52 protein-coding genes, 2 tRNA genes and 1 pseudogene (1 of these 55 cut by a window edge) are annotated in these 56,043 nt (G+C 62.7%); 34 read left to right on the top strand and 21 right to left on the bottom strand.

The window, feature by feature from the left end:
* The first annotated feature begins 79 nt into the window (after window positions 1-79).
* From NDB2M4_RS07755 to NDB2M4_RS07735, 5 genes are all read left to right on the top strand, one after another.
* Window positions 80-1,918, top strand: coding sequence for a DNA polymerase III subunit gamma/tau (locus NDB2M4_RS07755; RefSeq protein WP_072372717.1), 1,839 nt, complete (start codon window positions 80-82; stop codon window positions 1,916-1,918).
* Between the two features lie 24 nt (window positions 1,919-1,942).
* Entirely contained in the window at window positions 1,943-2,263 is a 321-nt protein-coding gene (locus NDB2M4_RS07750; protein ID WP_072372714.1) for a YbaB/EbfC family nucleoid-associated protein, read from the top strand.
* Window positions 2,264-2,275: 12 nt separating this feature from the next.
* On the top strand, window positions 2,276-2,743 hold the full coding sequence (locus NDB2M4_RS07745; RefSeq protein ID WP_072372712.1) for a YbhB/YbcL family Raf kinase inhibitor-like protein: 468 nt from the start codon (window positions 2,276-2,278) through the stop codon (window positions 2,741-2,743).
* A 16-nt stretch (window positions 2,744-2,759) separates the two neighbouring features.
* Entirely contained in the window at window positions 2,760-3,506 is a 747-nt protein-coding gene (locus NDB2M4_RS07740) for a M15 family metallopeptidase (protein ID WP_072372710.1), read from the top strand.
* 63 nt (window positions 3,507-3,569) lie between these two features.
* Window positions 3,570-3,800, top strand: coding sequence for a hypothetical protein (locus tag NDB2M4_RS07735; RefSeq protein ID WP_072372707.1), 231 nt, complete (start codon window positions 3,570-3,572; stop codon window positions 3,798-3,800).
* A 21-nt stretch (window positions 3,801-3,821) separates the two neighbouring features.
* Here NDB2M4_RS07735 and NDB2M4_RS07730 read toward each other — a convergent pair whose 3' ends face one another.
* The 3 genes from NDB2M4_RS07730 to NDB2M4_RS07720 all read right to left on the bottom strand — a co-directional run bounded on the left by NDB2M4_RS07730 (window position 3,822) and on the right by NDB2M4_RS07720 (window position 6,689).
* A complete protein-coding gene (locus NDB2M4_RS07730; RefSeq protein ID WP_072372704.1) occupies window positions 3,822-4,889 on the bottom strand; it encodes a glycosyltransferase family 4 protein in 1,068 nt (355 codons plus the stop codon).
* Window positions 4,889-5,686, bottom strand: a complete 798-nt coding sequence (locus NDB2M4_RS07725; protein ID WP_072372702.1) for a UDP-2,3-diacylglucosamine diphosphatase — start codon at window positions 5,684-5,686, stop codon at window positions 4,889-4,891. The genes NDB2M4_RS07730 and NDB2M4_RS07725 overlap by 1 nt, the downstream gene beginning before the upstream one ends.
* 145 nt (window positions 5,687-5,831) lie before the next feature.
* Window positions 5,832-6,689 (bottom strand): transporter substrate-binding domain-containing protein, encoded by an 858-nt coding sequence (locus NDB2M4_RS07720; RefSeq protein ID WP_244536086.1) that lies wholly within the window; start codon window positions 6,687-6,689, stop codon window positions 5,832-5,834.
* Window positions 6,690-6,859: 170 nt separating this feature from the next.
* Here NDB2M4_RS07720 and NDB2M4_RS07715 point away from each other — a divergent pair, with 170 nt between their 5' ends.
* The 4 genes from NDB2M4_RS07715 to NDB2M4_RS20180 all read left to right on the top strand — a co-directional run bounded on the left by NDB2M4_RS07715 (window position 6,860) and on the right by NDB2M4_RS20180 (window position 8,635).
* Window positions 6,860-7,777: a glycosyltransferase gene (locus NDB2M4_RS07715; protein WP_072372699.1), complete on the top strand. Its 918-nt coding sequence runs from the start codon at window positions 6,860-6,862 to the stop codon at window positions 7,775-7,777.
* 70 nt (window positions 7,778-7,847) lie between these two features.
* Complete coding sequence (locus tag NDB2M4_RS07710) at window positions 7,848-8,156, top strand: hypothetical protein (RefSeq protein ID WP_072372696.1); 309 nt, start codon at window positions 7,848-7,850, stop codon at window positions 8,154-8,156.
* Between the two features lie 79 nt (window positions 8,157-8,235).
* Window positions 8,236-8,311: transfer RNA gene (locus NDB2M4_RS07705), tRNA-Ser, on the top strand.
* Window positions 8,312-8,470: 159 nt separating this feature from the next.
* Window positions 8,471-8,635 carry a hypothetical protein gene (locus tag NDB2M4_RS20180; protein ID WP_171988053.1) on the top strand — a complete coding sequence of 55 codons (165 nt, stop codon included), beginning with the start codon at window positions 8,471-8,473 and terminating at the stop codon, window positions 8,633-8,635.
* An 8-nt stretch (window positions 8,636-8,643) separates the two neighbouring features.
* Here NDB2M4_RS20180 and NDB2M4_RS07700 read toward each other — a convergent pair whose 3' ends face one another.
* Window positions 8,644-9,654, bottom strand: coding sequence for an IS1595 family transposase (locus tag NDB2M4_RS07700; protein WP_072372693.1), 1,011 nt, complete (start codon window positions 9,652-9,654; stop codon window positions 8,644-8,646).
* Window positions 9,655-9,728: 74 nt separating this feature from the next.
* Here NDB2M4_RS07700 and NDB2M4_RS20435 point away from each other — a divergent pair, with 74 nt between their 5' ends.
* Window positions 9,729-9,968 carry a DUF6471 domain-containing protein gene (locus NDB2M4_RS20435; RefSeq protein ID WP_348533036.1) on the top strand — a complete coding sequence of 80 codons (240 nt, stop codon included), beginning with the start codon at window positions 9,729-9,731 and terminating at the stop codon, window positions 9,966-9,968.
* Here the strand turns inward: NDB2M4_RS20435 and NDB2M4_RS07690 are convergent.
* Window positions 9,898-10,599 carry a hypothetical protein gene (locus tag NDB2M4_RS07690; RefSeq protein ID WP_072372688.1) on the bottom strand — a complete coding sequence of 234 codons (702 nt, stop codon included), beginning with the start codon at window positions 10,597-10,599 and terminating at the stop codon, window positions 9,898-9,900. The two genes, NDB2M4_RS20435 and NDB2M4_RS07690, sit on opposite strands and share 71 nt — an antisense overlap.
* A gap of 68 nt (window positions 10,600-10,667) precedes the next feature.
* Here NDB2M4_RS07690 and NDB2M4_RS07685 point away from each other — a divergent pair.
* Window positions 10,668-10,850, top strand: a pseudogene (locus NDB2M4_RS07685) (glycosyl transferase family 2); the annotation flags it as partial.
* 186 nt (window positions 10,851-11,036) lie between these two features.
* Here the strand turns inward: NDB2M4_RS07685 and ligD are convergent.
* Window positions 11,037-12,947, bottom strand: coding sequence for a DNA ligase D (gene ligD / locus NDB2M4_RS07680; RefSeq protein WP_072372682.1), 1,911 nt, complete (start codon window positions 12,945-12,947; stop codon window positions 11,037-11,039).
* 65 nt (window positions 12,948-13,012) lie between these two features.
* Complete coding sequence (locus NDB2M4_RS07675) at window positions 13,013-13,426, bottom strand: response regulator (RefSeq protein ID WP_072372679.1); 414 nt, start codon at window positions 13,424-13,426, stop codon at window positions 13,013-13,015.
* 296 nt (window positions 13,427-13,722) lie between these two features.
* Here NDB2M4_RS07675 and NDB2M4_RS07670 point away from each other — a divergent pair, with 296 nt between their 5' ends.
* Window positions 13,723-17,163 (top strand): polysaccharide deacetylase family protein, encoded by a 3,441-nt coding sequence (locus tag NDB2M4_RS07670; protein ID WP_210186515.1) that lies wholly within the window; start codon window positions 13,723-13,725, stop codon window positions 17,161-17,163.
* Window positions 17,164-17,180: 17 nt separating this feature from the next.
* Here NDB2M4_RS07670 and NDB2M4_RS07665 read toward each other — a convergent pair whose 3' ends face one another.
* Window positions 17,181-18,056: a chitosanase gene (locus tag NDB2M4_RS07665; protein ID WP_083556014.1), complete on the bottom strand. Its 876-nt coding sequence runs from the start codon at window positions 18,054-18,056 to the stop codon at window positions 17,181-17,183.
* A gap of 346 nt (window positions 18,057-18,402) precedes the next feature.
* Between NDB2M4_RS07665 and NDB2M4_RS07660 the strand changes: the two genes are divergently transcribed.
* The 4 genes from NDB2M4_RS07660 to NDB2M4_RS07645 all read left to right on the top strand — a co-directional run bounded on the left by NDB2M4_RS07660 (window position 18,403) and on the right by NDB2M4_RS07645 (window position 21,960).
* Window positions 18,403-19,806, top strand: a complete 1,404-nt coding sequence (locus NDB2M4_RS07660) for a two-component system sensor histidine kinase NtrB (protein WP_072372670.1) — start codon at window positions 18,403-18,405, stop codon at window positions 19,804-19,806.
* Entirely contained in the window at window positions 19,803-20,432 is a 630-nt protein-coding gene (locus tag NDB2M4_RS07655) for a response regulator transcription factor (RefSeq protein ID WP_072372667.1), read from the top strand. The genes NDB2M4_RS07660 and NDB2M4_RS07655 overlap by 4 nt, the downstream gene beginning before the upstream one ends.
* A 127-nt stretch (window positions 20,433-20,559) precedes the next feature.
* A complete protein-coding gene (locus NDB2M4_RS07650; protein WP_072372664.1) occupies window positions 20,560-20,943 on the top strand; it encodes a response regulator transcription factor in 384 nt (127 codons plus the stop codon).
* 63 nt (window positions 20,944-21,006) lie between these two features.
* A complete protein-coding gene (locus NDB2M4_RS07645; protein ID WP_083556012.1) occupies window positions 21,007-21,960 on the top strand; it encodes a LysR substrate-binding domain-containing protein in 954 nt (317 codons plus the stop codon).
* Window positions 21,961-21,983: 23 nt separating this feature from the next.
* On the opposite strand, the gene NDB2M4_RS07640 is transcribed toward NDB2M4_RS07645, so the two are convergent.
* Window positions 21,984-22,973 (bottom strand): hypothetical protein, encoded by a 990-nt coding sequence (locus NDB2M4_RS07640; RefSeq protein ID WP_139247141.1) that lies wholly within the window; start codon window positions 22,971-22,973, stop codon window positions 21,984-21,986.
* A 93-nt stretch (window positions 22,974-23,066) separates the two neighbouring features.
* On the opposite strand from NDB2M4_RS07640, the gene NDB2M4_RS07635 reads away from it, so the two are divergent.
* Window positions 23,067-24,956, top strand: coding sequence for a sulfatase-like hydrolase/transferase (locus tag NDB2M4_RS07635; protein WP_083556009.1), 1,890 nt, complete (start codon window positions 23,067-23,069; stop codon window positions 24,954-24,956).
* A gap of 124 nt (window positions 24,957-25,080) precedes the next feature.
* On the top strand, window positions 25,081-25,767 hold the full coding sequence (locus NDB2M4_RS07630; RefSeq protein ID WP_072372658.1) for a MarC family protein: 687 nt from the start codon (window positions 25,081-25,083) through the stop codon (window positions 25,765-25,767).
* A gap of 19 nt (window positions 25,768-25,786) precedes the next feature.
* Here the strand turns inward: NDB2M4_RS07630 and NDB2M4_RS07625 are convergent.
* Both NDB2M4_RS07625 and mscL read right to left on the bottom strand, forming a co-directional pair.
* Window positions 25,787-25,861, bottom strand: a tRNA-Gly gene (locus NDB2M4_RS07625).
* 116 nt (window positions 25,862-25,977) lie between these two features.
* The gene (gene mscL / locus NDB2M4_RS07620; RefSeq protein WP_139247160.1) at window positions 25,978-26,355 is read right to left on the bottom strand and encodes a large conductance mechanosensitive channel protein MscL; all 378 of its coding nucleotides are present in this window, start codon (window positions 26,353-26,355) and stop codon (window positions 25,978-25,980) included.
* Between the two features lie 203 nt (window positions 26,356-26,558).
* On the opposite strand from mscL, the gene NDB2M4_RS07615 reads away from it, so the two are divergent.
* From NDB2M4_RS07615 to pip, 3 genes are read left to right on the top strand one after another with little or no spacing between them, the layout of a single operon-like run.
* On the top strand, window positions 26,559-26,819 hold the full coding sequence (locus tag NDB2M4_RS07615) for a DUF4212 domain-containing protein (RefSeq protein ID WP_072372652.1): 261 nt from the start codon (window positions 26,559-26,561) through the stop codon (window positions 26,817-26,819).
* Window positions 26,820-26,842: 23 nt separating this feature from the next.
* A complete protein-coding gene (locus tag NDB2M4_RS07610; protein ID WP_072372649.1) occupies window positions 26,843-28,678 on the top strand; it encodes a solute symporter family protein in 1,836 nt (611 codons plus the stop codon).
* A gap of 24 nt (window positions 28,679-28,702) precedes the next feature.
* Entirely contained in the window at window positions 28,703-29,665 is a 963-nt protein-coding gene (gene pip, locus NDB2M4_RS07605; RefSeq protein WP_072372646.1) for a prolyl aminopeptidase, read from the top strand.
* A 132-nt stretch (window positions 29,666-29,797) separates the two neighbouring features.
* Here the strand turns inward: pip and NDB2M4_RS07600 are convergent, their stop codons facing one another.
* A complete protein-coding gene (locus tag NDB2M4_RS07600) occupies window positions 29,798-30,250 on the bottom strand; it encodes a secondary thiamine-phosphate synthase enzyme YjbQ (protein ID WP_072372644.1) in 453 nt (150 codons plus the stop codon).
* Window positions 30,251-30,457: 207 nt separating this feature from the next.
* On the opposite strand from NDB2M4_RS07600, the gene NDB2M4_RS07595 reads away from it, so the two are divergent.
* From NDB2M4_RS07595 to NDB2M4_RS07585, 3 genes are all read left to right on the top strand, one after another.
* Window positions 30,458-33,523 carry a tetratricopeptide repeat protein gene (locus NDB2M4_RS07595; protein ID WP_072372641.1) on the top strand — a complete coding sequence of 1,022 codons (3,066 nt, stop codon included), beginning with the start codon at window positions 30,458-30,460 and terminating at the stop codon, window positions 33,521-33,523.
* 195 nt (window positions 33,524-33,718) lie between these two features.
* The gene (locus NDB2M4_RS07590) at window positions 33,719-34,645 is read left to right on the top strand and encodes a sulfite exporter TauE/SafE family protein (RefSeq protein WP_072372638.1); all 927 of its coding nucleotides are present in this window, start codon (window positions 33,719-33,721) and stop codon (window positions 34,643-34,645) included.
* Entirely contained in the window at window positions 34,645-35,496 is an 852-nt protein-coding gene (locus NDB2M4_RS07585) for a TIGR02186 family protein (RefSeq protein ID WP_244536085.1), read from the top strand. The genes NDB2M4_RS07590 and NDB2M4_RS07585 overlap by 1 nt, the downstream gene beginning before the upstream one ends.
* Before the next feature lie 2 nt (window positions 35,497-35,498).
* On the opposite strand, the gene pdeM is transcribed toward NDB2M4_RS07585, so the two are convergent.
* Complete coding sequence (gene pdeM, locus NDB2M4_RS07580) at window positions 35,499-36,221, bottom strand: ligase-associated DNA damage response endonuclease PdeM (protein ID WP_072372635.1); 723 nt, start codon at window positions 36,219-36,221, stop codon at window positions 35,499-35,501.
* Entirely contained in the window at window positions 36,209-38,713 is a 2,505-nt protein-coding gene (locus tag NDB2M4_RS07575; protein ID WP_072373380.1) for a ligase-associated DNA damage response DEXH box helicase, read from the bottom strand. Before NDB2M4_RS07575 ends, pdeM begins: the two co-directional genes overlap by 13 nt.
* Window positions 38,714-38,919: 206 nt before the next feature.
* Between NDB2M4_RS07575 and NDB2M4_RS07570 the strand changes: the two genes are divergently transcribed.
* Window positions 38,920-39,207, top strand: coding sequence for a DUF6460 domain-containing protein (locus tag NDB2M4_RS07570; RefSeq protein WP_072372632.1), 288 nt, complete (start codon window positions 38,920-38,922; stop codon window positions 39,205-39,207).
* A 6-nt stretch (window positions 39,208-39,213) separates the two neighbouring features.
* On the opposite strand, the gene NDB2M4_RS07565 is transcribed toward NDB2M4_RS07570, so the two are convergent.
* A complete protein-coding gene (locus NDB2M4_RS07565) occupies window positions 39,214-40,302 on the bottom strand; it encodes a quinone-dependent dihydroorotate dehydrogenase (RefSeq protein ID WP_072372630.1) in 1,089 nt (362 codons plus the stop codon).
* Window positions 40,296-40,655: a DUF952 domain-containing protein gene (locus NDB2M4_RS07560; protein WP_072372627.1), complete on the bottom strand. Its 360-nt coding sequence runs from the start codon at window positions 40,653-40,655 to the stop codon at window positions 40,296-40,298. The genes NDB2M4_RS07565 and NDB2M4_RS07560 overlap by 7 nt, the downstream gene beginning before the upstream one ends.
* A 229-nt stretch (window positions 40,656-40,884) precedes the next feature.
* On the opposite strand from NDB2M4_RS07560, the gene NDB2M4_RS07555 reads away from it, so the two are divergent.
* The gene (locus NDB2M4_RS07555) at window positions 40,885-42,639 is read left to right on the top strand and encodes a DUF262 domain-containing protein (RefSeq protein WP_072372624.1); all 1,755 of its coding nucleotides are present in this window, start codon (window positions 40,885-40,887) and stop codon (window positions 42,637-42,639) included.
* A gap of 54 nt (window positions 42,640-42,693) precedes the next feature.
* Here NDB2M4_RS07555 and NDB2M4_RS07550 read toward each other — a convergent pair whose 3' ends face one another.
* Window positions 42,694-44,346: a lysine--tRNA ligase gene (locus NDB2M4_RS07550; RefSeq protein ID WP_072372621.1), complete on the bottom strand. Its 1,653-nt coding sequence runs from the start codon at window positions 44,344-44,346 to the stop codon at window positions 42,694-42,696.
* Between the two features lie 151 nt (window positions 44,347-44,497).
* Here NDB2M4_RS07550 and NDB2M4_RS07545 point away from each other — a divergent pair, with 151 nt between their 5' ends.
* From NDB2M4_RS07545 to NDB2M4_RS07535, 3 genes are all read left to right on the top strand, one after another.
* Entirely contained in the window at window positions 44,498-44,932 is a 435-nt protein-coding gene (locus tag NDB2M4_RS07545; protein WP_171988052.1) for a tellurite resistance TerB family protein, read from the top strand.
* Window positions 44,933-45,286: 354 nt separating this feature from the next.
* On the top strand, window positions 45,287-47,215 hold the full coding sequence (locus NDB2M4_RS07540) for a putative bifunctional diguanylate cyclase/phosphodiesterase (protein WP_171988051.1): 1,929 nt from the start codon (window positions 45,287-45,289) through the stop codon (window positions 47,213-47,215).
* 114 nt (window positions 47,216-47,329) lie between these two features.
* Complete coding sequence (locus NDB2M4_RS07535; protein ID WP_072373371.1) at window positions 47,330-47,881, top strand: SRPBCC family protein; 552 nt, start codon at window positions 47,330-47,332, stop codon at window positions 47,879-47,881.
* Window positions 47,882-47,893: 12 nt separating this feature from the next.
* On the opposite strand, the gene NDB2M4_RS07530 is transcribed toward NDB2M4_RS07535, so the two are convergent.
* Window positions 47,894-48,538, bottom strand: coding sequence for an alpha/beta family hydrolase (locus NDB2M4_RS07530; protein WP_072372618.1), 645 nt, complete (start codon window positions 48,536-48,538; stop codon window positions 47,894-47,896).
* Between the two features lie 121 nt (window positions 48,539-48,659).
* On the opposite strand from NDB2M4_RS07530, the gene mepA reads away from it, so the two are divergent.
* Window positions 48,660-49,730: a penicillin-insensitive murein endopeptidase gene (mepA, locus tag NDB2M4_RS07525; RefSeq protein WP_072372615.1), complete on the top strand. Its 1,071-nt coding sequence runs from the start codon at window positions 48,660-48,662 to the stop codon at window positions 49,728-49,730.
* A gap of 4 nt (window positions 49,731-49,734) precedes the next feature.
* Here mepA and msrA read toward each other — a convergent pair whose 3' ends face one another.
* Window positions 49,735-50,394 carry a peptide-methionine (S)-S-oxide reductase MsrA gene (msrA, locus tag NDB2M4_RS07520; protein ID WP_072372612.1) on the bottom strand — a complete coding sequence of 220 codons (660 nt, stop codon included), beginning with the start codon at window positions 50,392-50,394 and terminating at the stop codon, window positions 49,735-49,737.
* A gap of 150 nt (window positions 50,395-50,544) precedes the next feature.
* Between msrA and NDB2M4_RS07515 the strand changes: the two genes are divergently transcribed.
* Complete coding sequence (locus NDB2M4_RS07515) at window positions 50,545-51,399, top strand: hypothetical protein (RefSeq protein WP_072372609.1); 855 nt, start codon at window positions 50,545-50,547, stop codon at window positions 51,397-51,399.
* Window positions 51,400-51,426: 27 nt separating this feature from the next.
* Here NDB2M4_RS07515 and NDB2M4_RS07510 read toward each other — a convergent pair whose 3' ends face one another.
* Complete coding sequence (locus NDB2M4_RS07510) at window positions 51,427-51,741, bottom strand: hypothetical protein (RefSeq protein WP_072372606.1); 315 nt, start codon at window positions 51,739-51,741, stop codon at window positions 51,427-51,429.
* Window positions 51,742-51,783: 42 nt separating this feature from the next.
* The gene (locus NDB2M4_RS07505) at window positions 51,784-53,679 is read right to left on the bottom strand and encodes a methylmalonyl-CoA mutase family protein (protein ID WP_072372603.1); all 1,896 of its coding nucleotides are present in this window, start codon (window positions 53,677-53,679) and stop codon (window positions 51,784-51,786) included.
* A gap of 262 nt (window positions 53,680-53,941) precedes the next feature.
* On the opposite strand from NDB2M4_RS07505, the gene NDB2M4_RS07500 reads away from it, so the two are divergent.
* From NDB2M4_RS07500 to NDB2M4_RS07490, 3 genes are all read left to right on the top strand, one after another.
* Window positions 53,942-55,384, top strand: a complete 1,443-nt coding sequence (locus NDB2M4_RS07500; RefSeq protein WP_072372600.1) for a helicase HerA-like domain-containing protein — start codon at window positions 53,942-53,944, stop codon at window positions 55,382-55,384.
* A gap of 143 nt (window positions 55,385-55,527) precedes the next feature.
* Window positions 55,528-55,836 (top strand): DUF4236 domain-containing protein, encoded by a 309-nt coding sequence (locus tag NDB2M4_RS07495; RefSeq protein WP_072372597.1) that lies wholly within the window; start codon window positions 55,528-55,530, stop codon window positions 55,834-55,836.
* Window positions 55,837-55,868: 32 nt separating this feature from the next.
* Window positions 55,869-56,043: the 5' portion of a c-type cytochrome gene (locus tag NDB2M4_RS07490; protein WP_348533035.1), read on the top strand. Its footprint extends 203 nt past the window's final position; the window shows 175 of its 378 coding nt (coding positions 1-175); the start codon lies at window positions 55,869-55,871; its stop codon lies beyond the right edge, outside the window.

The raw sequence follows: 56,043 nt of genomic DNA, 5'->3' as shown, positions 1-56,043 counted from the left end.
GCGATGCGGCGCCCTCCGCGGGGGCGCGGCTCGCCGCGGGTCGCCTTGCTCCCTGGCCCTTCGGGCCACAGGTGGAGACATGGCCAAGAAAAACTCCGACAATGTGGAAACGACGGGTGCTGCCGGCGCGGGGGCGGCAAAGCCGTACGTCGTGCTGGCGCGCAAGTATCGGCCGCAGAGCTTCGAGGACCTGATCGGCCAGGAGGCCATGGTCCGGACGCTGCGCAACGCGTTCTCGTCCGGTCGGATCGCGCAGGCCTATATGCTCACCGGCGTGCGCGGCGTGGGCAAGACGACGACGGCGCGAATCGTGGCCAGGGCGCTGAATTACGAGACCGATACGGCCAAGGCGCCGACGTTCGATATGCCTCAGCTCGGCCGGCATTGCGCCGAGATCATGGAGAGCCGGCACCCCGATGTGCTGGAGATGGACGCGGCCTCGAACACGGGCGTCGACAATATCCGCGAGCTGATCGAAAGCGCGCGCTACAAGCCGATCTCGGCGCGCTTCAAGGTGTTCATCATCGACGAAGTCCACATGCTGTCGAAGGGCGCGTTCAACGCGCTGTTGAAGACGCTGGAAGAGCCCCCAGAGCATGTGAAATTCATTTTCGCGACGACGGAAATCCGCAAGGTGCCGGTGACGGTGCTGTCGCGCACGCAGCGCTTCGATCTGCGACGCGTCGACGTGCCTGAGCTGTCGGCGCATTTTGCGCGTATCGTCAGCAAGGAAGGCGCCAAGGCAGAGGACGACGCATTGGCGCTGATCGCGCGCGCGGCGGAAGGGTCGGTGCGCGATGGCCTGTCGCTGCTCGACCAGGCGATCGCCATGGGCGAGGGCGCGGTGCGTGTCGAGACGGTGCGCTCGATGCTCGGTCTCGCGGATCGCGGGCGCATTTTCGATCTGCTGGAGCACGTCTTCCGCGGTGACGTGAAAGCTGCGCTGACCTCGCTCGATGAACTGCATCGCGATGGCGCCGAGCCGGTGCAATTGCTGGGTGACCTCGCCGAGGCCGTGCATGCGGCGACGCGCGTGAAGGCTGTCGGTGCCGACGCTGGCAGCGAGGCGTTGAGTGCGGAGGAGAAGCGCCGCGCATCGACGATTGCCGCGCAGATTTCGGTGCCACTGCTGTCGCGCGCCTGGCAGATGCTGCTGAAGGGCGGCGAGGAGACCGGCAAGGCGGCGAATCCGCGGGCGGCTGCAGAGATGGTGCTGATCCGGCTCGCTTATACGGCCGACCTGCCGGCGCCAGATGAACTCATTCGTATGCTCGGCGGTGAAGGTTCTCTGGCGCGCAGTGGCAAGCCCGCGCCGGCCGAGACGAGCGCCAGCCGTAACGCGCCGCTCAATGCAGCGCCGGAGAGCCAGCCAAGCTCGCAGATGTCGGCGGTGGCGAGCGCGGCGCCGATTCCGTTCGACAGCAACGCCTATTATACAGACGACGACGGGCTCGGTTTCGATGCCGATTACGAGGCATCCCTCGATGATCTGGCGGGCGATGGCACTGGCTCGGCTCTTGCTGATCCGCGCTCATTCGATGACGTGATCGCGATTGCGAGCGAGCGGCGCGACATGATGCTGAAAGTGCATCTGGAGGATCGTGTCAGCCTGGTGAAGTTCGACGCGGCCGCAGGGTCTATCGATATGTTCCTGCTCCCGGGTGCGCCGCCGCACATTGCCAACGAGTTGCGCGAGAAGCTGAACAGATGGACCGGCCGCAAGTGGGTCGTCGTGCTGTCGAAGGCCAAGGGCGAGCGCACGCGCGGAGAAGTGCGGCGCGAGCGCGAGGCGGCGGAGATGGAAGCGTTGAGGTCGCACCCCGCAGTGAAAGCGGTGCTCGATCAATTTCCCGATGCAAAGATCGCGGATATTCGGCCGCTGATCAGCGCGCCGCGCGATGAGACCGGCACGGGCTGAGGCAAGTATTGGAGACATGAGCGCATGAAAGACCTGATGGGCATGATGAAGCAGGTGGGTCAGATGCAGGCCCGCGTGCAACAGATGCAAGAGGAGCTTGCCGCGCTGGAAATCGATGGCCAGTCGGGCGGCGGCCTCGTGAAGGTCACGCTCAGCGGCAAGGGCGATGTGAAGAAGGTGCGGATCGATCCGAGCCTTGCAAAGGCCGACGAGGTGGAGATCTTAGAGGATCTCGTCGTCGCGGCCGCGAGTGATGCCAAGGCTAAGCTCGATGCGACGCTGCAGTCGAAGATGCAGGAGATGGCCGGCGGCCTTCCGCTGCCTCCGGGAATGAAGCTGTTCTAGGGTGCAGCAGCCATGTCGATGAAGATCACATCGTCCGTATTCGAGGATGGCGGAGAAATCCCGGCCAAATACACGTGCCAGGGAGCGGATGTGTCACCGCCGCTGACGTTCGCGGGCGTGCCCGAGGATGCGAAAAGCCTGGTGTTGATCGTCGATGATCCTGATGCGCCCGATCCCAAGGCGCCGAAGATGACGTACGTGCATTGGGTGCTCTACAACCTTCCACCCGACACCAAGGGATTTGCAGAGAGCGTCGCCAAGCTTCCGGAAGGCACGGGCGATGGTCTCAACGACTGGAAGCGGACGGGCTATGGCGGCCCATGTCCGCCGATCGGGCGGCACCGCTATTTCTTCAAGCTCTATGCGCTCGACACAAAGCTCGAGGGGCTTTCGTCGCCAACGAAGCCTGAGGTGCTGGAGGCGATGAAGGGGCACGTGCTGGCCGAGGCGCAGATCATCGGCACGTACCAGAAAACCTGAACAGAAAGCACAGATCATGTGCCGCTTCATTGGCGCCGGCGCGGTGGTGCTTGCCAGCTTGGCGACTGCACACGCCGGTGATCCGCCGCGCGGCTTTGTCGATGCGTCGACCGTCGTTCCCGATCTCGTTGTCGAAATGCGCTATACGACGGCGCAGAATTTCGTTGGCCGGCCAATCCCTGGGTATAAGGCGCCGCGCTGCCTGCTGACACGTCAGGCAGCGAAGGCCTTGCAGTGCGCTGCAGATGACTTGCGTCCGCGCGGCTATGTGCTGAAGGCGTACGACTGCTATCGGCCGCAGCGTGCGGTGAACGCGTTTGTTGCCTGGGGACGCAACCTGCGCGACGAGAAGATGAAGTCTCAGTTCTACCCAGAGGTCGAAAAGCGCAACCTTTTTCGCGACAGCTATATCGCCTCGCGCTCAGGGCACAGCCGTGGCAGCACGATTGATCTCACCATCGTGCCTATCGCGCAGAAAGAGGAAGCGTCTCGTCCCACTCCGTCGGATGTGCGCGCGTGCGATTCAAAGGCCGGCGTGCGCAGCGATGATGGCAGCGCCGACATGGGAACCGGGTTTGATTGTTTCTCGCTTAAGTCCCACACGCTGACGGGGAAGGTCAGTCCGGCGCAGCGGGAGAATAGGCAGCTGCTGCGAAGCGCCATGCGGGGCTGCGGCTTCTACAACAATCCCAGCGAGTGGTGGCATTACACCCTGCGCGGCGAACCCTACCCTGAGCGGTATTTCGACTTCCCCGTGGAGTAGACGGTAACCAGTGCCCATATACCGTGGGACCAGTAAGAACGTGAAAACAGGTGAGGAACGGCAATGGCATTCGATGACGTCAAGGCGGAGCTTGGTATCCTGCTGACGCGTATGCAGAACGAGCCGACGGACAAGCACGAGCTTTATCTTCAGCTCATGGAAAAGCTGAATGAGCTGAAGGCCTTCGGCATGCCTTTGCCGCAGGATCTCGTGGCGATGGAAAAGGCGCTGGAGGCTGAGTTCGCGGCTGACAAGCGCGAAGCCGACGACGAACGCAAGCCGGTTCGCAGCTAGATTGCGCTGCCTGCGGGCGTTTTAGCTCAGCGGGGGACGTGCGGCCTTTGCCAGCGGCAGCTTGCGTCTGACAAGCATGCGCTGGGGGCCGGTAAGGCATGCGCCGGTGATATTGGCCAGGAACAGCCGCGCGGCGTGCTCCCAGCTGTATTCGGCGGCCTTGATGCTAATGACGGAACGATCGAGCGCCAGCGCCTTGAGTGCTGCTTGACGCAGATCGGCCGAGAGCACCCCCGTGACGCCCTCCGTGACGATGTCCTGTGGCCCGCAGACAGGAAGGGCGGCAACGGCGAGCCCTGACGCCATGGCTTCGAGAAGCACCATGCCGAAGGTGTCGGTGCGGCTCGGGAACACGAAGACATCGGCGGAAGCGTAGCACTCGGCAAGGGCCTCGCCCGTCCGCTTGCCGGTGAAAATCACGTCAGGATAGCGCGTGCGCAGTTCTTCCAGCAGCGGGCCTGAGCCGACGACCACTTTGCGGCCGGGCAACTTCAAATCAAGGAAGGCCTCGATGTTCTTTTCGGCGGCGATCCGGCCGACATAAAGGAATACCGGGCCATCGCCGAAGTGGCGGACGGAGCGCGGATGGAACAGTGTTGTGTCGATACCGCGGGTCCAAGGCAGTACGCGCTCGAACCCTTGGCTTTCGAGCTCGCGGCTCAAGGATGGCGTTGCCACCATCAAGCCTGCGCCGGCGTTATGGAATCGGCGCAGTACGCTTGTGGTCCACGCGGTGGGAATGGCGAAGCGCTGGCCGAGATACTCGGGAAAGCGTGTGTGGAAGCTGGTGGTGAAGCGAATGCCGCGCGCAAGGCAGTAGCGGCGTGCCATCCAGCCGATAGGACCCTCGGTAGCGATATGCACTGCGTCGGGCTTCACCGCCTCGAAGCGGCGCGCGACGCGGCTTAGGCCAGGTAGAGCCAGTCTGATTTCAGGATAGGTGGGGCAGGGGAGCGTGCGAAACTCGTGCGGGGCGAGCACGGTCATTTCGACGCCGAGCGCAGCCAATTCTACCGACAGCCGCTCGTAAGTGCGCACTACGCCGTTCACCTGGGGGTGCCAAGCGTCCGACGCGACGAGGATGCGCATCACGCAACCTGCAGCGCTTCGGCCAGCTTTGCGGCCGTCTTCTGCTCGCGCTCTCTGACGACGTCAAGCCAGCGGATCATCTCGAAAGAGCCATCAGCGCGTTCGCCAATTGCCGTGCAGCTTTCGACCCAGTCGCCGCAGTTGAGATAGTGCACGCCTTCCATGTCACGCGAAGCGGCGTGATGGATGTGGCCGCAGATGACACCGTCGACTTCGTGGCGGCGCGCCTCATCCGACAGAGACTTTTCGAACTCACCGATGAAGTTCACGGCGGTCTTGACGCGCAGCTTCAAGTGGGCGGACAGCGACCAGTAGCCGAGGCCGAAGCGGCGGCGAATGAAATTGAGCGGATGGTTCATCCACAATGCCAGTTCGTAGCCGCGGTCGCCGAGGAAGGCGAGCCAGCGGGCGTAGCGTACGACGACGTCGAACTCATCACCGTGAATGACGAGATAGCGCTTGCCGTCGGCAGTCGTGTGAACGGCCTGATGTTCCAGCTCGATGCCACCGAAGTGCTGACCGCAGTAGGGGCGCAGCCCTTCGTCGTGGTTGCCTGGAATGAAGACGATGCGCGTGCCTTTGCGGACCTTGCGCAGCAGCTTCTGCAGGACGTCGTTCTGCGCCTGGGGCCAGATCGCGCCGCGGCGGATGCGCCAGAAGTCGATGATGTCGCCGACGAGGTAGATCGTGTCTGCTTCGGTTTCTCTCAGGAAATCCAGAAGCTGGTCCGCCTGCGACGCCCGGGTTCCAAGATGAACGTCCGAGATGAAAAGCGTGCGGTAGTGTCCCATACCCATCCCTTTGAGCACCAATGGCTCTCAGAATTCGATGGGCTCCAATGACCGGATTCAGGTTGCAGTATTGTGACAGTTTCCGTGCTGACCATAGCGTACTGGTTAACCGGTGTCGCTTGGGCGACTGTGAGCGCGGAAAACTGCCCTATTAATAGACTTTGACCGGGAAATAGCGCTCCACGAGCTCATCGAGGCGACCATTTGCCCTAAGCCGCGCGAGCGCGCCGTTGAGCAGCATCTTGATCTGTGAGTCCGTTTTGGGGACAGCGATTGCGATGCCATCGCCGAAATATTTGGGCTCGAGGTAGGCACCGCCTTTCAATTCGCAACACCGCTTCGATGCGGTTCCGTGCAGCCAGAAGATGAGGCCGATGCCGTCGTCGAAGATGTAGTCGATCTGGCCCTGAATGAGCGCATCGCGGGCAAGGTCCGGACTCTCGTAAGTCTTGATGGCGCTGGAGCGGTAGAAGGTGCGCAGGAATGCCTCGTGCGGCGAATTCTTGGCGACGCCGATGCGCTTGCTTTCCAGCGTCTCGGGGGTGATCTCCGTCTGCTCGCCGCCTTTGCGCGCGGCGAAGCGGCCCGGCGTCTGGAAGTAGCGGTCGGTGAAGTCGACCTCGGCCAGCGCTTGCGGGGTCACGGCATGGGCAGCGATGACGGCGTCGGCTTCGCCGCGGCGAAGCGCCAAAAGAAGCTCGCCCCACGGGCGCACCTTGATATCGCACGCGGTGTTCAACTCGTTGCAGATGGCGCGGGCAAGGTCGACATTGAGACCGACGAGGGTGCCGTCCTCGTCGTAGAAGTTGAAGGGTGGGAAGTCGGCCTCGGTAAGAAAGCGCACGACGACGCGCTTTGAGGGTTCTTCGGCGTCGGCCTGGGCGGCGGTTGGCACGTCCTCGTCGGCTGCTTGCGCGCGTACCATCGTCGGAACGCAGACGAGGACGCTCAGCAGGGTGAAGACGGCGAGCGCCAGCGGGCTGAGGCGGGACGCTGAACTCTGAATCACGAGGCTTAGGAGCCTTGGGCTCGGGATCGCAGGGATGTCAGGGTTCATCTGGTGCATGGAGCTGCCTGGGGGCCGGTCGAATCCGCGAAGCGGGTGAGCGAAACTCGCCACTATGGGCAAAGCCTACACTATGGCAAGATCAACGTCGGCCCACCGGGGGGAGGGCCTGCGTGAAGAGTACATCGGCAGTCAAAGCACGTGCGCAGGCGCGTGCATCGCATGATATCGACGCCGCGCCGGCAGAAGTGAGGCGGCTTACCGTCGACAGGCGGCTGGACGAGGCCGTCGGCGGGCTGCGTGCGCGCAACCCGGAGCTTTCGGCGGCGACGGGTCTATGGCCCTGGCAGCGGCGAGCGCTGATAGGCGGCGCCGCCGTTCTGATCGCAGGACTGGTGCTGGCGCCCGAAACAGCGCTGGTCGTGCTGCTGGCCATCCTTGCCGTGCCCTTCCTGTGCGTGGTGCTGCTGCGGGTAATCGCGCTTTGGCAGCTGCGGGCACCGGCGGCCGGTCGGTCCTCGGTCGTCGGTGGGGCTGGCGATGAGGAGCAGCTCCCGGTCTACAGCGTGCTGGTGCCGCTCTACCGGGAGGCCGCCGTCGTTCCGGGCCTGCTCGCGGCTTTGCGCGCGCTCGACTACCCGAAGGACCGGCTGGACGTGATGCTGATCGTCGAAGCGGTCGATGCGGAGACGATCGCGGCACTGCGCGGGGCAGAGATCGATGCCCACATGCGCATCCTCGAGGTTCCCGATGGGGCGCCGCGCACAAAGCCGCGGGCGATCCAGTATGCGTTGCAAATCACGCGCGGCGATTATGTCGTCGTCTATGATGCGGAGGACGAGCCTGAGCCCGATCAGTTGCGACGCGCTTTGACAGCATTGCGCGCGGGCGGTGACAGCATCGGTTGCCTGCAGGCGCAGCTCAACATCTACAACTCGGATGCGAGCTGGTTCACGCGCGGTATTGTGGAGCAAACGCCACAAGAAGTGAATCCCCCTGCACCCAACATTACGGGGCATGACAGAGAGATCACGAGGCGACCGCTACGCCATATCAGCGCTCAAGAACAAGCGAGCCACGCTTGCTGCTGAGATCGTCCAGCTAGAGCAACAGATCAGATCGAGGAAGCACGGCCTAGAGCATGTTGATGCGTGCCTACGGTTGCTAGACCCGTCGATTTCCGTCGATGACATTCCCAACAAACGACTGCCCAAGCACGTCAACATTTTCCGGCAAGGCGAGCTATCCCGCCTGGTTGTGGGTGTGCTGCGTGAGGCAGACGGCAGGCCGCTTTCCACCTTGGAAATCGTCGCGGCAATCATGGAAAAGGAAGGCATCGGCAGTGATGCGAAGGTCGCCATCCGAGCACGGGTGCGGAGCAATCTTGCGTACCTGGAGCGTTCCGGAAAGGTCGCTAAGGTCGGTAATCGGCTGACAGCGCAATGGCATTTGCCGCTCGATGCGGACTGATAGTGGCTGCGCGGTTACAGACGCAAGACAGCGAATCGCGGCGTAAAGACAGTTGGCCCGCTCGTGAGGCGGGCCAACTGCGGACGTAGCTCAATGGACAGAGCGTCCGGCTGCTAACTGGAAGGTTGCGGGTCCGAGTCCCGCCGTCCGCACCACTATAAGCCCTAGCCTCCTGGCTGGGGCTTTTTTCTTGCGCCGACGTTCTGCCGATTCTCCTGTCCGGATAAGGCCGGATAAAAGTTTTCGACTCCGAATCGTGCAGCGCAATGGTTACAGACTAGATTCTGATCAGAATCTAGTGAGATTCTCTCCGAATGGCAACAAAGGACATGGCGCCCGTGCGATTGCCGCCGGACGCTGTTGCGCTAATGGATGAATTGATCGGCGGTCTCTATGGCACGAGCCGTGGGGAGGTTGCGCGCACTCTCATTCTAGATGAACTGAAGCGGTTGTTCGCCGACCGGATCACCAAGAAGTAGCCGCACACTCAATCCTTGTGCCGCTGCCAGTAACCAGTGAAATCCACGCTACCGCGCTTGGCGAGCGCATTCTTGGCAACGCGACTTACCTGCTCGCCGTTGTCCGTGCGGCGGTTGTCCTCACGCCATGCGGCCTCTTGCGCATAGCGCAGCAGGTAGGCGCCGCTGATGTGATGATGGTGGCCAGCCTCGCCACGACGCAGGCGCGAGAAGTAGCTTTCCGCCTGATTGGTGCAGGCGCCGTCGAGGCTATATGCCTCTTCGTGATTGATGCGCTTCACTTCAAAGCGTGCGTGCAAATCGTTCCAGCTTGAAGCCTCGTCGGCGTGCAGCGTCGTGCCCTTGACGACGCGCGACTTGATCCACGAGACGGCTTGGCTTTCCGACTGGAACACGCCCGGGAGCGTCTCGCCGCCGCGCTCGCGGATGACGACGACAACCTTGCGCTTGCCACTCATGTTCTTGCGCAAGCGACGATCAACGCGCTCCTCGCGCAGGTTCGAAGGCTTCACGTAGCCGCCGAAGTATGCGCCATCGACTTCAGCCTCGGGGCGATCGTCACCGATGACGCGGCCCTTCATGTCCTCAGCCATCGACTCGCGCAGCTTGTGAGCGAGCACAAAGCTGGTCTTGTAGGAGACGCCCAAGTCGCGGCTCATGGCGAGCATGCTCTTGCCCTTCACCTCGTTGCAGAAGATGGCGATGGCCGCGAGGTAGCCGCGCAGGGGCAGCTTGTGCGAGGCGAACAGCGTCCCCGACGTAATCGAGAAGTCTTTCTTGCACTCGCGGCAACGGAAGCGCGGCGCCTTGCCGGGACGGCGGCAATCGTAGGCGTCCAGCGAACCGCAGTGCGGGCACACCGGGGCGCCGTCCGTGTCAGGCCAGCGGACCTTGCGGAACAACGTCTCCACCTCGGCGTCAGGCATGCGGAACACCTTCCCGAGACTCAGGGTCTTGGCTTGGCGGGAGAGGAGGAAGTGTTGGGCCACGATCATCACCATATTCGATGTAAAGTACATCAGATATGATGATGTAATACCCCGTTGTCAATGATAAAAACATCAGATATGATGACATTTATCGCTAGATACCGGTGGGGTGGCCAGTGCGAGACGACGAATGGGCCGAAAAGGCCAAGAACCTGCTCAAAGCGGAGTTGAAGCGGCGGAACATCGGCTATCGGGAGCTGGCCGAGAAGCTGACGGCGATGGGAACGCCAGAGACAGACCGTAACATCGCCAATAAGATCAGCCGCGGCGGGTTTACCGCGGGGTTTTTCCTTCAGGCGCTTGAGGCTGCAGGTTGTCGATCTCTGGCACTCCGGTCGGACTAGTGAAGACAGCGCCCATATCGGCAAATGTCTTCACGGCCTGCGGCGGAATTAGAAGCGTACAATTCCATAAGGACCCACCGATCATCTTTACGCGCCTCAAGGCAATGGCGTTGTTTATCGGCATGTTTGCCCGAACCACCACTGTATCGCATTGGTAGAAACGCATATCCTTGAAGTCGTTGTCTAGTAGCACCAGGTTTGCGGGGCCAATCAGCTCGCAGTCGATCAGACGCTTGTCGGAAATGCTGCGATCAATTGGGTGCGCGAGGTCCTCGACACGTATTCTTTTCGTGTGAAACTCGGCGGCAAGGGGATTTATCGAATCCACCTCTTGCTTCCACTTATCGATAGCGGCAGCCTCCGCTTGCCGAATTTTGGCCTTGGCCCGCAGGCTGGACGCCAAAGCCAGACCCACCCAAACGGTGAGCGCGGCGGAGAGCCCCGCTGCGCCGACCCCAAGAGGCCCCCAGGCAACCATCCAATCTGTAATTGACGCAAGGTAGCTCATGCCGCCACCTGCGAGGAACGCCGCGCCCAAGCGATCCCAATTGTTTGCGACCCGGTCGTAAACCCATTGTCCGATGGAAATGCCGGGCTCAATGCGCAGTAAGCGCTCCCACCAACTAGCCATAACGCCTCCCCGATATTTCGGTCTTTGGGCGTATGTAGCACGGTGGCGTTTGCGCCATAATACCGTTCACGCGGCAGTTTACCGTCGAATACACGGTGTTGTTCGATTGCATCCTGCCGGCGCTGGAGCGGCTGCGGCTGCCGGTGCCTTTAGGTGGAACGTCGAACCACTTTCCGCGGAAGGTGCTGGACGCCGTGGGCGGCTGGGACCCTTACAACGTGACGGAGGATGCCGACCTCGGCATCCGTCTAGGCTGCGGCTTGCGGCGCATGCGCTGATGATGCCGATCTACTGGCTCGGTATCTCGTTTGCCGCGTACCGGGCGCTATGGCAGCTCGTCACGGCGCCGTTCCATTGGGAGAAGACAGAGCACGGTATTGGCGTGAGCCGAGACTGTGGTGTGCACGGTTCGGTAGCGGCACGTGCGGCCGCTTCGTCTACGTGAAGAACTTGAGCGCTTGGCGCGAGATCTTCTGGCGGAGCTTCTGATAGTCGGCCCAGGGGTCGGTCTTGCGCTTGATGCGCTGGAGCACGGACGGGATCGTGAAGACGTTGGCCGCTTCGATGCGCGACAGCTCTGCCCAGCCGACGGGCGTCGCAACGCTGGCTTCGGGTTTTGCGCGCGGCGAATAAGGGGCAACGGCTGTGGCGCCGCGCTCATTGCGCAGCCAGTCGATGAAGATGCGGCCACGTCGCTTGGCTTTCGACATGGTGGCGACGAAGCGATCGGGTTCGGTTTCGGCAAGCTTCTCGGCAACGCCGCGCGCGAAGCTCTTCACGGTGTCCCAGTCCTGCTTGCCATCAAGCGGTGCGATGACGTGGATGCCCTTGCCGCCGGTGATCAGCGCGTAGCTTTCGAGGTCGGCAGCTTGCAACAGGCGGCGGACATCTCGTGCTGCATCGCGCACGCCGGCGAAGTCGACGCTGGGATCGGGATCGAGATCGAAGATGAGGCGCTCGGGATGGTCCACGTTGCCGACGCGCGCACCCCAGGGGTGAATTTCGAGGCCGCCGATCTGGGCGATCGATACGAGACCTGCCGCGTCGTCGACCATCAGGTATTCGGCCTCGTCGCCGTCATTCTCCACGATGGATACGGGCTTGAGCGCGGGAGGCATGCCTTTCTTCAAGTGCTTCTGGAAAAAGCGCGGGCCGGTGTCGCCCTCGGGGCAGCGCACGAGGCTGATCGGGCGGTTGCTGGCGTAGGGCAACATGCGCGTGCTGACTGCGAGGAAATATTCGGCGAGATCGAGTTTTGTCAGTCCGGCGCCGCTGAAGAGCACGCGCTCGGGATTGGTGAGACGGACACCGGCAACTTCGTCGGGATCGGCATTCTTACCCATGGTCACCACCGCTTGCGCTTGAACTTGCCGCGCGGGCTTATCGCTTCTGAGGCCTAGGTATGCTGGATGGCGCAGGATGCCGTCGCGCGTGCGCTCGGTGAAGGCGATTTGCGCGACGAGACGCGGTTCCACCCATTCTGCATCGCGAGAGATGGCGCGCGGTGCATCGACAAAAGGGCTGGTTTTGCGCCGCAGTTTTGCGAACCGCCGGCTCAAGTCGTCCAATGTCTTGGCGTTGAAGCCGGTTCCGACGCGGCCGCGATAGTGGAGCTTATCGCCAACGAACTCGCCGATGAGCAGGGATGCGAAGGGCCGGTCGTTCTTGTCAGAACGGCGGTAGCCACCGATGACGAATTCCTCGTTGCCGACGCACTTGGTTTTCAGCCAGCTCATAGAGCGGCGCGAGACGTAGGGCTTGTCGGCTTCCTTGGAGATGATCCCTTCAAGACCGAGGCGGCAGGCTTCGGCGAACACGTGGTTGCCGTCGCCGACGAATTCATCGCTGTAGCGGATGGCTTCAGGCGGGCTCTTCAGGAGCTTGCGCAGGATGGCCTTACGCTGTCTGAGCGGCTCGGGGCGCAGGTCGCGGCCGTCGATCTCGAGCAGATCGAATACGTAATAGGTGAGCGGTGTTCCGTTGGTCTTGAGTGATTGCTGCAAGAGCTGGAAGCTGGTGCGGCCGTCCGCGTCGATGGCGACGATCTCGCCGTCGAGAAGCGCGCTCTCGACTTTCAGCTTAGAGAGAGCGGCGGCGACACCTTTGAACTTGTGAGTCCAATCCTGCCCTGACCGGGTGTAGACGCGGCAGCGGCCGTCACCCACCGCGCAGATGGCGCGGTAGCCGTCGTATTTGATCTCGTGCCACCAGTCTTTGCCGGCTGGAGGCTCGGAGACGAGAGTTGCCAGTTCGGGGGCGACGAATTCGGGGAGGGGGACGGTGCTGCGGACATGGCTGCGCTTTGGCGCGACCGTGAGCGCGGCTCGGCGCGACTTTGTGCGTGCCATTGGCGCGACCCTCTCAAACGGCCTTAGCCCTGGCTAATCAGTCGCATGCCCCAGTAAAGTTGAGTTTAAAAGTGTGTCTGGGCCAATCCCGGGTCGGGAAGCGTAAAGCGTGGATCGGCAACTTCACGGACCAGCCGCAGTAGGGTGGCGGCGCGGACCGGCTTGGTGATGAAGCGTACGCCGCCTGGAAGGTGATCCTTAGGCTCCAGCACGCCAGAGACGAGAATCACCCCTGTGTTGGGGAAGCTCTCGCGCACGTGCCGGGCAAGTTCGAAGCCGTTGACGCCGCCTGGCATGGAGACATCGCTGACGATGGCACACAGGTTGCCGTCCGAAAGGTGCGTCAGGGCCTCATCGCCCGTTGCCGCGTCGATTACTTCGAAGCCGGACTGACCAAGGATGTCAGAGACGTAGAGGCGCACGAGCGGTTCGTCTTCGACGACCAGAACGGCAGCGGGGCGTTTTGCTGTCGGGTTCATGCGATGCTCAACGGTGAGTGAACTCAGTACGTTCCACGCTCAAAAAGTGGGCGGTGGCTTTGCCTATTTCCTCCCCCTGCGTCGAGGCGCCGCTTGTGGGCGGAGCGGCAGTCGCCGCGCCAGTCGAGCCAAAATTAATGGCGGCTGAACAAGCGGTTAGTGGGCACTTTGCTCAAAGCCAAGCTTACGGAACCGTATGTTTCAGGCGCCTGCGGGCGCTGTTATTCGTCGCGGCCGGATTGCGCAGATAACAGGCGACGAGAGCGGTGCACGGGCACCGGTGACTTGTCCCGCTCATGAGATTTCCCAACGTGCAACGCCATCACATCTTCTTCGATCCCACGCGGCGCCGCTCGCGCGCGATCGGCATTTTGGGCTGGAGCTTCTCGATCGCGAGCACGATCGTGCTCGGTCTTTTCATCGCCAGTATCTTCTTTTTGCAGGGCGATGCCGTGCTGCCGCTCGATCCACCGCACAAGCGGACGGGGATTGCGGTTGCAAACGACATCGCCAAGCGTCGCGAATTGTTGCCGGCTGCGCGGCGGCTGGCTGACGCTGCACGCTCGCGCGTTCGGGCCGCCAACTGGCATCGTTCGACCATGCCGAAGGTGTCGGAGCAGCAATTGCAGTCCGCACGGGCTCGCTCGGGCGCCAGACCGCTTGCGATCGGCTTCTATGTGACTTGGGACGACAGCAGCTTCGCCTCGCTCGAGACGGCGATCTCTAAGCTCGATTGGGTGGTGCCAAGCTGGCTGGAGCTGACTGGTCCAGATATGGCGCTCAAGACCGGGGTGGATTATCGCTCCGTCGAGTTGATCGCAAAGCAGAAGACGCGGCCGAGCGTGCTGCCGATGCTGCAGAACGCCAGCGATGGCAATTGGGACGGCCCCGGACTTGCGCGCATGCTGGCGGATCCGCAGGTGCGCAAGGAGCGCATCTCGCAGCTCGTCGGCTTCCTGAAGACGAACAACGCGCAAGGGCTCGTCGTCGACTTCGAGGAAGTGCCGAAGGATGCGCAACGCAACTATCTGACGTTCCTGCGCGAGATGCGGTCTGCGTTCGCGCCGTATGGGTGGCTTGTGGCGGTCGCCGCGCCGTTCGATGATCCCGACTGGCCTTATCGCAGTTATGCTGCTGCTACCGACTATCAGATCCTGATGGCGTACGACGAGCACTTCGAGGAAGGGAGTGCCGGCGCGATCGCATCGCAGCCGTGGTACGTCGACAAGCTCACTCAGCGCATGCGTGAGCTGGACCCAGAAAAGACGATCATCGCCATCGGCAACTATGCCTACGATTGGTCGGGCAAGGGCCCTGACGACGACATGACGTTCCAGGCAAGCATGTTGTCGTCGAAGGAATCGGAAGCGCCGATCACTTTCGATGCGCAGACGCTCAATCCTCATTTCGAGTATCGCGAGGACGACGGCAGCACGCATCAGGTCTGGTTCCTGGATGCGGTGACGGCACACAATCAGATGCGTGCCGCTGATGTGTTCCGCCCGAAGGGATATGCGCTGTGGCGGCTCGGTTCGGAAGACCCATCGATCTGGTCGCTATTCGGGCGCCCCTATGACGAGCCGATTCCGGCCGCGCTGACGACGATCGTGCCGGGCAGTGACGTCGATATCGAAGGCGACGGAGAAATCCTGAACATAGCCGCGGAGCCGACCAATGGTGCGCGGACGATCCAGACCGATCGCACGGGGCGCCTGATCACTGCCGAGACCTTCACCAAGATTCCGACGTCGTACGTAATTCGCAGGTCCGGCTGGAAGCCGGGCAAAGTGGCGCTGACGTTCGATGACGGTCCGAGTGCGGAGTGGACGCCGAAGATCCTCGATATTCTCAAGGAGAAGGGCGTCGAGGCGACGTTCTTCATCGTGGGTGAAAACGGGGAAACCAACCCGCGGCTGGTGCAGCGGATTCTTGCCGAGGGGCATGAGATCGGCAATCACACGTTCACGCACCCAAACATTGCGCAGGCCTCCAGTGAGGGTGCGCGGCTGGAGTTGAACGCGACCCAGCGGCTCGTTCAGGCGCTGACGGGGCGGTCGATCAGGCTGTTCAGGCCGCCGTTCTTTGGCGATGCAGAGCCGACCACGCCGGAAGAGATCAAAGCGGTGCAAATGGCGCAGTCGCTGGGCTACGCGACGGTGGGGCTGCGTGTCGATCCTGACGATTGGGCGGGACCCTCGGCCGACACCATCGTCAACCGCATAACTCAGCGCATCGCGGACACCAACCCGGAGACGCGCGGACAGGTGATCCTGCTGCATGATGCGGGTGGCAATCGCTCACAGACCGTCGCCGCACTGCCGCGCATCATCGACGGGTTGCGCGCGAAGGGCCTCGACTTCGTTCCGGTATCGCAGCTGGCCGGCTGGTCGTACGACCAGGTGATGCCGCCGGTGCCGCCGGAGGACCACTCGGTCCTGGTAAACTGGTACGTGTTTCTGACGGCAAGCTGGCTGCAGGCGACGATGCATGCGCTATTCCTTCTGGCCATCGGCCTGGGACTAGCGCGGCTCGTTGCACTGTGCGGTCTCGCCGTTTGGAGCCGGGTAAATACGATGCCGGTACCGCCGATTGCGAGCAGTGACGCCAAGCTGGTGTCGGTGCTCATTCCGGCGTTCAACGAGGCGAAGGTTATTTCCGGGTCAGTGGCGCGAATCCTCGACAGCGCGCACGCGAACATCCAGGTGATCGTCATCGACGATGGATCGAGCGACGGGACCAGCGACGTTGTCAGGGCTCAGTTTGCCGGTGACCCGCGCGTTACGCTGCTGACGCTGGCGAACGGCGGCAAGGCACGGGCGATCAATGCCGGTCTCGCCATCGCCAAGGGTGAGATCATTGTTGCGCTCGACGCGGATACGCACTTCGAGCCGGAAACGATTGCACGCCTCGCGCGGTGGTTCGGCGATGAGAAAATCGGTGCAGTTGCCGGTAACGCGAAGGTGGGCAATCGCATCAACGTCATCACCCGCTGGCAGGCACTGGAGTACATCTCAGCGCAGAACCTCGAGCGGCGTGCACTGGCAGCGCTCGACACGATCACTGTGGTGCCGGGAGCGGTTGGGGCGTGGCGGCGCTCGGTGTTGATGGAGCTGGGCGGCTTCCCTACGGATACGCTGGCCGAGGATCAGGATCTCACCATCGCAGTGCAGAAGGCTGGGTATCGCGCGATCTTTGATGCCGACGCGGTGGCGTGGACGGAGGCTCCCGATACGGTAGCCGGTCTTGCGAAGCAGCGGTTCCGCTGGTCGTTCGGGACGTTGCAGTGCCTGTGGAAGCACGCTGACATCACGCTGCGGCCGCGCTATGGCGCGTTAGGGCTGGTGGCGCTGCCGCAGGCGTGGCTGTTCCAGATCCTGCTGGGGCTGGTATCGCCGTTCGTCGACCTGCTGTTGATCATGCAGATTTTCGCGGTTGCGTCCGACTACATGCAGCACGGCGATCAGTTCGACGCGACCCACCTTAAGATGACGCTGATCTACTATGCGATCTTCATCGTCGTCGATCTGATGACGGCGGTGGTGGCGTTCATGTTCGAGAAGCAGGAGAACTGGCGGCTCTTGTGGTGGCTGGCGCTGCAGCGCTTCGGCTATCGGCAGCTGCTGTATTACGTGCTCACCAAGTCAGTCATGAAAGCGGCGAAGGGACACTTTGTCGGCTGGGGCAAGCTCGATCGCAAGGCGACGGTGAACCTCGATACGGCAACGCGCACCTCGTAGGTGTGCGTTGGCGTGTGTCAGAGGATCGTCGCTGTCACGTCGGCGTTGGCGACGGTGATCGGCGGGACGAGGTTGGGGTTGGCGTCGAGGAGCCCGAGGAGGGCATCGACGCGGCGGGCTGACTGACGCCACACCTGGCGCGTTTCGTGATTGGAAGCATTCTCGAGGACCGAGCGGCGCACCTTCAGGAACGCGCGCAGGAATTGCGGTTCTGAGGTGTCGCCGACGTCGCCGTATCTCTCGAGCGTGCGTTTCAGGATGCTTGGAAGCGAGTCGGGATCGGTGCTGGCACCGTGCTGAAGCAGCGTGTCATAAAAGATGGCGATGCCGACGGGCGAAGTGATGCCGACGGCTGCAGCGGATTCGACTGCCGGGTCGAAGTAGAGAAAATCGGCTTCTTTATCGCACGCTTCACCGAGCAGCGGGCTCGAGCGGATTTCGTGGCGCCAGACGTGAGGGAAGTCGTCAAGCTGCTGATCGGTCCATTTGTGTGGCGGCAGCTCGGGAAGGAAGCGCTTCAGCGGCGTTGACGGGTGCTCGGCGGCGTAGCGCTCGATCACCTGCGTGACTTCGCTATTGTAGGTGCAGAAGCCATACTGCGTGACAGTGTAGCCGCGTCCATCGCCAAGGTCTTCGACGTAGGCGTAATCGGGCGCGGGGCGGCCCACTTCAAAGACGTTGGATATTTCCTTGATACGGCGCGCCAGGTTGGGATCGGAAAGATGTTCGCGGTCAAGCGGCATCGGCATCGCGTCGAGACGCGTGGGCACGGATTTGTCGATCGTGTCCTGCCCACGTCCGGACGCGCGCGCCTTGGTCGAGACCAAAGCAAGTAATGAGGCGGCCCAGCCACGACTGGCGAGGCGCAGAATATCTCGGCGGCTTCTTGGCATTGGCGACGTCTCCGGGGAAAGGGTTCGACGCGGGCGACCAGACTAGCGCGTGCATTTAAGCACGACGGGCGGCAAATGGGAGGTAGCGACGGGGCGGCGTTGCGTCGCCGAAGCGGTTACCGCAAGCTGAAAGCTCGACGCCCTTGGTGCACTTAGCGACTATACCAAGGTGTAGCTTGGCGATCGAGTAATTGCCGACGACCGTAAGCGGGCGGAAAGATTTTATTTTATTAGTAGGCTGCAACGGCGTGGCAAGGCTCGCCAGGCAGACTGGGCGGGTTCTTTGCAGCAAACGAGACATTCTCCGGTGCGTCCAAATTCGGCTGTAGCGACTGCTGATCATTCGATGCTGGCGGCAGTCGTTGCGCTGGTGTTGGCCGCCACGATCTTCGTGGTCGATGCCTTCACGCCGCTCGGGATGGCGGTGGCGGTGCTTTACGTCTTGGTGGTGCTGCTCGCAGCGAAGTTTTACGACCGCCAGAAGTTGATTGCCGTGGCGGTGGTGTGCGGATTGTTAACGCTGTTGGCGTTTGCCGTTTCGCATGGCGCAGATATCGAAAGCACGGCCTTTGCCCGGTGTCTGATCAGCCTCGCGGCGATTGGTATTACGACGCTTCTCGTGTTGCAGAACAAGGCGGCCGAGCAGGCACTGCGGGAGCAGGCGAACCTGCTGGACGTGACCCATGACGCGATCATCGTGCGCGACCGGGACGACATCATCCGCTACTGGAACACCGGAGCTGAAAAACTCTATGGCTGGACGGCGGAGCAAGCGCGCGGGCGACGGTCGTACGAGCTTCTGAATGCGGTATTTCCGTTGCCGCTCGCGAGCATCAAAGACGTTCTCGACGCGACCGGCAAATGGGAAGGCGAGGTAACGCACTCCAAGCGTGATGGCTCAACGGTCGTGGTGGCGAGCCGCTGGGCGCTGCAACGCGATGCGCGCGGTGAGCCGATGGCGGTTCTGGAAACGAACAACGACGTGAGCCAGCAGCGCCGCGCGGAGGACGATCTGCGGCAGGCGCAGTCGAACCTCGCGCATGTCAACCGCGTGAGCACACTGGGCGAGATGACGGCGTCAATCGCACACGAGGTGAGCCAGCCGATTGCCGCAATCGTTGCCAGCTCGGGCGCTGCCACCCGGTGGCTGGCGGCGGGCAACATGGACGAGGTGAAGCAGTCGCTTGCGCGCATCTCGCGCGACGGCCACCGAGCAAGTGACGTGATCGGCCGCATCAGGGCGATGGCGATGAAGCTGCCGCCGCGGCAGGATCGCGTGCGTATAAATGAAGCTATCCGCGAGGTGCTGATGCTAGCGCGCGGTGAGGCGGACCGAGCAGGGGCCGATGTGCGTTTGGATCTTGCTCCCAATTTGCCGGCGGTGGCCGCTGACCGGGTGCAGATACAGCAGGTATTGCTCAATCTGGTGGTGAACGCATTCGAGGCGATGACAGCGGGCGATCGTACCCCGCGAGAACTCGTGGTCAGTTCGCGTATGAACGGCGATGGGTTTGTCGAGGTCAGCGTAAGCGATAATGGCCCAGGGTTCACCGACGAGCAGTTGGAGCGGGTTTTCGATGCCTTCTATACGACCAAGTCGAACGGCATCGGAATGGGGCTTGCGATATGCAAGTCGATTGTCGAAGCGCACGAGGGAAAGCTTTGGGCGGAGAAAAATCTTCCGCGTGGAGCGGTCTTTCAGTTTACGCTGCCGAGCATCGAGGCAAACTCCGCCGGGCGCACACAATGAGTGACGAACAAGCCGTCGTTTATGTCATCGACGATGATGAATCGATCCGGGAGGCGCTTCGTAGTTTGCTTGCTACGGTTGGGCTCGACGTCCGGACTTTTGCGACGACACGAGATTTCTTGGAAGCTAAGCGGCCCGACGCCGCAAGCTGCCTGGTGCTGGACGTGCGGTTGCCGGGGGTGAGCGGGCTCGACTTCCAAGGGGAGCTGACGCGCTCCGGGATCGCGTTCCCAATTATTTTCATCAGCGGTCACGGCGATATTCCGATGACGGTGCGCGCCATAAAGGCGGGCGCCATCGAGTTCCTGACGAAGCCGTTTCGCGAACAAGAGCTGCTGGATGCGGTGCAGGCGGGCATACAGCAAGACAGGGAACGGCGCGAAAACGCGGCCGGGATGGTGGGGCTTCAGGAGCGCTTGGGCTCCCTCACAGCGCGCGAGCGCGAGGTGATGGCGCTGGTCGTGACCGGGCTGATGAACAAGCAGATCGCGGGGCAGCTCAACCTCAGCGAGATCACGGTCAAGGTTCACCGCGGCAACGTCATGCACAAGATGCGCGCCAAATCCCTGGCGGAACTCGTGCGCATGGCGGACAAGCTGGGCCTTTCCCCGGCGCCGAAAGCTTGATCCACTATACCTAGGCATAGTCGTCTGCCGCCAAAGGCTAGTTCATGCTGCCAAATTGGTGGGAGCAGCTGCCGTATGTGCAATGTCGCCCTGTTGGTCTGGCTTCTAACGTCAAAACGAACGCGACATGGACGACTTCCTGATGATTTCGATTGTAGACGATGATGAATCTGTTCGCGACGCGACTGCCAGTCTGATGAGGTCGGCAGGATACGCTCCGAAGGCGTTCCCGTGTGCCAAGGATTTCCTCAACTCAGAGGATGTGAAGTCGACGGACTTCCTGATTGCGGATGTTCAGATGCCGGGCATGACGGGCATCGAGCTGCATGATCGGCTCGTCGACGCCGGAGTGCGCATTCCGACCATTCTGATCACGGCTTACCCCGACGCGCGAATGCGTGAGCGGGCGTTCCAATCCGGCGTTGTCGGCTATCTGACCAAGCCGTTCGACGAAGGCGAGCTTCTTCAATGCATCGAAACGGCCCTGCAGTCGGGCAGCACCCCGGAGTAGCCGATTATGAACATTGCAGCACCGTCAGTTTCCTACGGCAGCCGCCTAACGGAGCCCAATGAAATGAGCAGCCCTGCATCCCGCCGCCAGGCATTGCGCAAGGGAGGCGTGCGCGGGACGCAGTTCGCGCAGCTCACGGCGTTCGTTGCGGTTGCTGAGCATCGCAGCTTCACAAAGGCGGCAGAGCGGTTGGGGCTGTCGACGCCTTCGCTCAGCCAAGCCATCAGAGGACTGGAAGAGACGTTCGGGGTGCGCCTGCTCAATCGCACCACGCGCAGTGTGGCGCTGACCGAGGCAGGTGAGCAGCTTCTATTGCACCTAAACCCGGTGCTCGAAGGTGTCGAAAATGCAATCGACGCCGTCAATGCCTATCGCGACACGCCCGGCGGCACGTTGCGGCTCACAGTGCATCCGCTGGCGGCCGTCACTGTGCTTGCCCCGCTGGTGGCCCAGTTCTCGAGCGAGTACCCCTCGATCCAGCTCGAGGTCTCCGTGGACATCGCCTGCCGCGATATCGTGGCGGAACACTTCGATGCAGGGGTGCATCTCAGTGGCAATATCCCCCACGACATGATCGCGGTGCCGGTTGGAGGCAACTTCCGCATCATGACGGTGGCATCGCCCGAGTACCTCGCTCGCAATGCCGAGATCTGCAGTCCGTCGGATCTTGGTGCTCACAATTGCGTCCGGTATCGCTGGGACAAAGCGGTGGCCAATACTTGGGGCTTCATGAAGGGCGGCGCGCGGGTCGATGTCGCGGTCGAAGGAACACTGGTGGTCAACGATCACGAACTGGCGCTGCGTTCGGCCCTTGACGGGGTCGGTGTCGTGCAGCTTCCCGAGGCATCAGTTGCGACGCTCATTGCCGAGGGGCGGCTGGTGCCGTTGCTGGCGGAGTGGTCTCCGAATTGGGGCACCTTCTTCCTGTTCTATCCGAGCCGCCGGCATGTGCCGATGAAGATGAGGTCGCTGGTCGACTTCCTGCGCCGGGAGGCGAAGGCCGCCCGCCGGAAGTAAGGCTGCGACAGCGCCAAGCGGTTTCAGCGTTGCGAGCGGGCTTCATCGAGATAATCGAGGACGGTCGTGGTGAGGTAGGTGATCCAGAGCTGACTGAGGGCGAAGAAGTCGGCGATGTCGTTCTCCAATGGCGGAAGCACCAAGACTGCTCCATCTTCACAGCGGGCGAGCAGTCCGTGGGCCTCGGCGTCGCGCAACAGTTTCAGCACGTGAATGCGCGATGCGTTGATGCGGCGAGCCAGCTCAGAGATCGAAACCTGGATTGGCTGCTGATGCAGGCTGACGCCCGGCTCTGACGCAATCAGCAGAGAGAAAAGTACGAGCATGCCGCCATTACGCTCGCTGAAAAGGCGTAATCCCGGGGTGTGATCGTTGAACCGGAAGCCGGCGCGAAAATGGCTGCTGAGGAGGCGCACCGTCGCTTCGAAGAATTGCTGATCGTCCAGTGAAGCAAGCGCTCGGCCCGCGTCGGGGAGAACTTTTGCCGTGCCTGACAGATGGCAGTGCCATCTGGCGCGCTGCTGGGCGATCAGGCGGTCAGTTGGCACCAGCTCGCGCACGCGGGCGTCGCTTCCGGGCTGCGCTGGTTCGATATAGCCGCCAAATTTCATGAGCGAGAGAAGCGCGCCGGCGCGTGTGGCGCTGCAGATGCGCTGAGCAACACAAAGATCCTTCAGCCGGCCAGGCGTGAGCCCGATGCCCTCGTCGTGGCGGCGAAAGTGAAGATCAAGCATGAATATGGTTGCGAAGAAACGGCCGCGGTCGCTGATGATCGCGTTGACGATGCGGTTGCCGTGATGGTGCTCAACGAGCTTTTCGGCTGTGCAGCGCACGGCCAAGTCGAAGCTTTGCGCAGCTTTGATCTCGGCACGTCGCTTGGGAGAAAGCGGTCCGTGCTCCGACAGGAGCTGGCCGATGTGCTGCCTCGAAATCACCCGGCGCCAAGGCACGTCGTGCGGACGGGCGGCCAAGACGCGACTGGAATACGGGTGGATTTCTACAGTTGAACTCACTTGGTCCTCTGCTAACGACCGATGGGGATGTGCGCGCTGCTCTCCCGGACCGGGACAGGAGCGGTCATTGTCGACAGTGTAAGGGAAAAAACAATGACGGATCGGTCTGGCGTGGACAGGCGAACGGCGCTCAAGCTCGGGCTCGCAGGTGCGGCAGCCAGTGCCGCCAACCTCGAGGCTGCGGCGGCAGACGACAAGGCGAAGGTGGCCGAGAGCGGCCCGCGCCGGCCAAACATCCTGTTCCTGCTGGTCGATGAGCAGCGCTACCCGACCGCTTATGAAAGCGATGCGCTGAAGGAATTCCGCAAAAACTATCTACCGGCCCAGAATGCCTTGGCTGCCAGGGGCCTGACATTCGAGCGCCACTATATCGCTTCAGTGGCGTGCGTGCCGAGCCGCACCTCGCTCTATACGGGGCACTATCCCTCGCTGCACGGGGTCGCCAATACCGATGGGGCTGCGAAGGCGGCGAACGATCCCGAAATGTGGTGGCTGCAGCCGGGCTCGGTACCGACGCTCGGTCACTATCTGCGCTCCGGCGGCTACCGCACCTTCTGGAAGGGCAAGTGGCACGCACATGAGGCCGACCTGAAGATCCCGGGCACGGAAAACGTCGTCACCAGCTACGACGAAAACGGCATTGCCGACACTGCCAAAGAGGGCGTGTACCTCAAGGCGAACGTGCTCGACAAATTCGGCTTCGACGGATGGGTGGGGCCGGAGCCGCATGGCTCGGATCCGCTGCGGTCGGGCTCGTCGGCGGCGGCGGGCAAGCAAGGACGCGATCCGGCGATCTCCGCGCAGGTCGTGAAGCTGCTTCAGGATCTCGATGCGTCGAAGGACGATACGCCGTGGTTCGTGATGGCGTCCTTCACCAATCCGCACGATATCGCGCTGTGGGGCTTCTTCACCAATCTCACCGCAAACTTGCAGGGTCAGTACGACTTCAGCGTGCCCGACCATGTGCCCAAGGACGTGTTCGACAAGGACCTGTTTGCCAAGTCGCGCATGGAAAAGCTCGACAAGAAGCCGTCGTGCCAGGGCTCCTACAAGGACGCCTACAGCCAGTTCATGCAGGCGAGTGCGGTGCGCCCGGACTATTACCGCCTCTATTACAAGCTGCATGCGGATGTCGATAAGCACCTCGGTGAGGTGGTGAGCGCGCTCGAAGGCTCGCGCTTTCTCGACAATACGGTGATCATCTTCACGTCGGACCACGGTGATCTACTCGGCTCACACGGCGGGCTGTTCCAGAAGTGGTACATGGCGTACGAGGAGGCGCTGCACGTTCCCTTTGTCGTGGTGCCGCCTGGCGGCAAAGGCGGGCGCTCGGTGCCAGTGCCGACGAGCCATATCGATCTGGCGCCGACGATCCTCGGGCTAGCGGGCATCGATGCGGAAGCGGCGCGCAAGGCGCTTGCTCCGGGGTTCACCGATGCGCTGCCGCTGGTGGGGCGCGATCTGTCGCCGGTCATCATGGGGGCGGCCGAGCCTGCGACGCTGGCCGGGCCGATATATTTCATGACCGATGATGATCCGAGCCGCGGGCTCGATCAGAAGAACTTCATCGGCCTCACGTACGATTCCGTCACGCAGCCAAACCACGTTGAAACGGTCATCGCTGAGATCGACGGGGCGATCTGGAAGTATTCGCGCTACTTCGATCATCCGCGCTACTGGAGCAGCCCCGGCACCCCGGGAGACAACGGCGTGCACGATCTTGTCGTGAAGCCGCTGCGGCGAGAGCCCAGCGATGAGGGAACGACGCGGCGGCTCTACCAGCAGGATGTGAAGACGACGCCGCGGCCCGACGAGTTCGAGATGTACAACGTGACCGCTGATCCGCTGGAGCTGCAAAATCTCGCTGGCGATGCCAAATGGCAAGAGCGGGAGGCACAGCTCAAGCAACTGCTCACGGAGCAGAGCGCGAAGAAGCGCCTCGTGCCACAGAGCGGTCCGGTGCCCGGTGAGAAAAGGGCATAGGGCTGAGAGAGGAGAAGCCGCAGCCGCCCGACGCGTGATATATCGGCCTCCAGCGCGATGTCGGGGGTGCGGTCTGCCTTGAGCCGCAACGTTCCGACGCGACGAGGAGCCGAGGGAAATCGCGATGTTCTTGCTGGGGGGCGTGGCAGGCAGCTTTCTCGTGGCGCTGCCGGCGCTTTTTTCAATCGTCAATCCGCTCGGCGGGGCGTTGATCTTTCACGAGGTTACGGTCGGTCGCGGCTATGCCGAGCGGGTGCGTCTTGCCTGGCGGGTGGCCTTTTATTCCGGCATCGTGTTGCTGTCAGCGCTGTGGGTCGGCGCGTCGATCATGAGCTTTTTCGGGGTCAGCATCGAGGCCCTGCGTATTGCCGGTGGGATGGTGGTGGTCGCTGCAGCCTGGGAGATGCTCTACAACTCCCAGGTGAGCGAGGATCGCAAGCAGGAGCAGGCGGCACCGGCTGCGGATCGCGCGGATGCTGCTTTCTTTCCGCTGACGATGCCGTTCACGACCGGCCCGGGCTCCATCTCCGTCGCCATCGCGCTCAGTGCCAACCGCCCGACGACGACCACCGAGCTGGTGCCGTTCTTTGCTGGGCTGTCAGGCGCCGCCATCGTCATCGCGCTCACCGTGGGCGTTTGCTACGCCTCGGCGGACCGCGTCGTCGCATTGCTCGGCCCGGCGAGGGCACGCGTGCTGACGCGCCTTGCGGCGTTTCTGCTGCTGTGCATCGGGGTGCAGATCTTCCTGACCGGGGCGCAGAGCGCCATAGCGACAGCCCTTTCGACGGCGCCGTTCGTGCGCGCACCGTGACGGGTCTTGGGCTGGGGTTTGGAGCGGGCGATCGGGATCGAACCGACGACATTCAGCTTGGGAAGCTGACGTTCTACCACTGAACTACGCCCGCGCGAGGAGCCTCATACCATGCCCCGTGCGGGGCCGCAAAACGTCCTGGCGGGGTTGTCCCCGCTGGAGGTTCTCGGACCCGGACGAGGGGAGGAGGCAAGCCCCGGTACGGCCCTGTCACGCTTTCCCTTTGACGAGGGCGTCGCGGATTTCCTTGAGGTAGATTTCCGACTGGGTCGGGGGCGGCGGAGCCGCGGCGGGGGCCGGCTTGCGGGCGATGTTGATCGCCTTGATCAGGAAGAACAGGGCGATGGCGGTGATCAGGAACTGAATGATGGCGTTGAGGAACAGGCCATACTTGATCTCGACCCCCTCGATGGGCGTGACAGCAAGGGAGGAGAAGTCGATCCCGGCGGTCACGTAACCCAGGATCGGCATCATAATATTGGCAACTAGAGTAGAGACGATGGGCGTGAAGGCGGCACCGATAATCACGCCGATGGCAAGGTCGATGACGTTGCCTTTCATCGCGAAATTCCTGAATTCTTCCCACATTGCTTTCATGGCTGCTCCCTCTGTTTGGTCACGGGGCGCACCCGTCCCCCCAAGTTAGTCTAGGTGAAGAAACGGCGGCGCAAAATGCCCCTTCAGGGCTAGTCCAGAGGCATTGCGCCATATATGCGTCTCAGTATTGGCGTGTAGGTGATGGCTGCTCCGGGGGACGCCCCGGCCGAGGCAGGACGAGGGATCGAGCTGACATGATGGAGCGCAAGGAGCGCAAGCCGTACTGGCGGCACACCAAGTGGCAGCTGCTTGCCAGCGTGGTGCCGTTTCTGGTGCTCATCATCGTGATGCCGCTCTACGCGGAGAGCCTCAACGGCGAACGCTTCTTGGGATTCCCGCTCGGCTACTTCCTCAGCGCGCACGGTATCGTGGTGGCGGCGATCTTCACGGTGGCGAGTTTCGTCAACCGACAGGATGCCATCGATCATTGGCACGGCGCGCACGAGGATTCGTGACCGTCAGCACGGATCGATAGCCAATGTCCGTCACCTCGCGCACCCGCTTCGTCAATCCGCGGCTCGGCACCTATTTCGGCATCTTCGTCAGCTCGCTGTTTGGGCTGTTGATGCTGCTCCTCATTTTCGAGGAGCTTGGCACATCCGATTCATTGCTGCGCTGGGCGATGCTGCTGGGGCCGATCATTCTCTATGCGGCCATCGGGCTCAGCGCTCCGACGCGTGAGCCGATCGAATTCTTTGCGGCCGGGCGCCGCGTTCCCGCCGGTTATACCGGGCTCGGGATCGGCGTTGCGACCATGGGCGCGACGGGCATCGTCGCCATCACGGGCGTGTTCTTCCTCATCGGCTATGACGCCCTCTGCCTATTGATCGGAGGGCTCGCCGGCTTCGTCATCATGACGGTGATGCTGGCGCCGTTCTTCCGCAAGTTCGGGACCTTCACGGTGCCGAGCTATCTCGGGCGCAGGTTCGAAAGCCGGCCGGTGCGTCTTCTGGCTGCCGGACTCATGGCGGTGCCGGCGCTGCTGATGCTCGCCGCGGAACTGCGCGTGGGGGCGGTCGCAGGTGGCTGGCTTACCGGCCAGGCGCAGGGCGTTGTGATCCTGCTGATGGTTGCGACATTCGTGGTGACGGCGGTACTCGGCGGCATGCGTTCGCTTACTTGGGCGGGAAGTGCGGAGGCCATCGCTGCGGTACTGGCGCTGCTGGTGCCGGTGACGATCGTTGCTGTCATGGTGACCAACTTTCCGCTGCCGCAGCTGACCAATGGGCCGCTATTGCGTGCCCTGGTGCACAACGAGGCTGCGCAAGGCCTGCCGATCATCGATGCGCCGGCGCTGCAGTTTGCGCTGCCCGGTGAAGGCATGGCGCACATCGCCAAGAGATTTACTGCGCCGTTCGGGGCCATCGGTCCGATGGCTTTCGTCGTCACCATCCTCACGGTGCTGACGGGGGTCGCTGCTTCCCCGTGGCTGATACCGCGTGTGACGATGACGCCCGGCGTATACGAGACACGCAAATCGTTGGGATGGGCGACGGTGTACTTCGGGCTCATCATGCTGACGTGCGCGGCGGTCGCGGTCTACATGCGCGATTTCGTGATGGACATCGTCAAGGCCGGTGTTCCGTCATCGCTACCGGAATGGATGCAGCGGCTGGTCGATCTCGGTTTCGTTGCCATCGATAGCGCAGCGCCGCTCAACTACATGAGTTTCGCGTTCGATCGTGACAGCGTGCTGCTCAGCCTTCCGGTCGCCGCCGGCCTGCCGGCGGTGTTTCTCTATTTCGCCGCGGCAGGGATCGTTGCGGCGGCGCTGGTCGGCGTCAGCGCAACTGCCAGTGCGATCGGCAACGTGATTGCCGAGGATGTCGTTAACGGCTTCTCTTGGGAGCCGCTGCCGCGCGATGGCCGGCTTCACGTGGCGCGGATTGCGATGGCGGGAATTGCGTTGGCGGGCGGTGCAGTGGCGCTGCTGGCGCCCACCGATCCACTGCGGCTGCTGCTTTGGTCGTTGGCTCTGGCCGGATCGACGTTCTTCCCGGTTCTGGTGCTGTCCATCTGGTGGAAGCGGATGAACGACTTCGGCGCGATTGCCGGCATGGCAAGCGGGTTTTCCGTCGCGGTGCTGACCATACTGGCCGGCGAGGCGAATATTCTTGGCATCGACGGCGCGCTGGCGAGTATCCTCGGGCTTCCCGCCGGTGCCCTTGGTGCGGTATTGGCGAGCATCGCCACGCCACAGCCGAGCCGGAGCGTGCTCGAGCTGGTGCGGGAGATCCGCATTCCGGGCGGCGAAGTCATCTACGACCGCGAGATGCGTTTGCTGCGGCTGAAGAGCCGCGAGCGCAGTTCGTGAGCCGAATTATCTGGAGCCCGCCGCATGACGGTGCACGAGAGACTTGCCCTCTATCCGCCGATCGAGCCGTTCCGCAGCGGGATGCTGGATGTCGGCGATGGGCACACGATTTATTACGAGGAATGCGGCAACCCGCACGGCCAGCCGGCGGTGCTGGTGCATGGCGGACCGGGAGGTGGATCGAACCCGACGATGCGCCGGTTCCACGACCCCAGCCACTACCGGATCATCCTGTTCGACCAGCGCGGCTGCGGGCGCTCGACGCCAAACGCGTCGCTGGAGGCGAATACAACCTGGCACCTCGTAGCCGACATGGAGCTGTTGCGGCAGACGCTGGGCATAGACCGCTGGCAGATTTTCGGCGGCTCCTGGGGCTCGACGCTGGCGCTGGCTTACGCTGAGACGCATCCGGAGCGTGTGACGGGCCTCATTCTGCGTGGCATCTTCCTGGTGCGTTGGGCCGAGCTCGAGTGGTTCTATCAGGAGGGCTGCAGCTGGATTTATCCGGACGCCTTCTCGGCATTTCAGGCGCCGATCCCGCCTGAAGAGCGCGGCGACATGATCGCTGCCTATTACCGGCGGCTGACCGACCCGTTGCAGCAGGTTCGACTGACGGCCGCGAAGGCGTGGAGCATATGGGAAGGCTCGACGCTCTCGCTCCTTCAGGACCCCGAGCGCATCCGCCAGTTTGGAGCGGATGCCTATGCAATCGCGTTTGCGCGCATCGAGTGCCATTACTTCGTCAATGGCGGCTTCTTCGAGCGGGACGATCAGCTTCTTGCCAATGCCGGGCGGCTGGCCGGCATTCCGGGCACGATCGTGCATGGGCGCTACGATGTGGTGACGCCGCTGAAGAATGCGTGGGACCTGAAGCAGGTGTGGCCCGAGGCCGAGCTGCGGATCGTCGTCGACGCGGGACACGCCATGAGCGAGCCGGGCATTGCGCACGAGCTGGTATCAGCAACAAGAAAGCATAGATTTTTATAGGTGACGCAAGCTGAGAGAGGCTTTGCGAGCGGCTGTCATCGCGCGAGCTGATGGCCGCGCCTAAGGCGCGGGGCCCTTTGGGCCCTTGCCGCTGCGCGGCCAAGAGGGTCGCGGTGCTCTTTGTGGTTGGGCTCAGGTTGCCATCGTGCCGATGAAGTGCAGGGCGATCTCGCGGTGGTGCGGGCGGTCGCGGTGCTCGACGAGGTAGATGCCCTGCCAGGTTCCTAGCAGCATCCGGCCGTCCTTGACCGGGATGGAAAGCGACGTCTGCGTCAGCGCGGATTTGATATGCGCGGGCATGTCGTCCGGCCCCTCGACCACATGCGCATACGGCTGGTTGCGGGGTGCCAGCCGATCCAGTGCGTCGAGCATATCGACCTGGACGTCGGGGTCGGCATTCTCCTGGATCAGCAGCGATGCCGACGTGTGGCGGACCATCAGGGTCAAGAGCCCGTCAGTCGCTCCGATGCGCGCAAGCCAAGTGCCGACAGCGGCGGTCTGATCGAGCATGTCGGGACCTTCGGTCTCGACGCCCAGTGATTCGAACGCTTGGGAAATCTGTTTTTGGACCGGGATGCTGGTCATCGCTGACTTTGCCTCCAAGACAGAAAAAGGGGTGGTTTGCAGCTAATTGCAGGCCTGCGTGCAATTTTTACCCGCTGTTTAACCTGACGTTTACCGCGACTCGCAAAGCCTGGGGATGAGCGGAATCTCGTTCTGTGCGTCCCGATTCGGCAACAGCAACAGCCACCCCCAGGCCCACGGGGCCCCGATTAGCGCCAAGGGATTGAGATGTCGAACCAAGCTTACAACGAGATCTACGGAGCGCGCGCCGATGGCGTGCCCATGACCGGCGAGGCCTCGTCGACATCGATGCTAGACATGATGCGCGATCGCCTGGCTTCGCTGAGCGATGAGGCCCGATCGATCAGAGGGCAGGTCCCGCATGAGTTCGAGCCTGACGTCGAGCGCATACAGCAGCAGATGCAACGTTTGGGCGAGAGGCTTTCGGACCTGAGCCGCGGGGCATTGGTTCCGTACAGCGCCGCCCAGCGGGCCGGCGAGCGGCGGTCCAAGGAAGTGCGCTTCGTCACCGAGGACGATGTTCGCGTCGGACGGGCGCAGCCCGATCAGGTTATCGCGCTGGGTTCTCCCGCCGGACAGCGCCGCGCGGAAGCCAGATACGACAGCAACGCTTGGGACGATGCTGCTGCCAACGCGCTCGCAGAGCTCTACGAGTCGGGTGAGGCATTCTCGGTGCATGCCCGCCGTGAGGGCGCTACCGTCGCCGCAGCGAGTGTCCGCAGCACCGCACGAGCCGTCAGCAATCGCGCTTCGGACCGCCCGCAGTACGCCGCTGCGATGGGTGGCGGCATGCCCAGTCCGCAGGCTGCGCCGCGCGGCTGTGCGATGGATTCCAATTTGCTCGATCAGCGCTTCGCCGAGATCGCGGCGCGCATTGAAGAATCTCTGAGGCAGATTCGCCCCGAGGCGGCGCTTGCTTCGCTGACCAACCGGTTCGATCAGCTCGAGACACAGATCAACACGATGATCGGCCAGATGGCGACGCGCGCCGATCTGGAAGAGCTGCGGGTGGCTGAAGCACAGATCGAGGAGATCGCCACACAGCTCAATCAGCTTCGTCGCCAGATGGCGCGTCTCGACATGATCGATGCGCACCTTGGCACGCTTACCTCGCAGCTTTCCGATGAGCGCCTGACGCGTCTCTTCAACGAGGGTGTGCAGGTTACAGCTGACGTGGGCCGTCTGGATGCCATCGATGCGCAGTTGCGCATGATCGCGGTGCAGCTTTCCGACGAGCGTCTTTCCGGTCTCGTGAGCCGCAGCTCGGCGCATGATGTGGATTATGATGAAGTCGCCCAGTCCGCGGCTCAGCGCGTTGCGGCCAGCTTCGCGGCGAATTCCCATGAGCGTGATACGAGCGCCCGAGAGATCGGCGAAGTGCGTGGCATGCTGGAAAGCCTGATCAACGAGCGCCGTCACAACGACGAGAACAACGCCAGCATGCTGGAGACGATGCAGCAGGCGATCATTCGCGTGCTGGACCGGATCGATGCGCTGGAGGTGACGCCGCCGCAGGTTTCCATGCAGCCGTCTGCTCCCGCCTCCATGATGGCGCAGCCTGAGCGGCCGCAGCAGCAGCCGGTGGCCAATGCGGCCCCGACCCCGCCGGCTCCTCCCGTTGCGGCGACGCCGGCGCCGGTGTCCTACGACGACGATCTCATTCCCGCGACCGCGACGGTATTTGCCGAAATGCGCGGGCTTGCGGAGGTTGCCGGCACTGAAGTTGGCGAAGCTTCCGATTTTCTTCCGCCAGAGGAAGCTGAGGCATCCCCGGCGGACATGGAAGCCTTCATGGCCGATGAGGTGCGCGAGAATGCTGCCCCGCCGCGCATCCCGGTCTACACCACCTCGAGTTTCAACCTTGATGAGGCCTTCTCCAGCGCACGCAACGCGGAAGCTCTGAGCTTCGGCGAGCCGCAGCCGGCGAAGCGCCCGATCGAGGTTCTGCGCCACGACTTCATTGCCGACGCACACCGCGCCAAGCTGAAAGCCGCGAGCAAGCCGGACGTCTCTGACGACGATCTGCGCTCGGGCGAGCTTTCTGTGGGCACGCGTGAGCAGGCTGCGAAGCCGCGCCGTCGCTCGATCTTCTCCTTTCGCTCGCAGCGGGTGGCGATGACCCTTTTGGTGCTGCTTGCGGCGATCCCTGCGGCCATCTTCTTCATGCCGCGGACGAATGTCGATCACCTCGACGCAGCCACGCCGGCAGCCGTAACGCTCGACCCGGCTGCTGCCGGTCATGCTGCCGAAGAGCCGATGGATGCCGAGCCGATGATTCCGGCTCAGCCGCGCGTTGTTCCGCCGCTGAACGCTCCTTCGAAGCAGACGCGGCAGGACATGCAGGCTCCGCTGCCCTCGACGGGAGAGCAAGGGTATGAAGATGCCAACGCGGTTGGCGCGCCGATCGACACGGCTTCGTTGCCCGATGGCATCGCTCTGCAGAACGCAGATGTAGGCCCGAGCGGTGCGCAGGTGGCTCAGTTCAACGAGCAGGCGCGCATGGCTCATCTTTCCGGCCAGGTCGGCATTGCCGCCGCCCATGCAACGCCAGCTGCGCTGATGCAGGACCAGCTGCTGCGCGAGAGCGGCGTCGACACGGCCGATAGCGGTGCTGTCACGCTGCCGCCGGCGACGGTCGGCCCTTATTCGCTGCGTCTTGCGGCTGCCCAGGGTGATGTCTCGGCGCAGTTCGAGGTTGCCTCGCGCCTTGCCGAAGGGAAGGGTACGGACCAGGACCTGATCGAAGCGGCGCAATGGTATCAGCGGGCCGCCTCTAAGGGTTTCCCCATGGCGCAGTTCAGGCTCGGCACGCTCTATGAGCGCGGCATTGGCGTGAAGGCCGATCCGCAGCGCGCCCAGGTCTGGTACGAGCGGGCCGCCGTTCAAGGGAATGTGAAGGCGATGCATAACCTTGCGGTTCTGCTGGCCTCGCGCACACCGAAGCCGGATTACAAGTCCGCGGCCCGCTGGTTTACCGCGGCTGCCGATTACGGCCTTGGCGACAGCCAGTTCAATCTTGCCGTGCTGTACGAGAACGGCATGGGCGTCGCGAAGGACCAGCAGCAGGCCTACAAGTGGCTGGTTCTGGCTGCAAAGTCGGGTGACAAGGACGCCGCTGCACGGCGCGATAGCCTGAAGGCGAAGCTGAGTGCGGGCGATGTTGCCGCGGCCGAGACTGCGGCGAAGGACTGGCGGGCGAAGGCGATGCCCAACATGGCCAACGATGCTCGGCTCGCCGGGCAGGCGTGGCGCGACGGCACCCGCCGCGGCTAATCTCTGAGTTACCCCATCAGTTTTGCTAATGCGCCGCTGTCTCAGTGGCGCATTTCGCTTTTTTGAGGATGCGGATCTTTACTTCCACCCCATATGTTGGGAAGGGGAGTGGCCTGCGCCTTGACCGGGGCAAGCTATGGGAGCATCACGCGGGCACCGTTGTCCGCCGCAAGTCATTCGCGCAAGTATCTGCTGATGAACATCTACCTGCCGATTGCCGAGATGTCCGTCAACGCGGCGCTCTTTCTCGGCATGGGCTGGGCGGTCGGTTTCCTTTCAGGAATGTTCGGGGTTGGCGGTGGCTTCCTGCTGACGCCGCTGTTGATGTTCATGGGCGTGCCGACTGCCGTGGCCGTCGGTACTGGCTCGATGCAGATTCTCGCCTCGTCGGTGTCGGGGGCGGTCGCGCAGTACCAGCGCAATAACGTTGACATAAAGATGGGTGCGGTGCTGGTCGTCGGCGGCGTCGTCGGATCGGTGATCGGCGTTTCCTTGATGAAGATCCTGCGCCAGGTCGGCCAGTTCGACCTGTTCGTGGCGTTGAGCTACGTGCTGTTCCTCGGCGCGGTCGGCGCGTTGATGATGATCGAAAGCGTCGGGACGATCCGCAAACGGCAGACGGGGCAGGCGTCACCACGCAAGACCGGGCAGCACAGCTGGGTGCACGGTCTGCCGTTCAAGATGCGTTTCCATCGATCGAAGCTCTATATCAGTGCCTTGCCGCCGGCGATGATCGGCGCGTTCGTTGGCTTCATGGCGGCAATCATGGGCGTGGGCGGCGGCTTCGTCATGGTTCCGGCGATGATCTATCTGCTGCGCGTGCCGACGAGCGTGGTCATCGGCACGTCGCTGTTCCAGATCACTTTCGTGATGGCGGTGACGACGTTCCTGCAGGCGGTGCAGAACAAGTCTGTCGATGTCGTGCTGGCGCTGCTGCTTATCGTCGGTGGGGTGATCGGGGCGCAGTTCGGTGCTGCGGCGGGCGCAAAGCTCAAAGGCGAGCAGTTGCGTTTTCTGCTGGCGGGGCTGGTGCTCCTCGTCTGCCTGCGCATCGGCTGGGACCTGATGAACAAGCCCGTGGAGATCTATTCCATCGGGCCGGTGATCGGGGGGGCGAACTAATGGCGCGGATGCCGCTCGCTCTGCTCGCCGTCCTGCTCCTGCTGCTGCCGGTGCTGGCGCAAGATTCACGCGCTCCGCGCGTCGGGCCCCCGCGTCCGGCGGCGACCCCGAACGCCGATGCACCGTTGGAGACCGTCGAAGCGGACGTTTCCACGCGCACTCTGGAAGTGACGACCGGCTTCACCGGGCACGAGATCATCGTTTTCGGCGCCATAGACAACAGCCAGGCGCCCGAGGGCGACGCCAACTATTACGATGTCGTGGTGGTGGTCGAGGGAACGCCGTTTCCCATTGTCGTGCGGCGCAAGAGCGATGTCGGCGGTGTCTGGATCAATACCTCGTCTGTGACGTTCAGCTCGGTGCCGAGCTATTACGCCATCGCGTCGACGCGACCGATCGAGGAGATCGCCGGGCCGAGCGTTCTGGAGCGCAACGCTATCGGGTTCCAGCACATCAAGATGACGCCGAGCGCAAGCTACAAGGGCGTGCTCAAGGAATACGAGGTTGCCGCATTTCGGGATGCCGTGATCCGCTTGAAGAAGAAGCAGAAGCTCTACGTCACCGAGCCGAAAGATGGCGTTGTGTTCGCAGGGCGCAGCCTGTTCCGCGCAGCCATTCCGCTGCCGGCTAACGTGCCGGTGGGACCGCTGGTGGCGCGCACATACCTGTTCCGCAAGGGAGAGGCGGTCAGCGCGCACATCGCACGCGTGACGCTGCACCGCGCGGGCCTCGAGCGTGTGGTGCACAACTTCGCGTTCCTGCATCCGGCAGGGTATGGCCTGTTCGCCGTGCTGGTCGCGGTGGGATCGGGGCTGCTTGCCTCGACGTTCTTCAAACGGCGCAACGCGTAAGATCAGTCTTCCTTCAGGAGACGCGTTGCGACGGGGTAGAGGCCTTCCTGGCCCAGTATCCAGACATGCATGCCATCGTTGCTGAACAGCGGTTCGAACGCGTCTTCGAGGATATTGAGGCCCCCTGTGTAAGTGCCGAAAGCCGGCATCACGAGGCGACGGCCGTTGCCGACGAAGCAGGGGCGGCGAAGCGTGTAGCCGTACATGGAGAGCTTGGCAGCGGGATGCAGATGCCCGGCGATCTCGTGTGTTACGTGGCCGGGCCGGGGCTCGTGGCGCAGGACGATGCCTTCGACCTCTATCTCGGTGACGACAGTGCCGCCGAGGCGTGAGCCGATCGAAGGGTCGTGGTTGCCGGTGACCCAGATCCACTCGCGTTCCTCCTGCATGATCTGCAGGATCTCGATCTCTTCCAAGCCGATGCGTGCGGAGGCCTCGACGTCGTGCAGGCTGTCACCGAGCGCGATGATGGTTGCGGCGTCCGTGCGGTCGATGGCCTCGGCGAGTTTCTGCAGCGTCTCGCGGGTGTCGTAGGGAGGAACGAGCTGGCCGCGGCTGGCGAAGGAGGAGCCCTTTTCCAGGTGCAGGTCGGCGACGATGAGTACGTCCTCGCTGGGCCAATAGAGGGCGCCGGACATATCGGCCCGAAAGCGCTTGCCGCAGACGGAGATTTCCTGGTCCTGGAAGTCGTCGTAGGCGAGGCGCTCAGGTTTCAGCTCGAGCATTGCGTCTCCTCTATCGGGCCCTGGAGCCGCGACATTGCCGCAGCTTCACGCAGCAGATCCTCGCGCGCGAAGCCTGCGACGGCCTCTTTGCCCGTCTCCAGAAGGATCGGCACGGAAAGCGGCGACAGTCTGTCTAATGGTTGATGCCTGATTCTGCCGTTGATTCGGCGCAGAAAATCGCCCAAGCGGGCGATGTCGAGCAGGCCTGTGGCCGCATCGGCCCAGGCGGCCTCCAAAAGGATGTGATGCGGGTCATGGCGGCGGAGCACGTCATAGATGAGGTTGGTTGAGAGCGCGACTTGGCGCCCGGTCTTCTCGCGACCTGGGTGACGACGCTCAACAAGGCCGGCGATGAGTGCGACCTGCCGGAAGGTGCGCTTCATGAGGTTCGATTCCGCGAGCCAGGCGTCGAGGTCGTCGCCGAGCATGTCCTCGTCGAAAAGATCATCGAGGTCGAGCCTGCCTGAGGCGACGAGAGCCGACAGATCGCCCAGTCCCCAAACCGCCATGCCATAGTCATTGGCGACGAAGCCGAGGGGCGAAGCGCCAACACGGTCGAGGCGGCGCGTCAGCAGCATGCCCAGTGTCTGGTGGGCGAGCCGGCCTTCGAACGGATACGTCACAAGGTAGTGGCAGTTGCGGCGGGCGAAGGTTTCGACCAGCAACTCGTCACGACCCGGGATGGCGGAGCGCTCCTCTTGCAGTTCCAGCCACCGGGCGACCGACGAGGGCAAGCGGCTCCATTGGGAGGCGTCGGCAAGCATGGCGCGCACGCGCTCGGCCAGATGCGTCGAAAGGGGAAATTTGCCGCTGTTGTAACTGGGTATGACAGGATCGCGGGCGCTTGCCCGGCTGACGAATGCTTCGTTTTCGCTCATGCCCTCGAAGCGTAACACCTCCCCCGCAAGGACAAACGCGTCGCCGGGGCGAAGTTGCTCAATGAAGTATTCGTCGACCTCGCCCATGACACGGCCACCGACGAAGCCGTGGCGCATGGCGCTGGAGCGCCGCCCGGCGAGCCGCACTTTGATCGTAGGTGCAGCGACAATGGTGCCGGCATTCATGCGGTAGCTTTGCGTGAAGCGGGGATGGGCAATGCGCAGACGCCCGTCGGGCGTGGTCTTGAGTTTGGCGTAGCGCTCGTAGCTCTTGAGGGCATAGCCGCCGTCGGCAGTGAAGCCGAGCACACGATCGAACGTGGCGCGGTCGAGCGCGGCATAGGGGGCCGCGGATGTCACCTCGGAATAGAGCGCGGCGGGATCGAATGGGCCGGCGCATGCTGTACCGAGGATGTGTTGGGCGAGCACGTCGAGAGAACCCCGGCGTGAGAAAGTAACGTCCTGGGCGCCTGCTTCGGCGGCATCGACTGCCGCTCGGCACTCCAGCACCTCGAAGCGGTTCGAGGGTACGAGAAGCGCTTGCGATGGCTCATCAAAGCGGTGGTTGGACCGGCCGATGCGCTGGATGAAGCGGCTGGCACCTTTGGGGGCACCGACGTGAATGACGAGATCGACGTCGCCCCAGTCGATGCCGAGGTCCAGAGTCGATGTGGCGACGACCGCGCGGAGTGTGCCGGCGGCCATGGCGGCTTCCACCTTGCGTCGCTGCTGAGCGTCGAGCGAGCCGTGGTGAAGACCAATCGGCAGGTTCAGTTCGTTGACGCGCCACAGGTCCTGGAACAGCAACTCGGCCTGCATGCGCGTATTGACGAACAGGAGGCAGAGCTTGCGTTCGGCGATGGCTGCGTAGATTTCTTTGATGGCGTAGCGGGTGGTGTGGCCCACGCTGGGCATCGTGTCATCCAGTTCGAGGATGTCGATGTGCGGCTTGGCGCCCCCGAGGATGTGCACCAGCTCGGCCATTTCGATCCGTTCGCTGGGCGCCGTCTGGGGAGCCAGGTAGGCACGCAGTTCGGAGGGCCGGGCGACGGTCGCCGAAAGGCCGACGGTACGCAAGCCGGGGGCGATGGCCCGCAAACGCGCAATGTTCAAAGCCAGCAGGTCGCCGCGTTTGGTCGAGGCGAGGGCATGGAGCTCGTCGAGAATGATCGTGTCGAGACCGGCGAACAATTCGCTGGCGTCGGGGTGGCTTAACAGCAGCGCGATCTGCTCCGGCGTCGTCATCAAGATATCGGGCGGCGCGTGGCGCTGGCGTGCGCGGCGCGCGACCGATGTGTCGCCGGTGCGCGTCTCTGTGCGGATCGGAAGCTGCATCTCCGAGATGGGCGCAGTAAGGTTGCGGGCGACGTCGACCGCGAGCGCTTTCAGCGGGGAAATATACAGCGTGTGCAAGCGCTGGGACCGGTTGCGGCGCGGCCCTTCGGCAAGGCTGACGAGGCTCGGCAGGAACCCGGCGAGCGTCTTGCCAGCACCGGTCGGAGCGATCAGTAAGGTGGAGCGGCGCTCTCGCGCGGCTTCAAGCAGGGCGAGCTGGTGCGGCCGCGGTGCCCAGCCACGTGCCGCGAACCATCCGGCGAAGGGTTCGGGAAGCAGCGGCTCGGCCGTCCGCTGGGGATCGGAGCGGCGACGCTTGGCGGTGCTCTTAACTCGTTTCGTCGTCGTCACTTAGTTATGCCACGCTCTACTACCGGACGCGTTACTGTCGAAAGCCCCCGACAACTGTGCTAATGGCGGGACACGACATTAGCCGGTAGATATAGGGGCGCCGCTAGCTCGGCGCGCGAGAGGAGAACGACCCCATGGACCGCACTACGTTTCTCGGCGGAAGCGTGCTGGGGGTACTCGTCCGGCTCACCATACTGTCGATCGTGGTCGGCATCATACTCTCCGCGCTGGGCATCACCCCTGATAATTTCTTCTACCAGATCAATGTGCTGCTCCGTCGCATCTATGATCTGGGCTTCGGTGCAATAGAGTCGGTGCTGGGCTACTTCATTCTCGGCGCGATGGTGGTGGTGCCGATCTGGTTCATTTCGCGGCTGATCAAGGCGAGCCGCGGGCCGGAAGATCCGCCGGCGCCGCGCTAAGTCAGCTTAGCCTTCGAGGGATTTTGCGGCCCACTCGTCGGCACGCCGGCCGACGAGGTCGCTGATCGCGTGCACGTTATGGCGGCGTACGGCATCGGTCAGCGTTGCCTTGATGCGGCCGATGAGGCTCGGCCCTTCGTAAATCAAGCCAGTATAGAGCTGCACCAGAGTGGCGCCTGCTTCGATCTTGGCGAGCGCGGCGCCACCGCTGTCGATGCCGCCGATACCGATGAGCGGGATATTTCCGCCGGTCGCCCGATGGACGCGCGCCAGCATGACGGTAGAGCGGTGAAAGAGAGGGCGGCCGGAGAGGCCGCCGGCCTCGCGCGCATTGCTGTCGCGCAGACCGTGGCGCGATAAGGTCGTGTTCGAGATCGCGATGCCATCAACGTTTTGCTGGGTGAGCACGGCAAGAACTTCGCCCAAGGACTCCTCGGGGATGTCAGGTGCAAGCTTGACAATGATCGGACGCTTGGGGTTGCCAGCGTGCATCTGTTTCGCCCGAGCAGCGAAAACGCGCGTCAGCAAATCGCGCAGGGCGGCGGGGTCCTGCAGATCGCGCAAGCCCGGCGTGTTGGGCGAAGATATGTTGATCGTGAAATAACTTGCGACGTCATAGAATGCGTCGATGCCGCGCACGTAGTCAGCGATGCGATCGGATGCATCCTTGTTGGCGCCAATGTTCACACCGACGACACCGTGGCGCGGCCTGCGCCGCAGACGCTCCAGGGCGGCATCGTGTCCGCCGTTGTTGAAGCCGAGACGATTGATGACCCCGTGATCGTCCAACAGCCTGAATACGCGCGGCTTCGCGTTGCCAGGTTGGGGCAGCGGCGTGACGGTTCCGATCTCAGCGAAGCCGCAGCCAAGCCGCAGAATTGCATCGGGCACGCGAGCGTCTTTATCGAAGCCAGCGGCTATTCCTATGGGGTTGCGCAGAGTGAGACCGGCAAAGCTCGTTGCGAGCATTGGGGGATCGGGTGACGCGTTGGGATAGGCGCCAAGTTCGAGGGCCTTCAGAGTGAGCTCGTGCGCTTCCTCTGGTGCAAGTAGCCTGAGTGCGCGCGGCGCTAAGTCAAACAGTGCCTTCAACATTGAAATCCCTCGGGTAGTCTGGGAACGCCGTCGTCGTCGAGGCGCAGTGAATGCGTCGCCGTCGCGATTGCTGTAGGCAATGCACTATAGAGGTGTGGGAACTCCTCGCCGCCACGCGATATTTCCCAGCGGAGTGCGTCGCCAAGTTCGTGCGTGTTAAACTCAATCAACAGCAGGTCATTCTGCCCGCGAAAGTGTTTGGCGAGTGTTCCGGCTAGTTGTGAGGCAAGCGACAAATGGATAAAGCCGTCGCGTTGATCGTCGGCTGACCCGGTAAAAGCACCAGCTTGACATGCGGCTTCCCACGCTGCGCGCGGCGATACCTTGAAGACAACTGCGCGAGACGGTTTCATCGCACACCAAAGCGCAATGGCAGCGACAAAGTTGCGCGCGTGTTGTGCGCGTCTGTCGCAGCGTCGCGGAAGTGCCGCTGTCGATCAACATTGCGCGAGCCGTGTGCTGTCGGACGCTGCTTTTCAAAGATCGTATCTGTCATGGCGCGTGCAGTCATGGTAGCTTCATAGTTCTGGCGCTCGACGAGTGGACTTGGCGTTTGCTAAGGCCGAAACCAAAAGAAGTTATATGTTCCCCGGTCTCCCTACAGCGTCTCTGACACTAACGCATCTCTTCTCGTCTCCATTCCACTTCTCCGTGCCCTGTTACCAGAGGCCGTACTCGTGGACCACGGTTGAGGCTGGACAGTTGCTGCAGGATCTGCTTGCGGCGGCTGGTATTGGCGGCGTTACGGACGCGGCAGAGCCCGACTATTTCCTTGGCACCATACTGCTGCTTGATGGAAGTGGCGGTGACCTGCCGGCGGCGCGCGACCGCGAACCGCGGATGTTCGAGATCATCGACGGGCAGCAGCGTCTAGTGACCCTGGCGGTGCTTGCGGCTGTTCTGCGGGACCTTGGGACCGAGCGTTGGCGCTGGGGTGCGCGCAATCGTCTCGACGAACTCGTCGCTGCCGATGCAGGAGCCCTGAGACAATTCGGGGCACGCTTCCGCATAGAGGTGAGCGCAGGCGAGCAAGCGTTCCTCGAGAACCATATTCAGGCGCGCGGGGCGTGCCTGGGGAATGTCGACCCCGAACCACTGAGCGAGGCAGAGGATCGCCTGCTCATGGTGCGCGATCATTTCGTGAGCGAGCTGTCGGCGCTCGATGAGAGCGACAGACGGCGGCTGACCGACTACCTGTGCGATCAATGTCATTTCGTCGTCGTGCTGACGCGGGACATCGACAGGGCGCACCGTCTTTTCACCGTGCTGAACGAGCGCGGTCGCTCGCTGCAGCGCAACGATATCCTGAAGGCAGAAGTGCTGAAGGGAATACCTGAGCAGCGACGGGCCGGCGCAATCGAGAAATGGGACAACGCAGCGCGGTTGCTGGGCGCGCGCTTCGAGACGTTCTTCAGCCATGTATTCGCTGTCTATGGCCGCGGCGACACGAAGATCATCGCTGGCGTGCGGCGCACCATCAGCGAGGCGGGGGGCCCCGAAGCGTTCTTGAACAACATCGTCGCGCCACTGTCTCAAGCTTACGACACGGTGCTGCGTGCAGGGGACGTCAGTCTCAATATCGATCCTGAGGTGCGACGCTACCTCGTCTATCTCGGACGGTTGCCGGAAGGCGATTGGGCGCCGGCTGCCATGCTAGTGATGCAGCAGTATAGCGAGGATCGGGGACGGGCAAAGCTGCTGCTGAAGGAGATCGACCGGCTCGCGCATCTGTTGCGCGTTCTGTGCGTCGGGTCGGGCAAGCGCGTGCGGCGGATGTCGGAGGTCGTGCAGATCATCAGGTCGCGTGCGCCGGTGAGGCCGGGAGAGGGCCCGTTCGCGCTGTCGCGCGATGAGATCCGCAACATCGGCTATCACCTGCGCTCGATGTATCGGCGCGACGCTCAAGTGTGCAAGCAACTGCTGCTGCGCCTCAACGACGAGCTAACGCGCAGCATGACCGTGCTCGATCCGAAAGACTACAGCGTCGAGCATGTGCTGCCGCAGCGTCCCGGAGCGACGAGCGAATGGCGGCGCTGGTTTGCCGATGCGGAAGAGCGCGAGATGTGCACCGAGAGCCTCGGCAATCTCGTTGCGGTTACGCAGAAGCAGAACGACCGCGCCCGTAACCAAGAGTTTCATCGCAAGCGCGAAATCTATCGCGGCGGCGTGGACGATCCGCCGGTGCTGGCGATTACGCGCGACGCCGTCGAGGCGAGCGTGTGGCGCGCGGACGAGATCCGCGCGCGCGAGGCCAAGCTGTTCGGCCTCATTCGCGATACGTGGGGCGTCGAGGTTGCCGGGATGCAGGGCGTCGGCACGCGCAGCGACGTGGCTTAGAATGGACCGGCGGTGACGGACGAGGCGAGTTCAGGCTCGCCCCGTTGGTTGCGATCACGTCGCTTTCGTCAGCTCGCCGGCGAGTGCCCTATCGATCAACGCACGTGTTTCGTTGATGCCGTAGAGCTCGATAAAGCTGCCAAAGCGCGGCCCCTTCTCCTCCCCGAGCAGTACTTCGTAGATGGCGTTGAACCAGGCGTTGGAGACGCCAGGACGCTCTGGCGTTGCGCCTTTGGCGTTGAGATCCTGATAGCGCGGCACGGAGCGGCCGACGTCGTAAACCAGGCCTTGCAGCTCCTCGGCGGTCGCATTTGGACTGGCGGCAGCGAGCGTGTCCGACAGCTTGCGCAGGGCGGCGGTCTCGACGTCGTCGGCGGGGCGGTACTTTTTACGCGGCTTCACGAAGTCGGCGTAGTAGCGCACGGCATAGCCGGCCATCTCGTCCAACAGCGGATGCGTCTCGGGGCTGACGCCTTTGACGTGGCGGCGGATGAAACCCCAGAGCACTTCCTTGTCGTCGGCGTTGGAGGCGGCGACCAGGTTGAGCAGGAGCGCGAAGGTGATCGGTACATTCGCAGGCGGCGGGTTGCCGTCGTGAATATGCCAGACGGCGTTGTCCAGCTTGCCCTTGTCGTCCTGGCGGCCGTATGCCGAAAGGAGCTGCAGGTATTCATCGACGGCGCGCGGAATGACGTCGAAGTAAAGGCGCTTGGCCGTCTTCGGCTTCTGGAACATGAAGAGCGCAAGGCTTTCAGGGCTCGCATACTTCAGCCACTCGTCGATCGTCAGGCCGTTGCCCTTCGACTTGGAGATCTTCTCGCCCCGGTCGTCGAGGAACAGCTCGTAGTTGAAGCCTTCGGGCGGGGTGCCGCCGAGCGCCTTACAGATGCGTGAAGAGAGCAGCACAGAGTCGATGAGGTCCTTACCGGCCATCTCGTAGTCGACGCCGAGCGCGGTCCAGCGCAGGGCCCAGTCCGCCTTCCACTGACACTTGACCGCGCCGCCGGTGACGGCGGTTTCCACCTTCTCGCCAGTGTCTGGATCGATGTAGACGATGGTGCCCTTGCGCGGATGGCGTTCGACCATCGGTACCTGCAACACCTTGCCGGTGCGCGGCGAGATGGGAAGGAAAGGCGAATAGGTGGCGCGGCGCTCGGGGCCAAGCGTCGGCAGGATGATCTCCATGACCTTGTCGTAGGCGTGGAGCATCTTCAAGAGTGTCTCGTCGAAGCGGCCGGACTTGTAGGCCTCGGTCGCCGACATGAACTCGTAGGAGAAGCCGAAACGGTCGAGGAAGTCGCGCAGCATGGCGTTGTTGTGATGCGCGAAGCTTTCGAACTTCCCGAACGGGTCGGGCACATTGGTCAGCGGCTTTTCGAGAGATGCGTGCAGCAGCTCCTGGTTCGGGACGTTCGAGGGGACCTTGCGCAGCCCGTCCATATCGTCGGAGAAGCAGATGAGGCGCGTTGGCCGCTTGCCCTCGGTCAGCAGCTCGAATGCGTGGCGGACCATGCTGGTGCGGGCGACCTCGCCGAACGTGCCGATGTGCGGCAGGCCGGACGGGCCGTAGCCCGTTTCGAATATAACGGCCTTTTCCTCGCCGTCCTTTATCTTCTCCAGCCGCTTGATAAGACGACGCGCTTCCTCGAAGGGCCAGGCCTTCGCGTCGGCGAGAGCAGAGGTTGGGGCGGGCAAGGGAGACGACATTGCGTATTGTTTTCTATGTCTGGAGGAGGTTGCAGGCGTGGAAACGAAGTGGCGGGAACCCTATGTTCGGGCCGGCGCATACGTCAACGTCATTGCGTCGGAACGGGCGCCATGACGCGGCGCCAATGCCATAAGCGGAGGCTCAAGACCAGTGCTGGCCGATCAACCCTCACCCTCGGCGACGCTGTCGCCCCAAGAGGCCCTAATCTACGCAATGGTTGCCGCAGCGGCGGCTGACAGGACGATCGCGCAAATCGAGATCGAGCGGATGCATTCGATGGTGCGGGAGCTTCCTGCTTTTCGCGGGCTGGATGACGCCTGGTTTGGGCGCGAAGCGCAGGCGTGCGGAAAGCTGCTTTCACGCCCCGACGGTGTGAACAAAGTTGTCCGGCTCATTGGTGAAGCGCTGATCGGGGAGTTACGCGAAACCGCTTATGCTCTGGCCGCTGAAGTCGCTGCGAGTGACCTGGCGTTGCAGGCGGACGAAAAGTCGTTCCTCGATCTTCTGGGGGACGGGCTGCGACTTGATGAGCTGACACGCGCTGCACTGCAGCGCACGGCGCGCGTGCGGCATCGGTCGACGTGAGGCTCAAGAAGTTTCGTAGCGAAAAATGAGAATCATTCAGTAACCTATTTTTTATATGGGTAGATGAGTTTGTAATCGAGTGCGCGCGGATTCGCGGATTGCAACACGCATGGCCTTTTGCCGATGAAAGCGCGTGACGATTTTCTGAGGCTAGAACACGCGCCCCATACGCCGATTGCTCTCTTCGATGAAGCGGGCCGGCTGCGCGGTTGGTCTCCCGCGTTTGGCGAGGCATGCACTTTAACCGCCAATCAGCTCGCTCATAGGCACGTCTGGGATCTTTGGATCGAGCTAGACGCCGAGCGGTGGAACGACGTCTGGCAAAAGGTGCAGGCGGACGGCTTGGCGATTGTCATGCAGGTACGAGAACGCTGCTCGTGCCAGGGATGCAACGAAGTCGTCGAGTTGGAGATTGGCCGCTTCCTTTATGACGAGCGGTGGTTCGCCAAGATCGAGTATCGCCGATCCGCTGCTTGGCGGCTGCACCTGATCCAGCAAGAGGTGCTGGAGGCGATGGCTTACGGACTGCCGTTGAAAGCCATCATGGACACGCTGTGTCGCAAGGTCGAACAGTTAGCGCCATCAGTCACGTGCTCGGTATTGGAGGTTGATCCGCAGCTCAGGCTTCGCCATATCGCCAGCCCCAGTCTTCCGGAGCACTATTCCGCGGCGATCGACGGGTTGCCGATCGGTGCGAAGGCGGGATCTTGCGGGACGGCAGCCTATCGCGGTGAGCCCGTGGAGGTCGTCGATATTGCGACCGATCCTTTGTGGGAGGACTATAAGCAACTCGCGCTGCCGCTTGGTCTGCGCGCGTGCTGGTCCAGCCCGATCAAATCTTCCGACGGCCGCGTGCTGGGCGCGTTCGCATTCTACTATCCGCGCTCGCGAGGACCTAACCTGCTCGAGCGGCAGATCGTGCGTACGTGCTTGCACTTGTGCATGATCGCCATGGAGCACGAGGAGACCCGAAGCCGAGCCTACGAGTACGCTTTTTCTGATCCGCTGACACGGCTTGCCAACCGGACGCGCTTTCAGCAACGCGTTAGCGAGCTCTTGGCTCTGGTGGCGGAAACCGGCCAGAAGGTTGCGGTGCACTACGTGGGCTTGGATCGCTTTCAAGCTATCAACGAAATGCTCGGCTACGCGGCCGGTGATGAGATTCTGCAGTCGATCGGCAGTCGATTGGCGACCCTTGTCAGGGACCGTGAGGCTCTGGCGCGCATCGGCGGCGATGAATTCGCCGTGGTTCAAGCCGGCGATCTAAAGGACGAGGACGTTGCCGGGCGGGCGAGACGTATCGGCGCTCTCGTCGAAGAGCCTTTCATCGTCGCGGGGCAACCGCTGCACCTGGAGGCGAGTATTGGGATCGCGATCGGGCCTGAAGATTCCAAGAGCGCCGACGTGCTCATCCATAATGCGGCGCTGGCCATGCGGCGCGTGAAGGAATTGGGCCGCGGCACTTATGTCTTCTACGAGAAGCACCTGAACGAGCGAATGCAGCGGCGGCGGCGAACCGAGCGGGATTTGCAGGATGCGTTGTCGCGTGGTGAGCTGGAGCTCTATTTTCAGCCGATCTTCTGCTTGAAGACGGGGACGATCGAGCAGGCAGAGGCGCTGTTGCGGTGGAATCACCCTGAACGCGGCATGGTGTTGCCTTCGGAGTTCATTCCGCTGGCGGAACAGTGCGGGCTCATTCAAGAAATCGGTGAATGGGTCATACGAAAAGTGTGCGCGCTGGCTGCCAAGTGGCCGGGATCAGTTGGTGTCGCGGTCAATCTCTCGCCGCTGCAGTTCGATAACAGCGATCTTGGAAAAGTCGTGGCTTCGGCCCTGGAAGTCTCCGGCCTTGACCCGTCTCGTCTGGAATTGGAGATCACCGAGTCCGTTCTGCTTCGCGATTGCGCGGTCAGCGTTTCCATCCTCGATGAACTTGCCGAGCTTGGAGTTTCTATTGCTCTCGACGATTTCGGTACGGGGTTCTCCTCGCTCAGCTATCTGCAGCGCTTTAAAGTCGACCGCATCAAGATCGATCAATCCTTCGTGCGCGACATCAACACCAGCGAAGGCTCGCTGAAGATCGTGCGCGCCATCGTGATGCTGGGTCACAGTCTGGGTCTTAACGTCACCGCCGAGGGCGTGGAGACCGACGATCAACTTGCGGCCGTGCGTGGAGAAGGCTGCGATGCAGCGCAGGGCTTCTACATTGGCATGCCATGTTCGCTCGCCGAGTTCGCCGAGCAGCTGGAGCGAGTTAATGGCAGCGCGGCTCCGGCTGCCTGATTAGGCAAAAATCCCTCGAACTCTTTGCATCTGAAGGTTACAATGTACCAATTCGCCCTCTCCGGAGCGGCGCACAAACAAACGTGGGCTGTTGCCCCGATATGGGAGAAAACGATGAAGTTGCCGATCACCGCCCTTGTGCTTTCCGCCGTCGTCTTTCCGTTTGCGACAGGGGCCAATGCCGCCAGCCTAACCTCCGGCAAGAAGCTGGAAATTCGCGTGGATGAGGCCAAGGTCGAGGAAGAAAAGAAGGCGCTTTGGGACCAGTTCGGCGGCTGGTGTGCGATTGCGGAGTGGCATCCGGCGGTCAAGTCCTGCGAAGAAACGAAAGAGGGCGACACTGAGTACCGCACCCTCACGCTTCAGGACGGCGGCAAGATCAAGGAGAAGCTGCTGGAGCGCGGCAACGCGAGCTACAAGTACGAGATCGTCGAAAGCCCGCTGCCGGTGAAGAACTATGAGGCGCAGTTCACCGTGACCCCCGATGATGACGACCTCGATGAGGTGAACATCGTATGGGCTGCTACGTACGATGCCGCCGACGGCAAGGAAGATGCCGATGCGCGTAAGACGATTGATGGCATCTTCAAAGACGGCATCAGCAGCATCAAGGGAAAGCTTGGCGACAAGGTCGTCGAGCGCAAAAAGAAAAAAGACAACGACTGAGCTGAGTGCGCTTCAGCCGATACCGTTGACGAAGCCGTCGATGGTATCGGCAGCGAGCGCCAGATTGCCTGCGCGCGTATAGCCGCTGCCGCCACGGGGGCCGAGATCATGGTCCCCGTCGCTGGCCCAAGTCACAGAGATTTTCGGTGACAGATTGAAGCCTTCGACCTCGGTGCGCGAGCCGAATGGGTCACGCTCGCCTTGGACGATGAGAGCGGGGCACTTCAGCTTCTCAAGATGGGCAGTGCGCAGATTTTCCGGCTTTCCCGGCGGGTGAAACGGATAGCCGAGGCAGACGAGACCGGCGATGGAGCCGGTGCTGAACAGCTCATCGGCGACGAGGCTGGCGACGCGCCCTCCCATGGACTTGCCGCCTATGACGAGCTTTTGCTTGCGCGGGCTGAGCGACGCAAGTTCGTTGACTGCGCTAAGATATTCGCCGGTCAGCTTCTCGGCGCGGGGCGGTGGGCGCCGTTTCCCGCCGCTCCGGCGGGCGGCCATATATTCGAACTCGAATCGCGATACCTGCAGGCCACGCGCCGTCAAAAGCCCGGCCATCTTCTCCATGAATGGGCTTGTCATCGGCGCACCAGCTCCATGCGCCAAGAGTGTGTGGCAGAGCGCGTTGTCGGGGCCGGTTGTGAGGAATTCGGTCACGGGTTTTGTGCTGGTCGCTGGCTGCAAGGTTAATCGATCAATAAGGGTCGGGGTCGCTTTTTGGCCCTAGCCCGTTAGTATGGCGTGAATTCGCTATTCTGACTCGGTGATTGGGGGAGCCATGCGACGCACCCACAAGGTCATTCTTATAGGATTGATGTTGGCGACTTCTCATGCGGTCGCCGCGGAAACCGCCGTGAAGGCGCCCGCGCCCGTCGAAGCCAAGCGCGCAGCGGCCGCACCTCTGCCCGCGCAGAAGGCCGCGCCCTCCAAGAAGGACACCAAGAAGACTGCGAAGAAGGACACCAAGCCGAAAATCCTGGCGCGCGACTTGTTCGGCAAGGCGCAGAACGCCGCCGATCTCCAAGCTCGGTCTATCGGCTGGTATGCGAAGGGTTGCCTTGCCGGCGGTGTGCATCTCGCGGACGCGGGGCCCTATTGGCAGACGATGCGGCCGTCGCGCAATCGGGCATGGGGACATCCGAAGCTGATTGCGCTTCTGAAGCGGCTGGGCTCGGAGTCCAAAAAGGATGGTTGGTCGGGACTGCTCGTGGGCGATATCTCGCAGCCGCGCGGCGGCCCGATGCTGTCTGGGCATGCCAGCCATCAGGTCGGTCTCGATGCCGACATCTGGCTGACGCCGATGCCGGATCGCGTGTTGAGCCGGCGCGAGCGCGAGGATATCGCGGCGACGTCGATGCTGGACAAGACGAAATTATCCGTTGATCCGAAAGTGTTCACGCCTGCGCACGTGGCGCTGATCAAGCGTGCTGCATCCTATTCGGCGGTGGAGCGCGTGTTCGTGCATCCGGCGATCAAGAAAGCGCTGTGCCAGGCCGCGGGTAAGGATCGCGCGTGGCTCTACAAGGTGCGGCCGATCTGGGGCCACTACTATCACTTCCACATCCGTATCGGCTGCCCGAATGGGGGATGCGAAACGCAACCTGGAGTGAAGGCGGATGATGGATGTGGGGGGGAGCTGAAAAGCTGGCTCAAGGACATCGAAGCGTCTCTGAAGCCGAAGCCCAAGCCCAAGGGACCGGAAGCGCCGTATGTTCCGCCGAGCGCGCGGCGCCAGATCACGATGGAGCAACTGCCGGCAGAGTGCAAAGTCGTGCTGAACAGTCCGGCTGCATCTCCCCCTGCAGACGAGGCAATGGCCGCGACCCCGACGGCCGCGACCAAGAAATAGCCTCTTACTCGGCTGCGACGCCGGTCGGCATCGGGCACGAGACACCGGTGCCACCGAGGCCGCAGTAGCCATGCGGTACCTTCGAAAGGTACTGCTGGTGGTAGTCCTCGGCGAAGAAGAACTCGGGCGCAGGCAGGATCTCGGTGGTTATGCGGCCGAGCCCGCTTGCGGTGAGAGCCTTCTGGTATTCGGCCTTTGATGCTTCGGCGGCGGCGCGCTGCTCATCGGTGTAATAGTAGATGCCGGAGCGGTATTGCGTGCCGACGTCATTGCCCTGGCGCATGCCCTGGGTCGGATCGTGGCTTTCCCAGAAGGTCTTCAGCAGGTCGCGGTAGCTGATCTCCTTTGGATCGTAGACGACGAGCACGACCTCGTTGTGCCCGGTTTGGCCCGTGCACACTTCCTGATAGGTCGGATTGGGCGTCAAACCACCGGCATAGCCGACAGCGGTGATCCAGATGCCGGGCCCGAGGTTCCAGAACTTGCGCTCTGCGCCCCAGAAGCAACCCAGCCCGAACATCGCCATCTCGAGCCCCGCTGGGTAAGGTCCCTTGAGCGGGCGCGAAAACAGCTCGTGCTCTTCGGCAGTCGGGATCGGCGTCGGCCGGCCCTTGAGTGCGGTCTCGGACGTCGGCATGGCGGTCTTGTTCTTACGGAAAAGCATGGCTCACCCCGAATTGGATGGTGACTGAGCGTATTCCAGTCTGGCCCTGATATAATGTTGTGGCCACCCTTGCGGCAGACCCAATAGGGTCATGTTATTGTGATGTAATCTGCGCACAGTTGCCGAGTAACAATTTAGGGGGAGTGAACGATGGCAGATGCCGCAGTCATGGGTGCCGCCGCTCCGGCTCCGGCCCCGCGCGAGCGAGATGTCTACGCCGCGGGTGGCGGACGCAAGTTCGCATTCTCGTTCGCGTTCCTCTTGCTGCTCCCTTTCTTCATCAGTTTGCCGCCGATGCTGTTCTGGCGGGTATCGCAAGGCCATTGGAACGGCACTCCGGGCCTCGTGGTGCTGGCGATCGCCTTTGCATTCATCATGTTCCTGCTGGTGATCGAGCTGATGCACTCGCTCAGGGCGCGGATCGAGCTTGGCGAGACGTCGGTGAAGATGACGCTGCCATCGGGGCGCGGGCCCACACCGATGATGCGCTACCGCAGCTACGACATTCCCTATGACCAGATCAAAGCGGTGGAGACGCGGCGCGAGGTTTATGGCGGCTCGGTTGCACCCGTGTTGTTGCAGGGCGCGCGGCTGATCCTCAAGGACGATACGCCGGTGAAGCTCGGCTATGTGAGCGAAGCGAACTCAGATCCGTGCTTTCCCTATCCCGAGATCGCGCAGAAGATCGCGGCGCGCGCCGGTCTTGCCGTCGAGCACAAAGGCAATGTGCGGCGCTCGGTGCAGAAAAAGTACTTCGGCCTGAAGCAGGGTTTTCTGACGCCGGGCGATGACAGCGTCGACGACTCTGAGATCGAATTGCTGAACAAGAGCCACCGCGGCTGGGTCATGCGGCTCATCTCGCTGCTGGTGGTGATGGTGATCGGCGGCATCGCGCTCGACATCATCTTCCCGCCGAGCAGCGGGCTACCGCCGGCGCTGACCAGCGTGAAGGCGCTCGTTATGCAGGGCGGCGCAACGACGGCTCCTGCGCCAAAGAAGAAGTAGCGCAAGGCTCAACTCGGTCTAGCGCAGCTAGTTGATGTGCAGCTTCATCTGCACGCGGCGGCGGCCGAAGTATCCGCATACGATCGCCAGCGAGCCGAACAACAACGACATCGGCGCGCTGAGGACGCTGAGCAGCATCGGATTCCATACCCATGGGAAGGTCATGGCGTTGATGCTGTCACGCGTGGCGATCAGCGAGGCCGGCGCCAGCTCGCTCCAGTAGTTGATCACGCTGTGGGCCTGGAACGTGCCTGTACCGATCAGCATCGGCGTCAGGTCGGCGACGAGCGCGACGATGGCGATGAGTGCAAAGAGGCTGGCGAGAAAGCGCAGGCTGGCCACGGGCTATCCTCCGGTGCGTCTGGATAAGCGCAGGGCGCGAGACTAGCTCTGGGCAAGCGCCTTGTGCAGATCCTCAAGCGTCTTCACTGCGTCCTGTCCCGCATAAATGAAGCCATCGACTCCAGCCGCGCGCAACGCTGCTTCGGCCTCGCCTGGACGTCCGGCGAGAAGAACGCGCTGGGCGCCTGCAGCTTTGAGAGCTTGGGCGGTGGCTGCTGCATCGCGCGCATAGACCTCATCGGATGAGCAGATGCACGCGATCTTGGCGCCGGAAGCCTTGAAGGCTTCTGCTGCCTCGGCGGGGGTCTTGTAGCCATCGCTGGTAAGGCCCTCGATGCCGCCTGCCGCAAGGAAGTTCCACATCCATTGAGAACGGCGGTTGTGCTCGGCGATTTCGCCGAGGTTGGCCATGAAGACCTGCTTGCGTTTGCCGGTCTTGGCGAGGAACGCGTCGCCCGCATCACGTAGCTTCTCGAAGGCTTCGCCCAGGCGGTGAGGCGTCAGCGGGCGCACCTGCTGCGCGGGAGCCGCGGCAGGTTCGGGATAAGCTGTGATCTTGACGCCATCATCGCCGAGGAACGGGAAGACGGATACGCCAGTCAGCTCGATGCGGCCGGTGGAAATGGCCTTCATGCGCGCCTCGGCGGTGCTGGCGATGTCATCCTGCAAGGCGCCGGAAGATAGCGCGGCAACGAGGCCGCCCTTGGCTTCGATGCCCTGGAACAGCTCCCAGGCTTTCTTGGCGAGATCCGCGGTGAGCTTCTCTACATACCAAGAGCCGCCAATCGGATCGACGACGCGGCCGAGCTGCGACTCTTCCTGCAGCACGAGCTGGGTGTTGCGGGCGATGCGACGGGCGAAGCGGTCGGGCATGCCCAACGACCAGGTGTAGGGGAGGACGCTGATGGCGTCGGCGCTACCGAACGCTGCACCGGCACATGCGGTGGTGGTGCGCAGCATGTTGGTCCACGGATCGCGCTTGGCCATTACGCGTTCGGAGGTGACGGCGGAGATGTGCAGTCCCGAAGCTGTCGCACCGCTGGCTTCGGCGATGCGGGCAATGATGGTGCGCGCTGCGCGCACCTTGGCGGCGCTGAGAAATAGGTCGGTGTCGACGGCGAGCGCGAAGGCAATGCTGGGCAGCGCATCTTTCGGGGCAACGCCAGCGGCTTCGAAGGCGCGCAGGTAAGCGACGAGAGCTGCAGCGAGGAATGCGAGCTCCTGAGCTTCGCTGGCCCCAGCCTCGTGCGGGACGCTGGCATCTACGAGGATGCTCGTCAGTGGGCGATCTGCTGCGCCCGCTTCTGCGGCGAAGGCCACGGTTTGGGCGAGCGCCTGATCGATCGGTGCCCATGCGGCGCCGAAGCGCGCGAGCGTTCCCAGTGGATCGACGTTGAGACGCGAGACGGCTGTGCCGCCTTCCTCACGCTTCAGAGCGGCGAGCGCCTTCAGATAATGGCGCGCGGCGGCAAGGCCATTGATGCCGCCCGCGAGCTGGAAGGGTGCGTAGTCGATGAACATGCCGGCGAGGCTTGCGGCGGCATCGTCCGAGCTTTCGATCTTGATGCCGATCCGACCGGGGCCGGCGATCTGAAGGACGACTCCGTTGGCGCCGCCGTCCAGCTCTTCGAGGATCACCTTATTGGCTGCCGCCGGATCGGTCTCGACGACGCGCTGGTGGATCTGCCAGCCGAGGCCATCGGCTTTGGCGTGGGTGCCGCGGGTGAACGGGGCTCCGCCTGGGACCGTCGCGTCCGCTTGCGGGAGCGTATCTGCTCTGGTGTAGAGCGGTTCAATGCGCAGGCCGTCGGCCGTCTTGGCGACGAGCCGCTTATCGAAATCGGCGCCCTTCAACGCCTTTTCGACGAGCTGGCGCCACTTGTCGTAGTCGGCGGGAGGAAAACCGGAGGCGAGCTTGACGGTTGCGGTCTCAGTCATGTCCTCAGCGTCTTGTCGGTTGGGGTGGGCGGCCGCGGCCAGCAATCCACTTCTATAGGCTCAGTGCCCGCCTGTTTGCACGAGCTAAAGCGGGCGTCAAAGGCTTCCGCGTCGCTACGGCGCGCGGGCGGTCCACGCCTCCCGTGTCCCGCATGCAACCGATATTTGCAATGGACCTAGCTGCGTGCCAAGAAAAACGGGCGTTGTCGCGTCGAGTCGCGTGCGAGGCCGTTGCCCCGGCCGCCCCAGATTGGAGCCCACAATGCCCGAAAAGTCCAAGTCCGCAGCGGCGGAGAATCCTGCTGCCGACCCGCATTTCTTCGCTCAGAACGGACGGATTCTCCTCGGGGGTAGCCACGCGGGCATCGAGTTCATCGATCTGAAGCTGGCGAACCGGCATGGGCTGGTGACCGGTGCGACGGGTACGGGCAAAACCGTGACCTTACAGGTGCTGGCAGAGAGCTTTTCGGCGGCCGGCGTTCCGGTTTTCGCTGCCGACATCAAAGGCGATCTTTCCGGCATCGGCGTCAGGGGTGAGCAGAAACCCGGCCTTGTAGCGCGGGCCGAAGAGATCGGGCTACCCGGCTATTTCAATGCAGCCTTTCCGGTGGCGTTCTGGGACATCTTCGGTGAGCAGGGCCATCCGGTGCGCACGAGCGTGCAGTCGATGGGACCGCTGCTGCTGTCGCGCCTGCTAGATCTTACCGAGCCGCAGGAAGGCGTGCTGAACATCGCGTTCCGCTGGGCAGAGGATCGCCGCGAGACGCGCGATCCGAAAATGGTCATCCGCAAGCTGCGCGATCTGCGCGCTGTGATTGAAGAGATGGGCCGGCGCGCGCCGGAGCTGCGCTCCAAGTACGGCAACATCGCTCCGCAGACAGTGGGCGTGCTGCAGCGCCGCCTGCTGGTTCTGGAAGAACAGGGCGCGGACAAGTTCTTCGGCGAGACGTCGCTCGACATCAACGATTTCATGCGCGTGCGTGACGGCTACGGCGTCGTCAACGTGCTCGCTGCCGATAAGCTGATGGACAACCCACGCCTCTACGCAACGGCGCTGCTGTGGATGCTGGACGAGCTGTTCGACAAGCTTCCCGAGGTTGGCGATCTCGACAAGCCGAAGCTGGTGTTCCTGTTCGACGAGGCGCATTTGCTGTTCGACGATGCACCGAAGGCGATGCTCGATCAGATCGAGCGCGTGACGCGCCTCATCCGTTCGAAGGGCGTCGGTGTCTATTACGTGACGCAGAGCCCATCGGACGTTCCTGACCGGGTGTCGGCACAGCTCGGCAACCGCGTGCAGCACGCGCTGCGCGCGTTCACGCCGAAGGAGCAGAAGGCAATCCGGGCGGCGGCGGAGACCTTCGTCAAAAATCCGGAGTTCAACACCGAGCAGGCGATCCAGCAGCTCAAAGTGGGCGAGGCACTCGTCTCGACGCTGCGCAACAAAGGCGAGCCGTCGATGGTGCAGCGGGCGCTGATCCGGCCGCCGATGGCGCGGATCGGACCGCTGACGGCGGAAGAGCGCGCCAAGCTTATCGAGGCGGATGAGGATAACCGGCGCAAGTACGGCGAGGAAACGATCGTGGAGGGCGCGTATGAACGCATCCAGGCAATGAACTCCGCGATGGGCAACATGTCAGAGAAACTAACTGACGTGAAAGAGAAACTGGGCGGCTGGTTCGGCATCGGCCGTAAGGACGGCTGAGGCAGAAAGCTGCAAATCCCCAGTTGTTTTTGGACAGCCTTCTCATGCTGGCTGCATGAGATTAGGTTGGCAATGGAACCCGACTCGACCCATCTGATCAGACAGTTGATGGGTTTTTCGGACTGAAGGAACGAGGATCGACGATGGGCTTTCTTCCCGGCTTTCGCTTCCGCAAGCAGATCGGCGTCGCAAAAGGCGTGAAAGTCAACCTGAGCAAGTCTCGGGTCAGCACGAGTCTTGGTGGCAAGGGCGCGACCATCAACGTGGGCGCTGACGGCCGGCGCATGGTCACGCTGGGTATTCCAGGCACCGGCATGAGCTATCGCACGCCGCTGACTGGCCCGATCATGTTGCTGCTCGCGGGTGTTATTCTGCTCGTGTTCATTGCATGGCTGGTTCAGCCGGAACTGGTGCGCGCGGCACTGCATTGGTGGCAGCCGGCGTGGTTCTGAGCTGTGATGCCTTGCGAGTTAGGGTGATGCGTATGGCTAGCCTTCGCGTTGGCGTTGCCGCAGCGCTGCTTTCAGGCGCGATGCTGTCGATGGCCGGTTGGGCGATCGCAGAGACGTCGACGATCGATCAGGGACGGGCGTTGCTCGAAGCCAATTGCGCGCGATGCCATGCGATCGGGGTCGAGGGCGAGAGCAAGCACAAAGAGG

The sequence above is a fragment of the Hyphomicrobium sp. NDB2Meth4 genome (assembly GCF_900117445.1).
GTDB lineage: Bacteria > Pseudomonadota > Alphaproteobacteria > Rhizobiales > Hyphomicrobiaceae > Hyphomicrobium_A.
This window is presented reverse-complemented; position numbering and strand designations above follow the sequence as displayed.

Coding starts and splice junctions, on each gene's coding strand:
- NDB2M4_RS07540 (WP_171988051.1), top strand. CDS start 45,287: ATGCAGGTACGAGAACGCTGCTCGTGCCAGGGATGCAACGAAGTCGTC.
- NDB2M4_RS07675 (WP_072372679.1), bottom strand. CDS start 13,426: ATGAACCCGACAGCAAAACGCCCCGCTGCCGTTCTGGTCGTCGAAGAC.
- NDB2M4_RS20180 (WP_171988053.1), top strand. CDS start 8,471: ATGGCAACAAAGGACATGGCGCCCGTGCGATTGCCGCCGGACGCTGTT.
- NDB2M4_RS07630 (WP_072372658.1), top strand. CDS start 25,081: ATGTTCTTGCTGGGGGGCGTGGCAGGCAGCTTTCTCGTGGCGCTGCCG.
- NDB2M4_RS07500 (WP_072372600.1), top strand. CDS start 53,942: ATGCCCGAAAAGTCCAAGTCCGCAGCGGCGGAGAATCCTGCTGCCGAC.
- NDB2M4_RS07745 (WP_072372712.1), top strand. CDS start 2,276: ATGTCGATGAAGATCACATCGTCCGTATTCGAGGATGGCGGAGAAATC.
- NDB2M4_RS07600 (WP_072372644.1), bottom strand. CDS start 30,250: ATGACCAGCATCCCGGTCCAAAAACAGATTTCCCAAGCGTTCGAATCA.
- NDB2M4_RS07670 (WP_210186515.1), top strand. CDS start 13,723: ATGAGATTTCCCAACGTGCAACGCCATCACATCTTCTTCGATCCCACG.
- NDB2M4_RS07690 (WP_072372688.1), bottom strand. CDS start 10,599: ATGGCTAGTTGGTGGGAGCGCTTACTGCGCATTGAGCCCGGCATTTCC.
- pip (WP_072372646.1), top strand. CDS start 28,703: ATGACGGTGCACGAGAGACTTGCCCTCTATCCGCCGATCGAGCCGTTC.
- mepA (WP_072372615.1), top strand. CDS start 48,660: ATGCGACGCACCCACAAGGTCATTCTTATAGGATTGATGTTGGCGACT.
- NDB2M4_RS07635 (WP_083556009.1), top strand. CDS start 23,067: ATGACGGATCGGTCTGGCGTGGACAGGCGAACGGCGCTCAAGCTCGGG.
- NDB2M4_RS07665 (WP_083556014.1), bottom strand. CDS start 18,056: ATGCCAAGAAGCCGCCGAGATATTCTGCGCCTCGCCAGTCGTGGCTGG.
- NDB2M4_RS07700 (WP_072372693.1), bottom strand. CDS start 9,654: ATGTACTTTACATCGAATATGGTGATGATCGTGGCCCAACACTTCCTC.
- msrA (WP_072372612.1), bottom strand. CDS start 50,394: ATGCTTTTCCGTAAGAACAAGACCGCCATGCCGACGTCCGAGACCGCA.
- NDB2M4_RS07660 (WP_072372670.1), top strand. CDS start 18,403: ATGCTGGCGGCAGTCGTTGCGCTGGTGTTGGCCGCCACGATCTTCGTG.
- NDB2M4_RS07740 (WP_072372710.1), top strand. CDS start 2,760: ATGTGCCGCTTCATTGGCGCCGGCGCGGTGGTGCTTGCCAGCTTGGCG.
- NDB2M4_RS07535 (WP_072373371.1), top strand. CDS start 47,330: ATGAAGTTGCCGATCACCGCCCTTGTGCTTTCCGCCGTCGTCTTTCCG.
- NDB2M4_RS07495 (WP_072372597.1), top strand. CDS start 55,528: ATGGGCTTTCTTCCCGGCTTTCGCTTCCGCAAGCAGATCGGCGTCGCA.
- NDB2M4_RS07570 (WP_072372632.1), top strand. CDS start 38,920: ATGGACCGCACTACGTTTCTCGGCGGAAGCGTGCTGGGGGTACTCGTC.
- NDB2M4_RS07555 (WP_072372624.1), top strand. CDS start 40,885: ATGTTCCCCGGTCTCCCTACAGCGTCTCTGACACTAACGCATCTCTTC.
- NDB2M4_RS07735 (WP_072372707.1), top strand. CDS start 3,570: ATGGCATTCGATGACGTCAAGGCGGAGCTTGGTATCCTGCTGACGCGT.
- pdeM (WP_072372635.1), bottom strand. CDS start 36,221: ATGCTCGAGCTGAAACCTGAGCGCCTCGCCTACGACGACTTCCAGGAC.
- NDB2M4_RS07615 (WP_072372652.1), top strand. CDS start 26,559: ATGATGGAGCGCAAGGAGCGCAAGCCGTACTGGCGGCACACCAAGTGG.
- NDB2M4_RS07610 (WP_072372649.1), top strand. CDS start 26,843: ATGTCCGTCACCTCGCGCACCCGCTTCGTCAATCCGCGGCTCGGCACC.
- NDB2M4_RS07565 (WP_072372630.1), bottom strand. CDS start 40,302: ATGTTGAAGGCACTGTTTGACTTAGCGCCGCGCGCACTCAGGCTACTT.
- NDB2M4_RS07645 (WP_083556012.1), top strand. CDS start 21,007: ATGAGCAGCCCTGCATCCCGCCGCCAGGCATTGCGCAAGGGAGGCGTG.
- NDB2M4_RS07755 (WP_072372717.1), top strand. CDS start 80: ATGGCCAAGAAAAACTCCGACAATGTGGAAACGACGGGTGCTGCCGGC.
- NDB2M4_RS07590 (WP_072372638.1), top strand. CDS start 33,719: ATGAACATCTACCTGCCGATTGCCGAGATGTCCGTCAACGCGGCGCTC.
- NDB2M4_RS07730 (WP_072372704.1), bottom strand. CDS start 4,889: ATGCGCATCCTCGTCGCGTCGGACGCTTGGCACCCCCAGGTGAACGGC.
- NDB2M4_RS07585 (WP_244536085.1), top strand. CDS start 34,645: ATGGCGCGGATGCCGCTCGCTCTGCTCGCCGTCCTGCTCCTGCTGCTG.
- ligD (WP_072372682.1), bottom strand. CDS start 12,947: ATGGCACGCACAAAGTCGCGCCGAGCCGCGCTCACGGTCGCGCCAAAG.
- NDB2M4_RS07655 (WP_072372667.1), top strand. CDS start 19,803: ATGAGTGACGAACAAGCCGTCGTTTATGTCATCGACGATGATGAATCG.
- mscL (WP_139247160.1), bottom strand. CDS start 26,355: ATGTGGGAAGAATTCAGGAATTTCGCGATGAAAGGCAACGTCATCGAC.
- NDB2M4_RS07505 (WP_072372603.1), bottom strand. CDS start 53,679: ATGACTGAGACCGCAACCGTCAAGCTCGCCTCCGGTTTTCCTCCCGCC.
- NDB2M4_RS07560 (WP_072372627.1), bottom strand. CDS start 40,655: ATGAAACCGTCTCGCGCAGTTGTCTTCAAGGTATCGCCGCGCGCAGCG.
- NDB2M4_RS07515 (WP_072372609.1), top strand. CDS start 50,545: ATGGCAGATGCCGCAGTCATGGGTGCCGCCGCTCCGGCTCCGGCCCCG.
- NDB2M4_RS07550 (WP_072372621.1), bottom strand. CDS start 44,346: ATGTCGTCTCCCTTGCCCGCCCCAACCTCTGCTCTCGCCGACGCGAAG.
- NDB2M4_RS07750 (WP_072372714.1), top strand. CDS start 1,943: ATGAAAGACCTGATGGGCATGATGAAGCAGGTGGGTCAGATGCAGGCC.
- NDB2M4_RS07595 (WP_072372641.1), top strand. CDS start 30,458: ATGTCGAACCAAGCTTACAACGAGATCTACGGAGCGCGCGCCGATGGC.
- NDB2M4_RS07725 (WP_072372702.1), bottom strand. CDS start 5,686: ATGGGTATGGGACACTACCGCACGCTTTTCATCTCGGACGTTCATCTT.
- NDB2M4_RS07650 (WP_072372664.1), top strand. CDS start 20,560: ATGGACGACTTCCTGATGATTTCGATTGTAGACGATGATGAATCTGTT.